This window comes from Streptomyces sp. NPDC029122 (genome assembly GCF_055569445.1).
Window position 1 is genome coordinate 15,215 of the sequence record NZ_JBVHWK010000002.1, and the last position, 50,915, is coordinate 66,129.

At 72.9% G+C, this 50,915-nt stretch carries 36 protein-coding genes and 1 tRNA gene; 19 read left to right on the plus strand and 18 right to left on the minus strand.

Annotation, left to right across the window (positions count from 1 at the left end):
* The 6 genes from ACZ4WZ_RS02545 to ACZ4WZ_RS02570 all read left to right on the plus strand — a co-directional run.
* The coding region (locus tag ACZ4WZ_RS02545; RefSeq protein ID WP_467884261.1) for a LysR substrate-binding domain-containing protein at positions 1–350 on the plus strand (350 nt) is incomplete at its 5' end.
* A 181-nt stretch (positions 351–531) separates the two neighbouring features.
* Positions 532–1,149, plus strand: a complete 618-nt coding sequence (locus ACZ4WZ_RS02550) for a dihydrofolate reductase family protein (protein ID WP_467884264.1) — start codon at positions 532–534, stop codon at positions 1,147–1,149.
* A 94-nt stretch (positions 1,150–1,243) separates the two neighbouring features.
* Positions 1,244–2,908: a serine/threonine-protein kinase gene (locus tag ACZ4WZ_RS02555; RefSeq protein WP_467884266.1), complete on the plus strand. Its 1,665-nt coding sequence runs from the start codon at positions 1,244–1,246 to the stop codon at positions 2,906–2,908.
* A gap of 186 nt (positions 2,909–3,094) precedes the next feature.
* Positions 3,095–4,177, plus strand: coding sequence for a magnesium/cobalt transporter CorA (corA, locus tag ACZ4WZ_RS02560; RefSeq protein WP_467884938.1), 1,083 nt, complete (start codon positions 3,095–3,097; stop codon positions 4,175–4,177).
* Between the two features lie 315 nt (positions 4,178–4,492).
* Positions 4,493–4,846: a DUF805 domain-containing protein gene (locus ACZ4WZ_RS02565; RefSeq protein ID WP_467884268.1), complete on the plus strand. Its 354-nt coding sequence runs from the start codon at positions 4,493–4,495 to the stop codon at positions 4,844–4,846.
* Positions 4,847–5,030: 184 nt separating this feature from the next.
* On the plus strand, positions 5,031–7,250 hold the full coding sequence (locus tag ACZ4WZ_RS02570; RefSeq protein ID WP_467884269.1) for an NADP-dependent isocitrate dehydrogenase: 2,220 nt from the start codon (positions 5,031–5,033) through the stop codon (positions 7,248–7,250).
* Between the two features lie 108 nt (positions 7,251–7,358).
* Here the strand turns inward: ACZ4WZ_RS02570 and ACZ4WZ_RS02575 are convergent, their stop codons facing one another.
* A complete protein-coding gene (locus tag ACZ4WZ_RS02575; RefSeq protein ID WP_467884272.1) occupies positions 7,359–7,829 on the minus strand; it encodes a hypothetical protein in 471 nt (156 codons plus the stop codon).
* A 245-nt stretch (positions 7,830–8,074) separates the two neighbouring features.
* Between ACZ4WZ_RS02575 and ACZ4WZ_RS02580 the strand changes: the two genes are divergently transcribed.
* Both ACZ4WZ_RS02580 and ACZ4WZ_RS02585 read left to right on the plus strand, forming a co-directional pair.
* Positions 8,075–9,742: a glycoside hydrolase family 71 protein gene (locus tag ACZ4WZ_RS02580; protein WP_467884274.1), complete on the plus strand. Its 1,668-nt coding sequence runs from the start codon at positions 8,075–8,077 to the stop codon at positions 9,740–9,742.
* A gap of 160 nt (positions 9,743–9,902) precedes the next feature.
* Positions 9,903–11,060 carry an aminotransferase class V-fold PLP-dependent enzyme gene (locus ACZ4WZ_RS02585; RefSeq protein ID WP_467884276.1) on the plus strand — a complete coding sequence of 386 codons (1,158 nt, stop codon included), beginning with the start codon at positions 9,903–9,905 and terminating at the stop codon, positions 11,058–11,060.
* Here ACZ4WZ_RS02585 and cobF read toward each other — a convergent pair.
* Positions 11,047–11,799 (minus strand): precorrin-6A synthase (deacetylating), encoded by a 753-nt coding sequence (cobF, locus tag ACZ4WZ_RS02590; RefSeq protein ID WP_467884278.1) that lies wholly within the window; start codon positions 11,797–11,799, stop codon positions 11,047–11,049. The genes ACZ4WZ_RS02585 and cobF overlap by 14 nt on opposite strands.
* 18 nt (positions 11,800–11,817) lie before the next feature.
* On the opposite strand from cobF, the gene ACZ4WZ_RS02595 reads away from it, so the two are divergent.
* From ACZ4WZ_RS02595 to ACZ4WZ_RS02610, 4 genes are read left to right on the plus strand one after another with little or no spacing between them, the layout of a single operon-like run.
* Positions 11,818–12,573 carry a (Fe-S)-binding protein gene (locus tag ACZ4WZ_RS02595; RefSeq protein WP_467884280.1) on the plus strand — a complete coding sequence of 252 codons (756 nt, stop codon included), beginning with the start codon at positions 11,818–11,820 and terminating at the stop codon, positions 12,571–12,573.
* Complete coding sequence (locus tag ACZ4WZ_RS02600; protein ID WP_467884282.1) at positions 12,570–14,063, plus strand: lactate utilization protein B; 1,494 nt, start codon at positions 12,570–12,572, stop codon at positions 14,061–14,063. The genes ACZ4WZ_RS02595 and ACZ4WZ_RS02600 overlap by 4 nt, the downstream gene beginning before the upstream one ends.
* Positions 14,060–14,686, plus strand: a complete 627-nt coding sequence (locus ACZ4WZ_RS02605) for a LutC/YkgG family protein (protein ID WP_467884285.1) — start codon at positions 14,060–14,062, stop codon at positions 14,684–14,686. Before ACZ4WZ_RS02600 ends, ACZ4WZ_RS02605 begins: the two co-directional genes overlap by 4 nt.
* A 4-nt stretch (positions 14,687–14,690) precedes the next feature.
* Entirely contained in the window at positions 14,691–15,080 is a 390-nt protein-coding gene (locus tag ACZ4WZ_RS02610) for a VOC family protein (RefSeq protein WP_467884287.1), read from the plus strand.
* On the opposite strand, the gene ACZ4WZ_RS02615 is transcribed toward ACZ4WZ_RS02610, so the two are convergent.
* The gene (locus tag ACZ4WZ_RS02615) at positions 15,077–15,565 is read right to left on the minus strand and encodes a DUF309 domain-containing protein (protein WP_467884289.1); all 489 of its coding nucleotides are present in this window, start codon (positions 15,563–15,565) and stop codon (positions 15,077–15,079) included. The two genes, ACZ4WZ_RS02610 and ACZ4WZ_RS02615, sit on opposite strands and share 4 nt — an antisense overlap.
* Before the next feature lie 115 nt (positions 15,566–15,680).
* On the opposite strand from ACZ4WZ_RS02615, the gene ACZ4WZ_RS02620 reads away from it, so the two are divergent.
* Positions 15,681–15,754: transfer RNA gene (locus ACZ4WZ_RS02620), tRNA-Pro, on the plus strand.
* Positions 15,755–15,906: 152 nt separating this feature from the next.
* Here ACZ4WZ_RS02620 and ACZ4WZ_RS02625 read toward each other — a convergent pair.
* The 3 genes from ACZ4WZ_RS02625 to ACZ4WZ_RS02635 form a co-directional block, all read right to left on the minus strand.
* Entirely contained in the window at positions 15,907–18,522 is a 2,616-nt protein-coding gene (locus ACZ4WZ_RS02625) for an RICIN domain-containing protein (protein WP_467884291.1), read from the minus strand.
* Positions 18,523–18,564: 42 nt separating this feature from the next.
* Positions 18,565–20,940, minus strand: a complete 2,376-nt coding sequence (locus tag ACZ4WZ_RS02630; RefSeq protein WP_467884293.1) for a non-reducing end alpha-L-arabinofuranosidase family hydrolase — start codon at positions 20,938–20,940, stop codon at positions 18,565–18,567.
* A gap of 630 nt (positions 20,941–21,570) precedes the next feature.
* Positions 21,571–23,160: a sigma-70 family RNA polymerase sigma factor gene (locus ACZ4WZ_RS02635; RefSeq protein ID WP_467884296.1), complete on the minus strand. Its 1,590-nt coding sequence runs from the start codon at positions 23,158–23,160 to the stop codon at positions 21,571–21,573.
* A gap of 428 nt (positions 23,161–23,588) precedes the next feature.
* On the opposite strand from ACZ4WZ_RS02635, the gene ACZ4WZ_RS02640 reads away from it, so the two are divergent.
* Positions 23,589–25,994: a phosphoketolase family protein gene (locus tag ACZ4WZ_RS02640; protein ID WP_467884298.1), complete on the plus strand. Its 2,406-nt coding sequence runs from the start codon at positions 23,589–23,591 to the stop codon at positions 25,992–25,994.
* 149 nt (positions 25,995–26,143) lie between these two features.
* On the opposite strand, the gene ACZ4WZ_RS02645 is transcribed toward ACZ4WZ_RS02640, so the two are convergent.
* From ACZ4WZ_RS02645 to ACZ4WZ_RS02670, 6 genes are all read right to left on the minus strand, one after another.
* Positions 26,144–26,788, minus strand: a complete 645-nt coding sequence (locus tag ACZ4WZ_RS02645; protein WP_467884300.1) for a carbonic anhydrase — start codon at positions 26,786–26,788, stop codon at positions 26,144–26,146.
* Positions 26,789–27,112: 324 nt separating this feature from the next.
* The gene (locus ACZ4WZ_RS02650) at positions 27,113–27,934 is read right to left on the minus strand and encodes an ABC transporter ATP-binding protein (protein ID WP_467884303.1); all 822 of its coding nucleotides are present in this window, start codon (positions 27,932–27,934) and stop codon (positions 27,113–27,115) included.
* Positions 27,931–28,950: an ABC transporter ATP-binding protein gene (locus tag ACZ4WZ_RS02655; protein ID WP_467884940.1), complete on the minus strand. Its 1,020-nt coding sequence runs from the start codon at positions 28,948–28,950 to the stop codon at positions 27,931–27,933. Before ACZ4WZ_RS02655 ends, ACZ4WZ_RS02650 begins: the two co-directional genes overlap by 4 nt.
* Positions 28,951–28,955: 5 nt before the next feature.
* Positions 28,956–29,834: an ABC transporter permease gene (locus ACZ4WZ_RS02660; protein ID WP_467884304.1), complete on the minus strand. Its 879-nt coding sequence runs from the start codon at positions 29,832–29,834 to the stop codon at positions 28,956–28,958.
* Positions 29,831–30,784, minus strand: coding sequence for an ABC transporter permease (locus tag ACZ4WZ_RS02665; protein ID WP_467884306.1), 954 nt, complete (start codon positions 30,782–30,784; stop codon positions 29,831–29,833). Before ACZ4WZ_RS02665 ends, ACZ4WZ_RS02660 begins: the two co-directional genes overlap by 4 nt.
* On the minus strand, positions 30,781–32,412 hold the full coding sequence (locus ACZ4WZ_RS02670; RefSeq protein WP_467884308.1) for an ABC transporter substrate-binding protein: 1,632 nt from the start codon (positions 32,410–32,412) through the stop codon (positions 30,781–30,783). Before ACZ4WZ_RS02670 ends, ACZ4WZ_RS02665 begins: the two co-directional genes overlap by 4 nt.
* 130 nt (positions 32,413–32,542) lie before the next feature.
* On the opposite strand from ACZ4WZ_RS02670, the gene ACZ4WZ_RS02675 reads away from it, so the two are divergent.
* A complete protein-coding gene (locus tag ACZ4WZ_RS02675; RefSeq protein ID WP_467884310.1) occupies positions 32,543–33,634 on the plus strand; it encodes a LacI family DNA-binding transcriptional regulator in 1,092 nt (363 codons plus the stop codon).
* On the opposite strand, the gene ACZ4WZ_RS02680 is transcribed toward ACZ4WZ_RS02675, so the two are convergent.
* Positions 33,601–35,235, minus strand: a complete 1,635-nt coding sequence (locus ACZ4WZ_RS02680; RefSeq protein ID WP_467884312.1) for an amidohydrolase — start codon at positions 35,233–35,235, stop codon at positions 33,601–33,603. The two genes, ACZ4WZ_RS02675 and ACZ4WZ_RS02680, sit on opposite strands and share 34 nt — an antisense overlap.
* A gap of 93 nt (positions 35,236–35,328) precedes the next feature.
* On the opposite strand from ACZ4WZ_RS02680, the gene ACZ4WZ_RS02685 reads away from it, so the two are divergent.
* On the plus strand, positions 35,329–36,039 hold the full coding sequence (locus tag ACZ4WZ_RS02685) for a TetR/AcrR family transcriptional regulator (protein WP_467884313.1): 711 nt from the start codon (positions 35,329–35,331) through the stop codon (positions 36,037–36,039).
* 113 nt (positions 36,040–36,152) lie between these two features.
* Here the strand turns inward: ACZ4WZ_RS02685 and ACZ4WZ_RS02690 are convergent, their stop codons facing one another.
* The 4 genes from ACZ4WZ_RS02690 to ACZ4WZ_RS02705 all read right to left on the minus strand — a co-directional run bounded on the left by ACZ4WZ_RS02690 (position 36,153) and on the right by ACZ4WZ_RS02705 (position 41,149).
* Positions 36,153–37,595: a GH1 family beta-glucosidase gene (locus ACZ4WZ_RS02690; RefSeq protein WP_467884315.1), complete on the minus strand. Its 1,443-nt coding sequence runs from the start codon at positions 37,593–37,595 to the stop codon at positions 36,153–36,155.
* 106 nt (positions 37,596–37,701) lie between these two features.
* The gene (locus tag ACZ4WZ_RS02695; protein WP_467884316.1) at positions 37,702–38,610 is read right to left on the minus strand and encodes a carbohydrate ABC transporter permease; all 909 of its coding nucleotides are present in this window, start codon (positions 38,608–38,610) and stop codon (positions 37,702–37,704) included.
* Positions 38,611–38,614: 4 nt separating this feature from the next.
* Positions 38,615–39,664, minus strand: a complete 1,050-nt coding sequence (locus ACZ4WZ_RS02700; protein ID WP_467884317.1) for a carbohydrate ABC transporter permease — start codon at positions 39,662–39,664, stop codon at positions 38,615–38,617.
* A 117-nt stretch (positions 39,665–39,781) separates the two neighbouring features.
* Positions 39,782–41,149 carry an ABC transporter substrate-binding protein gene (locus ACZ4WZ_RS02705; RefSeq protein ID WP_467884319.1) on the minus strand — a complete coding sequence of 456 codons (1,368 nt, stop codon included), beginning with the start codon at positions 41,147–41,149 and terminating at the stop codon, positions 39,782–39,784.
* Between the two features lie 431 nt (positions 41,150–41,580).
* On the opposite strand from ACZ4WZ_RS02705, the gene ACZ4WZ_RS02710 reads away from it, so the two are divergent.
* Complete coding sequence (locus ACZ4WZ_RS02710) at positions 41,581–42,636, plus strand: LacI family DNA-binding transcriptional regulator (protein WP_467884320.1); 1,056 nt, start codon at positions 41,581–41,583, stop codon at positions 42,634–42,636.
* Positions 42,637–42,748: 112 nt separating this feature from the next.
* On the opposite strand, the gene ACZ4WZ_RS02715 is transcribed toward ACZ4WZ_RS02710, so the two are convergent.
* Positions 42,749–44,497, minus strand: coding sequence for a glycoside hydrolase family 6 protein (locus ACZ4WZ_RS02715; RefSeq protein ID WP_467884322.1), 1,749 nt, complete (start codon positions 44,495–44,497; stop codon positions 42,749–42,751).
* Positions 44,498–45,191: 694 nt separating this feature from the next.
* On the opposite strand from ACZ4WZ_RS02715, the gene ACZ4WZ_RS02720 reads away from it, so the two are divergent.
* Together ACZ4WZ_RS02720 and ACZ4WZ_RS02725 are read left to right on the plus strand one after the other, a co-directional pair.
* Positions 45,192–48,116, plus strand: a complete 2,925-nt coding sequence (locus ACZ4WZ_RS02720; protein ID WP_467884324.1) for a glycoside hydrolase family 48 protein — start codon at positions 45,192–45,194, stop codon at positions 48,114–48,116.
* Between the two features lie 222 nt (positions 48,117–48,338).
* On the plus strand, positions 48,339–50,807 hold the full coding sequence (locus tag ACZ4WZ_RS02725; RefSeq protein ID WP_467884325.1) for a glycoside hydrolase family 9 protein: 2,469 nt from the start codon (positions 48,339–48,341) through the stop codon (positions 50,805–50,807).
* The last annotated feature ends 108 nt before the right edge of the window (positions 50,808–50,915 follow it).

A 50,915-nucleotide genomic window follows, 5' to 3' on the forward strand; every position in this document is an offset into this window, starting at 1 on the left:
CGACGACACAGAGGAATCCCCTCTCCCCCCCCCCCACCCCCCCCCCCCCCCCCCCCCCCCCCTCCCCCCGCCCCCCCCCCCCCCCCCCCCCCCCCCCCCCCCCCCCCCCCCACCTCGTACCGACCTCGGAGGGCTTCCGGGACGCGGTGGCCGCCGGCCTCGGGTGGGGGCTCGTCCCCGAACCGCAGGCGGAGCCGCTGCTGGAGGCCGGGGTGCTGGTACCGCTGGTGCCGGGGCGGTGGCTGGACGTACCGCTGTACTGGCAGCAGTGGAAGCTGGACTCGCCCGCGCTGGCGCTGGTCGCCCGGGTGGTCGCCGAAACGGCCATGGAGGAGCTGCGGCCGGCCTGACGGGGATGTGCCCGGCTTCGGCCGCGGGGCCGTGCGCCGGACGGCGAGCCGCGGCGGCCTGATGGGAACCCGCCCCGCTTCGGCCGCGGGGCCGTGCGCCGGACGGACGGGACGGCCCGGGTGTGGCGGTCCGTGCCGGGGCGTCTACTGGAGGGGGAGGACCGACCCCTGGAGCGCCCGGATGAGGAAGATCACGGCAGAGCTGTTCATCTCGCTCGACGGCGTCGTGGAGGCGCCCCACGAGTGGCACTTCCCCTACTTCGACGACCGGATGGGCGCGGCCGTCGACGCCGTGGTCGGATCGGCCGGCACCCTGCTCCTCGGCCGCAGGACGTACGACAGCTTCGCGGGGGCCTGGCCCGGCCGGGAAGCGGCCGGGGGAGAGGACGCCGACTTCGCCCGGCGCCTCGGCGACGCCCGGAAGATCGTCGTGTCCCGGCAGCCGCTCGACTTCGGCTGGCGCAACTCCGAGCGCCTCGACGGGGAACTCACCGAGGCCGTCACGGCGTTGAAGAACGAGCCGGGCGAGGACCCGATCGTGATGAGCGGATCCGTCTCCGTCGTCCGCCAACTGCTGGCCGCCGGGCTGCTGGACCGCCTCCAGCTGCTCGTCCACCCGGTCGTGCTGGGCAAGGGCATGCGCCTCTTCGAGGAGGGCGGTCCCGCGGTCCCGCTCGACCTGCTCTCCAGCGAAGCCTTCGGCACCGGCGTGCTCAACCTCTTCTACGCCCCCGTCGAGCGGCCCGGCAGCGCCGGCTACCGGGAAGCGAAGGCCCATCTGCCGCGCACCGGCGGATAGGGGGCGGCCGCCCGGCCCGCCCGCCGGTCGTGCATCTACGCTTGTGCCCCGTAGATCGTCGAGACGGACGACCGGTCGTGGAACGGAGCATGTGGTGCCAGCGGGCCAAACGGGGGAAGCGAACGACGGGGACCTCGTCGGCAAGGTGCTCGGAGGGCGCTACCGGGTGACCTCCGTGGTCGGCCGCGGCGGCATGGGCGTGGTCGCGCGGGCCGTCGACGAACTGCTCGCCCGCGAGGTCGCCGTCAAGGTCCTGCGGGCCTACACCGACTCCAGCGACGCCGAACTGGCCGACCTGCGCACCCGGATGGAACGCGAGGCGCAGGCCGCCGCCCGCATCCGGCACGAAGGCGTGGTCACCGTCCACGACGTGACCCACGAGCAGGGCCTGCCCGTCATCGTCATGGAACTCGTCGACGGCCCCTCCCTCGACGAGGTGGTGACGCGGCATGGTGCTCTCGACCCGTACGAGGCCGCCGCGATCGGCGCCAAGCTGATGGACGCGCTCGACGCCGCGCACCGGGCGGGCGTCCTCCACCGGGACGTGAAGCCGGGGAACGTCCTGCTGGAGCGGGGCGGCCGGGTCGTGCTCACGGACTTCGGCATCGCGACGATCGAGTCCTCCGGCGACGAGGCCCTGGCGAAGCTGACCCGCAGCGGCGAGCTGGTCGGCTCGCTCGACTACCTGCCGCCGGAGCGCGCGCAGGGCAGGGAGCCCGGCCCGGCCTCGGACATCTGGTCGCTCGGGATGACCCTCTACGCGGCGGTGGAGGGCCTGTCGCCGTTCCGCCGTACCTCGGTGTGGTCCACGCTGGCCGCGATCGTCGGCGACCCGCTGCCCGAGCCCCGGCGGGCGGGGCCGCTCGCTCCCGTGCTGCGGGAGCTGATGGCGAAGGAGCCGGAGCACCGGCCCACCGCCGAGCGGGCCCGCGCGATGCTGGAGCGGGTGGCGGCGGGCGGCGCCGCCCCCGTGCAGCCGGCCGCCCCCGCGCCGCCGGCCGCCGCCCCGCCGTCCCCGTACGCTCCCGCGCCGGTTCCGGGCTTCGGGCCCCCGCCCGCGGCCGGCCTCGGCGCCGTATCGTTTCCGCAGCCGTACGGCCCCGCCCCCCAGCCCGGCTTCCCGCCGCAGGGCCCCCCGACCGGCCAGCCCCTCACGGCCACCCGGCCCGGGTCGGCGGCCGTGGACCGGGCGCGGCGCCGCGGCCGCGCGGCGATGGCCGTCGCGGTGGTCGCCGTACTCGCCGCCGGGGGCGTCACCTACGCCGTGACCTCCGGCGGCGGCCAGGGCCGGGGGAGCGCGGCGGCGCCCACACCGGCGCCCGGCGGCTCCGCTGCGCCCGGCGGGCAGCCGGGCTCGGACTCCCCGGCCCCCTCGCCCTCCGGCTCGGCGGCCAAGGCCAAGCCGTCCGCGAGCGCCTCGAAGAAGCCGGGCACGCCGTCGCCCTCCGGGAAGTCCTCCTCGCCCGCCCCGGGCAAGCCCAGCCCCGTGCCCACGGGCTGCGCCGGCTGGACCCACCGGGACCCGACGCCGGGCACCTACGGCTACATCTCCGGCGACCACCACCTGCTGGCCGCGCCGTACCAGCAGTGCGCGAAGGGCACCCTGGTCAAGAGCGGCACGAAGCTCTGGTACCACTGCTACATCGTCAACTCGTACGGCAACCAGTGGACGTTCGTGCGCGTGGACGGCACCAACACCACCGGCTGGCTGTACAACCGCGACCTCACCCGCCAGAAGGGCTCCTCCCCGCCCTGTTAGCCGGCGCCGCACGGGCCACCGGGCGTGAGCCCGGACACCCCCGCCGGCGCCGGGCCGACGCCGCCCGCCTCCGCACCCGCCGGAAGGCGGCGGCGCGGGGACCCCGGGGGCGGGCGCGTGGCGAGCCGTCGGCGGGGCGGTGGCAGACTGGCCGCTGATCCGCCGAAGGAGAGTACGTCCGTGTCCATGTTCAGCAACCTGCGCCGTGCCGTGCGCCGCGGCTACCGGCGGGCCGTCGACCTCAGCCACCCCGCCCGCTCCCCGCTCGGCAGCGCCGTCGTCAACTGCGTGGTCTACCAGGACGGCGTGCGCCAGGACGGGTGTGCCGAGGCCGAGGAGGCGCTGCGCAGGGTCCGCAAGACCGGCCGGGGCTTCGTCTGGATCGGCCTGCACGAACCCTCGCAGCAGGAGCTCGCCGGACTCGCCGACCTCTTCGGCCTGCACCCCCTCGCCGTCGAGGACGCCGTCAACGCGCACCAGCGGCCCAAGGTGGAGCGCTACGACGAGACCCTCTTCGCCGTCTTCAAGACCGTCCGCTACGTCGAGCACGAGGAGCTGACCGCGACCAGCGAGGTGGTGGAGACCGGCGAGCTGATGGCCTTCATCGGCCAGGACTTCGTCATCACCATCCGGCACGGAGGGCGCGGCACCCTCGGCCCCGTCCGCGAGGCCCTCGAAGCCGAGCCGGAGCAGCTGGCCAAGGGGCCGGCGGCCGTGCTGCACGCCATGGCGGACCACGTGGTCGACGACTACGTGGCCGTCACGGAGGCGGTGCAGGGCGACATGGACGCCGTGGAGACGGCGGTGTTCAGCGACCACGGCGGACGCGGCGACGCGGGCCGGATCTACCAGCTCAAGCGGGAACTCCTCGAGCTGCGCCGGGCGGTGGCCCCGCTCGGCCGTCCGCTCCAGCACCTGGCGACGCAGCCGATACCGGTGATCCCGCCGGAGGTCCGCGCCTACTTCCGCGACGTCGCCGACCACCTGACCCGGGCCACCGAGCAGATCGGCGCCTACGACGGCCTCCTCGACTCCGTCCTCCAGGCCCACCTCGCGCAGGTGACGGTCGCCCAGAACGAGGACATGCGCAAGATCACGGCGTGGGCGGCCATAGTGGCCGTGCCCACCATGGTCTGCGGGGTCTACGGCATGAACTTCGACCACATGCCCGAGCTGCGCTGGACGTACGGGTACCCGCTGGTCCTCTGCGTGATGGCGGTCGCCTGCTTCCTCATCCACCGGGGATTCCGGCGCAACGGCTGGATCTGACCGGCGAGCGGGTGCGGCTCGAACCGCTGGGCCACCGGCACCACGACGGTCCCCTGCGAGGCCGTGCGCGACGGGAAACCCCGTGGGAACCCTGCGAGGGCGCTGGCGTCCCGGGTGTCCGACCGCATCGGCTGACGCAAGTCCCGCCCCTGCCGGCACACCCGTCCCGGGCGTGCTCAACTCCCCTTGAAACCAACGCGGTTGGCCTTATGTAAGGGTCCCGTGGTGGCTTGAACGCGGCGGTCGGAGGGCATAAAGCGGGCCCGGCCCCCTATCAGGCCGAGGGGCCGTCGATGCCGTCCTTAGGGGGGACTCGTGCACTACTACGTCGACGTCATCAAGCGCTACGCGGACTTCTCCGGCCGCGCGCGCCGCCAGGAATACTGGATGTTCGTCCTGTGCAGCATCCCGGTCGTGGCCGTGCTGATCGCGCTCGACTTCGCGCTCGGGAGCTACCCGGTCATCTTCTACCTCTACAACCTCGGCGTCCTCCTGCCCACCCTGGGGCTCAGCGTCCGCCGCCTCCACGACACCGGCAGGTCCGGCTGGTGGTACCTGGTCGGGCTCATCCCCTTCGTCGGCTGGATCGGGATGATCGTCCTGATGGCCATCGAGGGTGACGCCGGACCGAACCAGTACGGAGCGAACCCCAAGCAGCTCACCGCCTGACAGGCGCGACACGGCGGCGCCGCCGCCCGGCCCACGGGGCCGGCGGCGGCGCCTTTCGCGTTCCGTGACGCGTGTCTCGCCACGTCTTGCGGGAGGGGGCTGTCCGGACAGCCCCGATCACGAGATATCTTGATGTCGAGCAATGTTGCAGACGAGAGACGCAGACTGTGGAGCGGAGCATCCGGTGACTGACTCGACCATCATCTACACGCACACTGACGAGGCCCCGGCCCTCGCGACGTATTCCTTCCTGCCCGTGGTGCAGGCGTACGCGTCGACGGCCGGTGTGAATGTCGAGACCCGTGACATCTCCCTGGCCGGTCGGATCATCGCCGTCTTCCCCGAGTACCTCGAGGAGAGCCAGCGGATCGCCGACGCCCTCGCCGAGCTCGGCGAGCTGGCGAAGACCCCCGAAGCCAACATCATCAAGCTGCCGAACATCTCGGCTTCCATCCCGCAGCTCAAGGCCGCCGTCGCCGAGCTCCAGGGCCAGGGCTACGCCCTTCCGGACTACCCGGACGACCCGAAGACCGACGAGGAGCGCGAGATCCGCGCCCGCTACGACAAGGTCAAGGGCAGCGCCGTCAACCCGGTCCTGCGCGAGGGCAACTCCGACCGCCGCGCCCCCGCCTCGGTGAAGAACTACGCCAAGGCGCACCCGCACCGCATGGGCGCCTGGAGCCCCGAGTCGAAGACGAACGTCGCCACCATGGGCGAGAACGACTTCCGCTCCACCGAGAAGTCCGCCGTGATGTCCGAGGCCGGCACGCTGCGCATCGAGCACGTCGCCGCCGACGGCGCCACCACGGTCCTGCGCGAGTCGGTACCGGTCCTCGCCGGTGAGGTCGTGGACGCGTCCGTCATGCACGTCGACGCCCTGCGCACCTTCCTGAACGACCAGATCCAGCGCGCCAAGGCCGAGGACGTCCTGTTCTCCGTGCACCTCAAGGCCACGATGATGAAGGTCTCCGACCCGATCATCTTCGGCCACGTGGTCCGCGCGTTCTTCCCGAAGACCTTCGCCCGCTACGGCGAGACCCTCGCCGCCGCCGGCCTGTCCCCGAACGACGGCCTCGGCACCATCCTGAACGGCCTGGGCGCCCTCCCCGACGGCGACGCGATCAAGGCCTCCTTCGACGCCGAGATCGCCGAGGGCCCCGCCCTCGCGATGGTCGACTCCGACAAGGGCATCACCAACCTGCACGTGCCGTCCGACGTCATCGTCGACGCCTCCATGCCGGCCATGATCCGCACCTCCGGCCACATGTGGGGCCCGGACGGCGCCGAGGCCGACACCCTCGCCGTCCTCCCGGACAGCAGCTACGCGGGCGTCTACCAGGCCGTCGTCGAGGACTGCCGCGCCCACGGCGCCTTCGACCCGGCCACCATGGGCTCGGTGCCGAACGTCGGCCTGATGGCCCAGAAGGCCGAGGAGTACGGCAGCCACGACAAGACCTTCGAGATCGCCGCCGCGGGCACCGTCCGCGTCGTCGACGCCGCGGGCAACGTCGTCATCGAGCAGGAGGTCGCCGCCGGCGACATCTTCCGCGCCTGCCAGACCAAGGACCTGCCGATCCAGGACTGGGTCAAGCTCGCCGTCACCCGCGCCCGCGCCACCGGCTCCCCGGCCGTCTTCTGGCTCGACGAGACCCGCGCCCACGACGCGCAGCTGATCGCCAAGGTCAAGACGTACCTCGCGGAGCACGACACCGACGGCCTGACCATCGAGATCCTCTCCCCGGTCGAGGCCACGAAGTACTCCCTGGAGCGTATCCGCCGCGGCGAGGACACCATCTCGGTGACCGGCAACGTGCTGCGCGACTACCTGACCGACCTCTTCCCGATCCTGGAGCTGGGCACCAGCGCCAAGATGCTGTCGGTCGTCCCGCTGATGGCGGGCGGCGGCCTCTTCGAGACCGGCGCCGGCGGCTCCGCCCCGAAGCACGTCCAGCAGCTGGTCAAGGAGAACTACCTGCGCTGGGACAGCCTCGGCGAGTTCTTCGCCCTGGCCGCGAGCTTCGAGCACCTCGCCACCACCACCGGCAACGCCCGCGCCCAGGTCCTGGCCGACACCCTGGACCGCGCCACCGGCACCTTCCTCAACGAGGACAAGTCGCCGACCCGTCGCCTCGGCGGCATCGACAACCGCGGCAGCCACTTCTACCTCGCCCTGTACTGGGCGCAGGAGCTGTCGCGCCAGATCGACGACCCGAAGCTGGCCGCCGCCTTCGAGCCGCTCGCCAAGACGCTGGCCGAGCAGGAGCGGACCATCGTCTCCGAGCTCATCGCGGTGCAGGGCTCCCCGGCCGACATCGGCGGCTACTACCAGCCCGACCCGGTCAAGGCGGCCGAGGTGATGCGTCCCTCCGCGACGCTGAACCAGGCGCTCGCCCTCCTGGGCTGACGCCCGCAGCAGCAGGCGGTACGCGTTCCGCCCCGGCCGGCCCCGTGCCCGGCCGGGGCGGACCCGTGTCCGGGCCCGGGCGCGGGGCCCGCTGCCCGGCAGCGCGGGTCAGAGCCGGTGCACCCGGCCCTGGCCCACGGCGAGGGGATGCCGGCCGGCGGCCAGGATGCGCAGCCCGGGCGCGGCGGCGAGCAGCTCCCGCAGCCAGGTCAGCGCCTCCGGGCCGAGCCGGTCACTGCCGTCCAGGACCAGCAGCACGTCCCGCTCCGCCAGCCAGGAGGCCGCATTGGCCGTCCCGCACGGCAGGAAGGGCATCCCCGGTACGCAGCCCAGCGCGGCCACGAGGCCGCGTACGCCGCCGTCCGGGCTGACCGTGACCACCGCGGCGCCGTCGCAGAAGTTGGACGAGAGCCGCCGGGCGACGTCCCGCACCAGCAGGCTCCGCGCCTCGTGGAAACGGCCCGTCACCGTCATCACCCGGCCCCGCCGCACGGCGGTGAGCAGCCGGGAGAGCTCGGTGGAGGTGGCCGGGAGCGTTCCGGTCGCTCCGCCCGGTGGCGCAGGCCTGGAGTCGCCCATCATCACGATGCCCCCCGTCGCATGCGTGACCCGGTGCGGCGCGAGGGTGGTTTCGCGCCGCGTGAAGATGATTATCCGTCAATTCTGTGGCGCGGCCAGGGGAACGTCGTATTCCGTCGCCGGGGCCGGGGATCCCGGCCCCCGTCGCCGCGCCCGGCTCCCGGTGAACGGTTGTTCGTGCGGCGGTAATCCGCTCTACTGCTGAACAGCCCCGGCGGCGGGGCGTGTCCAGGGGAGGGATCCAGATGACAGGGCACCCGTACGGACCCCCGTCCCACCGGCCCCGCTCGGGTCCGCCCGGGCGCCGGCTCGCCCTGCTGGTCACCGCCTTCCTGCTCGCCGGCGTCTGCGCCGCGGCCGGCGTCGCCTGGAACCCCTTCACGGCCGCGGCCGGCCAGGACGCCGCCCGGCCCGCCCCCGACGGGCCCTCCTCCACCGGACCCGCCGCCATGCCCTCCGCCACCGGCCCGGACGCGGAGCACGAGGACCGGACACCGCCGCCCGCGGGGACCACGGCCCCGAGCGCGACCGCCGGCGCGGCCCGTCCGCCCGGGGCCCTGCCCTTCGACCTGCCCGCGCCCGCCGCGCTGCGCTCCGCCGCCGGCGGCCGCAAGCTGGTGTTCGCCCACTACTTCACCCCGTACCCGCTCTCCCTGGACAACGCGAGCGCCGAAACCGACTACTACACCCGTCACTACCTCGACCCCCGGGGCGAGAACGGCAAGCACCAGCGGTACGGCGGCCTGCTCCGCGACCGCCCGCTGCCCGTCCCGCCGAAGGACGGCGACTGGGAGTACGCCAACCTCCAGCAGGAGGTCCGCACCGCCCGGAACGCGGGCATCGACGGCTTCACCCTCGACCTGCTCTCCCTCTCCGGGAAGAACTGGGAGCGCGCGGGCCTGCTGATGCGGGCCGCCCACGCGGTCGACCCCGCCTTCAAGGTCATGCTGATGCCGGACATGACCTCCCTGGACACCGACGACCCCGCCGTGATCGCCGAGGCCCTGGCCGCCCTGGGCGGACACCCGGCCGCGCACCGGCTCGACGACGGCCGGCTCGTCGTCTCGCCGTTCAAGGCCGAGCAGAAGAGCGCCGACTGGTGGCGCCGCGTCCTGGACCGGCTGAGGTCGGGGCACGGGATCCGCACCGCCTTCGTCCCCCTCTTCCTCGACTTCGGCCCGCACCACGAAGCCTTCGCACCCCTCAGCCACGGGTTCTCCGAGTGGGGCAGCCGCAGCTACGCGGGCCAGGAGGGCACCGCCGCCGACGTCCGGCGGGCGCACGGCCAGGGCAAGATCTGGATGCAGCCCGTCTCCGTGCAGGACGCCCGCCCGAACCAGGGCGTCTACGACGAGGCGGGCAACACGGCCACCCTGCGCGCCACATGGACCCACGCCATCGAGGACGGCGCCGACTGGGTCCAGCTGACCACCTGGAACGACTACTCCGAGGGCAGCCAGTTCGCCCCGTCCCGGAACAACGGCCACGCGTACCTGGACCTCACCTCCTACTACCTGACCCGCTTCAAGACCGGCGGCTGGCCCCCGATCGTCCGGGACACCCTCTACCTCACCGGCCGCACCCAGTTCGCGGCCGCCGACCCGACCGGCGACCAGTCGCTGGTGATGTCCCTGCGCAAGGGCAGCGCCGCCTCCCGGGACACGGTGGAGGTGCTCAGCTTCCTGACGGAGCCCGCGACCGTCCGCAGCGTCGTCGGCTCCGCGGCGCGGGAGCACCGGGCCCCGGCCGGCGTCCACGCCGAGCTGCTGCCGCTGCGTCCCGGCACCAGCGCGGCGGAGGTGGCCCGTGCCGGCAAGGCCGCCGTACGGGTGGAACTGCCGTACCCCGTGGACCACGAGGTACCGGTGCAGGACCTCCAGTACTACGCGGCGACCAGCGGCCGCCCGGGGTGACCGGACGCCGGGCCGGGGACCGCGCACGGCCGGGGGACCGAACCGCGGCCGGGCAGGCCAATTCGGCCCAGGCGGCCCTTCCGCCCCCCGCGCGCGAGCCCGCATGCTCCGGGTGCGGGCCACGGAGCCCGCACCCGACACGTCCCGTCCGGAGGTACCCGTGCCCGCGCCGTCCGCCCCCTCCGCCCCGCCCGCCTTCCCCGGCGGCCCCGGCCTCTTCCGGCTGGACCCCGCCGTCGCCCACCTCAACCACGGCTCCTACGGAGCGGTCGCGCTGCCCGTCCTCGAGGCGCAGGAGGCCCTGCGGACCGAGGCCCACGCCGACCCCGACGCCTTCTTCCACGGCCTCCCCGACCGGCTGGCCGGCGCCCGCGCGCGGATCGCGGCCCGGCTGGGCACCGACCCCGACGGCCTCGCGTTCGTCTCCAACGCCACCGAGGGCGCCAACCTGGCGTTCGAAGCCATCCCCCTGGCCGACGGCGACGAGGTCCTCGCCACCGACCACGGCTACACCACCGTCACCGCGGCCGCCGCCCGCCGAGCCCGCGTGACCACCGTCGCCCTGGACCCGCACCTGCCCGACGAGGACGCCGTACGCGAGACCGTGCTGGCCGCGCTCACGCCCCGCACCAAGGTGGCCCTGCTCGACCACGTCAGCTCGCCCACCGCCCGCCTCATCGCCGGACCCCGGCTCCTCGCCGAGCTCTCCGCCCGCGGCATCACCACCGTCGTCGACGGCGCCCACACCCCGGGCATGCTGGCCGTGCCCGTCCCCGCCGGCGCCGACTTCTGGTTCGGGAACCTCCACAAGTGGGGGTACGCGCCCTCCGGCACCGCCCTCCTCGCCGTGGCCCCCGCCCACCGGGCCCGGGTCCGCTCCTTCTCCCCGTCTTGGCAGGACCACCACGGCTTCCCGCGCTCCGTCGAGTACCGGGCGACCGCCGACTACACCGGCTGGCTGGCCGCCCCCGAGGGCCTCGACCTCATCGAGCGGCTCGGCGCCGACCGGGTCCGCGCCCACAACAGCGCCCTCGCCGCCTACGGGGCGGAGCTGCTGGCCGGGGTCCCCGGCCTGACCCCGCTCCCGCACACCCCGGGCGTGGCCATGCGCTCGCTGCTGCTGCCGCCCGGCACCGCCGAGACCCAGGACGCCGCCGCGGCCATGCGCGAGGAACTCGCGGCGAAGCTCCGTATCCGCGTGCTGGTCTGGGCACGGCCGGGCGGCGGCGGCATCCGGGTCTGCGGGCAGCTCTACAACCGGGCCGAGGAGTACGAGCGCCTCGCCGCGGCCCTGCCCGGCTTCCTCAGGGGCGCCTGAGCAGGTAGGTGTCCATGATCCAGCCCTTGCGGGCCCGGGCCTCGGTCCGCAGCTCCTCGATGCGGCCCGCGACCTCGGCCAGCTTGCCCTGGACCAGGATCTCGTCCGGCGTGCCGACGTAGGCACCCCAGTAGATGTAGAGGTCCTGGTCCAGGTGGGCGGTGAAGGCGTGCCGGGCGTCCAGCATCACCACCACGTCGTCGACGTCCTGCGGCCAGCCCTCCGCGAGCCGGCGGCCGGTGGTGATCTGGACCGGCCGCCCGACCCGGTTCAGATTGGTCCGGTGCCTGGCCAGCAGCGCCGACACGCTGCTGATGCCGGGCACCACCTCGTGCTCGAAGGCCACCCGGCCGTGCTCCAGCACCTCGTCGAGGATCGCCAGCGTGGAGTCGTACAGCGAGGGGTCGCCCCACACCAGGAAGGCGCCCGTCTCGCCCTCCGCCAGATCCTCCGCGATGAACCGCTCGAAGATCTCGGCCCGCGCGCTGCGCCAGCCGTCCACCGTCGGGGTGTAGTCGGCCGGGGTGCGGTCCCGGTCCGGATCGCGGCCCTCCACGAGCCGGTGGCCGGGACGGGCGTGCGCGTCGAGCATCGCCCGCCGCAGACCGGTCAGGTCCGACTTCTCCTCCCCCTTCTCCAGGATGAGGAATGCGTCCGCCGCGCCGATCGCCCGGACCGCCTGGAGGGTCAGGTGGTCAGGGTCGCCCGCGCCTATGCCGATGACTGAGAACTTCTTCACCGGGCTATTGTGCCCATCATGCGCGCCGCCCTGTTCGTCACCTGCGTCAACGACGCGCTGTACCCGCGGACCGGCATCGCCGTCGTACGGCTGCTGGAGCGCCTCGGCGTCGAAGTGGACTTCCCCGCCGCCCAGAGCTGCTGCGGCCAGCCCCAGTACAACACCGGCTACCGCCACGAGGCGGAGCCGCTGCTGCGCCGCACCGCCGAGGCCTTCTCCGGCCACGACCACGTGGTCACCCCCTCCGGCTCCTGCGCCGCGATGATCCGCGAGCACTACCCCCGCATCGGCCGCAAGGCCGTCGAGGAGGGGCGGGGGAGCGCGCTGGCGGAGCTCGCGGAAGGTCTCGTACCGCGCGTCCACGAGCTGACCGAGTTCCTCGTGGACGTCCTCGGGGTCACCGACGTCGGCGCGTACTTCCCGCACACCGTCACCTACCACCCCTCCTGCCACGGCCTGCGCTCCCTCGGCCTCGGCGAACGCCCCCGGCGGCTGCTGGCCGCCGTCAAGGGCCTCGAACTGGTCGAGCTGCCCGGTGCCGAGGAGTGCTGCGGCTTCGGCGGCACCTTCGCCGTGAAGAACCCGGACGTGTCCGCCGCGATGGGCGCCGACAAGACCGCGGCCGCCCGGGCCACCGGCGCCGAGGTGCTGTGCGGGGCCGACAACTCCTGCCTCGCCCACCTCGGCGGCATCCTCCACCGCGCCGGGGACCCCATGCGCACCCTGCACCTCGCCGAGATCCTGGCCGCCACGGAGGAGGACCCCCTGCCATGACCGGTACGCACCTCGGCATGCCCGCCTTCCCGCCGTTCCCCGCCGCCGCCCGCGAGGCCGTACGGGACGGCGTACTGCGCGCCAACCTCCGGCACGCCACCCACACCATCCGGGACAAACGGGCCCGCGCGGTCGCCGAACTCGCCGACTGGGACCGTCTGCGGGCCGCGGGCAAGGCCCTCAAGGACCACACCCTGCGCCACCTCGACCGCTACCTGCTCCAGCTGGAGACCGCCGTCACCGCGGCCGGCGGCACCGTGCACTGGGCCGTCGACGCCGACGAGGCCAACCGGATCGTCATCGGCCTGGTCCGCGCCACCGGGGAGCGGGAGGTGGTCAAGGTCAAGTCCATGGCCACCCAGGAGACCGGCCTCAACGAAGCCCTGGAAGCCGCCGGGATCGCCGCCTACGAGACCGACCTGGCCGAGCTCATCGTCCAGCTGGCCCACGACCGGCCCTCGCACATCCTGGTCCCCGCCATCCACCGCAACCGCGGCGAGATCCGCGACGTCTTCCGCTCCGAGATGGCCGACTGGGGCCGGCCGGCACCCGAGGGACTCGGCGACGACCCGCGCGAACTCGCCGAAGCCGCCCGCCTCCACCTGCGCGAGAAGTTCCTGCGCGCCAAAGTGGCCGTCTCCGGCGCCAACTTCATGGTCGCCGAGACCGGCACCATGGTCGTCCTCGAATCCGAGGGCAACGGCCGCATGTGCCTGACCCTGCCCGACACCCTCATCTCGGTCGTCGGCATCGAGAAGGTCGTCCCCACCTTCCGCGACCTGGAGGTCTTCCTCCAGACCCTGCCGCGTTCGTCCACCGCCGAACGGATGAACCCGTACACCACCATGTGGACCGGACTGGGGCCGTCGAAGGGGGCCGACGGCGACGGCCCCTCCGCCTTCCACCTCGTCCTCCTCGACAACGGCCGCACCGACACCCTCGCCGACGAGACCGGCCGCCAGGTCCTGCGCTGCATCCGCTGCTCCGCCTGCCTGAACGTCTGCCCCGTCTACGAACGCGCCGGAGGACACGCCTACGGCTCCGTGTACCCCGGCCCCATCGGTGCCGTCCTCAGCCCCCAACTCCGCGGCACCGGCAGCGCGATCGACGCCAGCCTGCCCTACGCCTCCACCCTGTGCGGGGCCTGCTACGAGGTCTGCCCCGTCGCCATCGACATCCCCGAGGTCCTCGTCCACCTCCGCGAACGCGTGGTCCAGGGCGGACCCGTGACCCGCGAGGGCGTCCGCGTACGGATCCGGCCCGCGCACGGCCACACCGCCGAACGGGCCGCCATGCGCGCCGCCCGGCTCCTCCTCGACCGCCCCGGCGCGCTGCGGGCCGGGGAGCGGCTGCTGTCCCGCGCCCGCCGGCTGCGCCCGCGCCGGCTGCCGGGGCCGGGCCGCGCCTGGACCGACACCCGTGAACTGCCCGAGATCCCGGCGGAATCCTTCCGCGACTGGTGGACCCGCGAACGGGGGAGCCGACCGTGAGCAGCAAGGACCGCATCCTGGCCCGCATCCGCAGGGCCGCCTCCGGCCCGGACCCCGCCGTCCCCCGCGACTACCTCCGCGTCCACGGCATCCGCACCCCGGCCGAGAGCGCCGACCTGCTCGCCGCCCACCTCACCGAGTACCGGGCGAGGGTCCACCGCACCGACGAGGACGGCCTCCCGCCGCTGCTCGCGCGGCTGCTCGCCCTGCGCGGCTCCCGCACGGTCCTGGTCCCGCCCGCCCTGCCCCCGCACTGGCTGTCCGCCGCGGACCCGGCCCTCGTCCACGACCGCGCGGACTTCACCCCGTACGACCTGGACCGCGTCGACAGCGTGGTCACCGGCTGCGCCCTGGCCGTCGCCGAGACCGGCACCCTCGTCCTCGACGGCGGTCCCGACCAGGGCCGGCGGCGCATCACCCTCATCCCGGACCACCACATCTGCGTGGTCCGCGTCCCCGGCCAGGTCGTGGACTCCGTCCCGCAGGCCCTCGAACGCCTCGACCCCGCCCGCCCGCTGACCTGGATCTCCGGACCCTCGGCCACCAGCGACATCGAACTGGACCGGGTGGAAGGCGTGCACGGCCCCCGCACCCTGGAAGTCGTCCTCCTCGGCGCACAATAGGCCCATGCCATCCCACATCGCCCTGACCGCCCTCGTCGTCCACGACTACGACGAGGCCATCGACTTCTACACCCGCGCCCTCGGCTTCGAACTCGCCGAGGACACCCCCCGGCCGGACGGCTCCCGCTGGGTCGTGGTCCGCCCGCCGGGCGCCAAGGAGTCCGCCCTGCTGCTGGCCCGCGCCAAGGACGGGGCCCAGCGCTCCCGCGTCGGCGACCAGACCGGCGGCCGCGTCGGCTTCTTCCTCCACACCGCCGACTTCGCGGCCGACCACGCCCGGATGACGGCGGAGGGCGTCCGCTTCCTGGAGGAGCCGCGCCACGAGCCGTACGGCTCCGTCGCCGTGTTCGAGGACCTCTACGGCAACCGCTGGGACCTGCTCCAGCCCGCCTAAGCGGCACCAGGCGGCCCGGTCAGCCGGGGTGCCTCGGCCGCCGCGTCGATCCGCTCCCCGGCCTCCACCCGCCCCGCCAGCGCCCGGGCCCACCCGACCAGCCCCGCCACGTCGATCCCGTACGCCTCCCCGTACCCGGCCAGGGCGCCGGCCCCGCGCCGCAGCAGCCGCGCCCCGCCGACGGCGTTCCCCCGCGCGGCGTGCGTCAGCCCCACCGCCAGCTGCGCCAGCCCCCGCCACAGGGCCTCTTCCGCCCCGGGACGGGACTTCCACGCGTCCTCGAACACCTCGTGCGCGTGGAAGGGCATCCCGCCGTCCAGCAGCCGCTGCGCCTCCGCCACCGTCGCGGCCGGCGTGCGCACCACCCCTTCGGGCTGCCGCTCCACCCCCTCGGCCCCGTACGGCAGCGGCCGCCCCAACCCGTCCCGCGGCCGCGCGCTGCGCGCCCGCCCCTCACCGTCCCGGTCCCGTTCCCGTTCGCTCACCGAACCATCCTGCCCGCCGCCGATCACCCGTGCACACACACCCCTCGGCGTGGGGTAATGTTCTGCATGTGCCCGGCACGAGGGGAAACCCCAGGTGAAGGGCGCAAAGCGGTAACGGGACGTGGCGCAGCTTGGTAGCGCACTTGACTGGGGGTCAAGGGGTCGCAGGTTCAAATCCTGTCGTCCCGACTGTGCTTTACGCACGTCGGAGGTCGTTCTCTCATTTATGAGAGGGCGGCCTTTCGTGCGTCCGGGGCCGCTCGCGCGGACGGTTACGGCGCCGCCGCCCGGGCGGGGCCGCTCCGGCACGGTGGTGCCCGCGGTCCCGCCCGGGCGTCGGGTCAGGACGGGTCGCCGTACTGGAGGCCGCGTCCGTTGGTGCCGACGTACACGCGGCCGAAGACGTCGGGGTCGCCGGTGATGACGCCGGTGCCGCCGATGCCGCCCCACTGGTGGGCGTCGTCGTTGACACGGAGCCAGGTGGCGCCCTTATCGGTGGAGCGGAAGACTCCGGTGACGTCCTTGACGGTGCCGATCAGGTACAGGGCCTGGTAGGAGGTGCCCGGTGCCGCCTTGCCGAAGCCGAGGGCGGAGGCGGACTTCACCGGGGCGAGCCTGGTGAAGGTGCGGCCACCGTCGGTGGAGTGCAGGAGCCCCTGGCCGCCGCCGGAGATCCAGAGGTCCCCCTCGACCCCGGGAACGGCCTTGAGCCGGCCGTCGGCGGGCAGGTTGGCGGCGCGGGCGCGGAAGGTCGCCCCGCCGTCGGTGCTGGCGTACAGCGTGCCGCCGGCCAGTGCGTAGAACGTCCTGGCCGAGGAGCGGTCGGCGACGACGACGGCGCCGGTGCCCAGGCCGTGGACCTTCGACCAGCTCGCTCCCTTGTCGGTCGAGCGGTACGGGGCCTGGCCGGCCTGCGTCCAGACGATGGCCGAGCCGTCGGCGGAGAGCGCCACCCGGCCGCTGTCGGCGCCGGCCACCGGTTCGGACGCGAAGCCGTTCCAGCTGCGCCCGCCGTCGGTGGAGTAGGCGCCGTCCTGCGTACCGCCACGGCCGACGCGGACCATGATCGAAGGGTTGGACTGCGCGAAGTCGATGGAGGTGCTGTTGGTCATCATCGGGTTCTTCAGCCGCCCGGCGGGCACCTCGGTCAGGGAGTCGTGGCGGAATCCGCCCAGGTCGCCCATGGCCGTGATGACCTGGGCGCCGCCGGGCGGGGCGATCGCGTCCAGCAGTGCGGTCTCCTCCAGCCCGCGGGCCCCCACGCTCCAGTGGCTGGTGGCGCCGCTGTCGGAGGCGTTGGCGTCCTTGCTGCGCAGGATGCCGCTCCCGGTGCCGTACAGCACGTGCCCGGAGTCGAAGGGATCGATGGCCAGGGCGGTCATCCAGTGCCCGGTCCCGGTACCCACGTACGGAGCGGCGGAGGCGTCCCGCACCGACTTGTCGGCCAGGGCCTTCCATGTCGTGCCGCCGTCGGTGGTCCGGTAGACCTCGTCCTCCGGCCACCAGCGGTCGAGGGTCGTGACCATCACCGTGGAGGGCTTGCGCGGGTCGACGGCCAGACCGGAGAACCCGTAGTTGCCCTGGGAGGGGGAGACGTTCTTCCACGCCCCGCCGGCCGGCGTGTGCTTCCACACCGAGCCCCCCGTCACGCCGTTGGGGCCGAGGGCGTTGGTGTACGTCAGGTACAGCGAGCCGTCACCGGAGAGCACGCCGTGCTGCGGCATCTGGCCGGCCGGCTGCCCGGGGACCGCCTGCCAGGTGCTGCCGCCGTCGGTGGAGCGGTAGAGGGAGGTGGACGTGTCGGCGACGCCGGCGTAGACCGTCTTGCTGCCGGCCGGGCCGTACGTCACGAAGGAGACGCCCGTGCCGTTCTTGACGGGGAACGAGGAGACCTGGCTCCATGTCGCGCCGTGGTCGGTGCTGCGCCACAGGCCGTTCTTGCGTGTGCCCAGCAGCAGGGTGCCGTTGTCCGAGGGATCGACGGCCAGCCGCTCGCCCGCCCCGCGGCCGTCCTCGTTGCCGCCCAGCTTGAAGGGCAGGTCGGTGCGCCGGAAGGTGCGGCCGCGGTCCTCGGAGCGCAGGATCGCTCCGTTGCCCGCCCAGTCGTTGGTGTAGGTGCCGGCGGCGAGGTAGAGCCGGTTGGGGTCGACCGGATCGGTGGCCAGCGCGTCGATGCCCAGCAGGTTCCAGTCCTTCTCGCCGATCCAGTCGGTGAGCGGGATCCACTGCTCGGCCCCGGTGTCCCAGCGGTAGGCGCCGCCCATGTCGGTCCGCGCGTACAGCAGGCCCTTCTCCCGCGGGTTGAACACCAGGCCGGTGACGTAGCCGCCGCCCACCACCTGGGCGTTCCGCCACGTGTACGGGCCGGATCCGGGCGCCTTGGTCCCGGCCGTCTTCACCAGCTTCCACTGCTGGTTGGTGCCGCCGTGGGCGCGGTACTGGACGACTGCCGCGCCGTCGGCCGAGGAACCGCCGGCGACGTCCAGGACCTGGCCGCTCCTGCGGGAGGTGAGGACGACGGCGTCGGAACCGCTCACGTCGTCGATCCGCCATTCCTGGGAGGTGGAGGAACCGTCGGGCTGCTGCTCGGCGGCGGCCGCCTGGGAGGTCGAGTCGCCGGCTATGCCCAGCACTTTGCCGCTGTTGCGGTTCACCAGCTCGTAGTATCCGTCACCGGTGGGGCGCAGCTTCCACTGCTGGTTGGCGGTGTCCTGGTCGGTCCACTGCTGGATGCGGGTGCCGTCGGCGGTGGAGAAGGCGTTGACGTCCAGCGCCTTGCCGCTGCGTACGGAGACCAGCCGGTAGTAGGCATTGCCGTCGACCGTCGCGGCCTGCGAGTCGTCCTGCACGTACAGGAGGTACGGCACGAGGACGGCGGGCACACCGAGCAGCACTCCGGTCCCGATCCGGCGACGGCGGTGACGTCCGCGGCGCTCGCCGCTATTGGGGTTCTTCATGGGGAGTTGTTCTCCTTGCGTATCACTGTGGATCGGGGCAGGTCAGCGCTGCAGGGTGAGGAGACCCGGCCGGTAGGGCAGCCGGTCGTAGGGGCCGCCTGCCGTGGGCGTCTTGCCCTGGTAGAGGAACCGCAGGTTGCAGGGGTCGACGGTCATCGTCTGGTCGGGGTTGTCGCGGACCAGGTCACCGTGGCTGATGTCGTTGGTCCAGGTGGCGCCGCTGTTCGCCTTGCCCGCGAAGGGGCTGCTCTCGCTGCCCGCCTGCGGGGTCCACGAGCCGCTCAGGCTGGAGGCCGTGAACGAGCGGAAGTAGCGCGTCTGGTTCGCGCCCTTCGCCTCGACGATCATGAGGTACTGGTTCTGGCCCTGAACCCTGTAGACCTGCGGTGCCTCGAACAGCTTGTCGGGCGTGTCGCTCAGGACCGTCGTGTACGAGGAGCCGAAGTTGCCCGGGAAGTTCCCGATCGGCATGCTCGTCCGGTAGATCTTGCCGTTGTCACCGGCGAAGAAGAGGTACATGTTCCGGTCGTCGGCGATCAGTGTCTGGTCGATCGGGCCGGTGGGGGAATCGGTGCGGGGGATGCTGCCGGTGAACAGCGGCTGAGGCGCGGACCAGCCGTCCGGGTCGGCCGGGTCGCTCGACGTGCGGTAGATGAAGGGCCACGGCCCCCACTGGTACGCCAGCACCCAGACCTTCTTGGGCGCGAAGTAGAACAGTGTGGGAGCCACCGCGGCCTGGCTCATCCCGGTCTGGCGGGCCGATGCCATGTCCGGCCAGTTCGTGAAGGGCCCGGACATCATGGAGCCGTAAGAGGACCCCGAGAAGTTCGACCCGTAGACCAGGTGCTTGCCGTTGTGCGTCACGTGGGTGAAGTCCTTCAGCGAGGCCCACCCGTTCGCCGGCTGCGCCAGCGCACCCGTCGACGTCCACCGGTACGTCGACGGAAGAGCACACGTGCCCGTCGGCGCGGGCGTTGCCGGGGTCGGCGTCCCGGACGGGCCGGTCCACTTCTGGTTGCCGCCGGACCAGCAGGTGTGCAGCTGGATCTTGGTGCGGTTGGCGGTGGCCGCACCGACCGCGTCGAGGCACAGCCCGGACCGGACCCCGGAGATCGTGCCGTCGGTGTTGATGTCCCACTGCTGGCCGGCGCCGCCGTCGCAGTCCTCGATGACCACCGCGGTGCCGTTGCCGGTGCCGTTGTCCCTGGCGGCCAGGCACTTGTTGCCGTAGATCGTCAGCTGCTTGCCGGAGGTGTGGGTCCAGCGCTGGTTGGTCCGTCCGTGGCAGTCCCACAGCTGCGCCCGGGTTCCGTTGGCGGTGGTGGAGCCCTGGATGTCGATGCAGCGGCCGGAGGCGACACCCTTGATCGTGCCGGTGCCGGTGCCGGTTCCGGTTCCGGGGGAGGTCTTGAAGGCGTTCACGACGGCGGTGTAGGCGGCCTTGGGGTTGCCGTTGTTGTCGAACAGCAGGGGGCTCTCACCCTTGCGCCAGGAGTCGCTGTCGCGGATCCCCCAGACCGTGATGCCGGTACACCGGGCCACGGACAGGCAGGCCTTCACCGTGTCGGCGTAGTGGGCCGGCGACGCCTGGGCGATGTCCAGCTCGGTGATCTGGACGTCGACGCCCAAGGCGGCGAAGTTGGCCAGGGTGGTCCGGAAGCTCGCCGGCGGGCCGCCGGTGCCGAAGTGGCTCTGGAACCCGACGCAGTCGATCGGCACGCCACGGGACGTGAAGTCCTTGACCATGCTGTAGACGCCCTGGGTCTTGGCGTCCGACCAGTTCTCGATGTTGTAGTCGTTGTAGCAGAGCTTGGCGGAGGAGTCGGCCGCCCGGGCGGTGCGGAACGCTTCCTCGATGAAGCCGTTGCCCAGTACGTTCTGGAACACCGAGCCACGGTGCTGGCCGGAGCCGTCGGCGAACGCCTCGTTGACCACGTCCCAGGAGTGGATCTTGCCCTTGTAGCGGGTCATCAAGGTGGTGATGTGGTTGTTCATCACACCGCGCAGCGTGTTCGCGTCGCCGATGGAGTTGACCCAGGACGGGAGCTGCGAGTGCCAGACCGCGGTGTGGCCGCGCAGGCGCTGGCCGTGCGCCGCGGCACGGTTGACGATCTGATCGGCCGGGCCGAAGGCGAACGTGCCGCGGGACGGTTCGACGGCGTCCCACTTCATCTCGTTCTCCGGGGTGATCATGTTGAACTCCCGGTCCAGGACGGCGGCGTACCTCGCGTCGCCGAGCCTGCCGGCGGCCACGGCGGTGCCGAAGTACCTGCCCGAGGGCGCCGCCTGCGTGCCCAGGGGTGTCGCGGCTCCGGCGGAGCCGGGGAGGAGCGTCACGACACCCGCCACCAGAGCCGCGGCCGACAGCCCGATCGTCAGTGTCCGGCGGCGCTGGCCGCGCCGGTGCAGGCCCTTCATGCTGCTCCTCGGTGGACTCGGGTCGCCTCGGGGGGCGTGATCGCGGGTGCGTCGGCCGGTACGGCCTGGTCCGCCGCGAGGCGGGTGCGGAGCAGGACGAGACGCCGATCCTGCGTACGGGTCCTGCGGGGTTCACGGGGATGTCGCGTCATGGGGCGCTTTCCTCTGCGGATGTGCGATGGGGAGGTGGGGGTCCGCCCACGCCGGCTCGTGAGGCGAGCGGCGGGAAAGGACCCCACGAAGTGGAGGCTCCCGAACGCGAGGCCGCGTAACGGAAAAGCGGCGCCACCTCCGGCGAACGCCCCGTGATAGATCTCGCAGGCGAAAAGTGTTACGCCGAGTCCCGCGGTCCGGTCGTCCGTGGGGGAGGGAAGGCCGTCCTGCTCGGCGGTGGTGTGTCCAACGGCCCTGATGGGGTGGTCGCGGTGCTCGGGCCTCAGGCCGTTCGGTTCGGCGGGGTGCCGGTCGGCGCGTGGGGACCGACGGCCCCGGAGGCGCGGCGGCACGCGGACGGCTCACTGCCGGGTGGTGAACCGCGCATGCGGGGGCCGGGTGCCGGCTCACCGGCTGTCACGGCGCGGCGCGGCCCGGGACGGTCAGGGACGGTCAGGGACGGTCAGGGAGCGGTTCTCAGGACCGGGCCTTGCGGACGACGAAGGAGGCCTGGCCGGCGAAGGCCCGAGTGCCATCGGTGCCATCGAGCCAGATCCCGCCGTCGCGGTGGCGGATGACCGATCCGGGGTAGTTGTGGGAGTGCAGGGTCACCGACCCGGCGACCGCCCCGGGGCGCGGACAGAAGGTGGCGTCCTTGCGGAACAGTTCGCTGCCGTCGTCGGTGCTCAGCCGCAGCCGCAGATAGTGGTGCCGCAGATAACGGCCGTCGGCCGCACGGAAGGTGACACACCGTGTGTCGGCCAGCCCCCGGACCACGGTGAACGTGATGCGCTGCCGTGCCTGCGCACTGCTGGACGCGGACACTCCGCCCAGCGTCGCGAAGTCGCCGGAATACGTCAGGTAGAGGTCGGGTTCGTCCACGGACTCCAGTGATTGCGCGCCCAGCGGGACCGTGCCGGCGACCGCGGACGGACTCGCGGACGGTGGTCCGGCCGACGTGGGGGTGCTCGACGGGACCGGCGTGGGGCTGCCGGCCGGGGGAGCGGCGACCGTGGGATCGCCGGCCGGGGGAGCGGCGGTGACGCCGGGCGCCCGGTGCGCCGGTTCCGGCCAGGCCGCGTAGGTGGCGGCACCGGTGATGAGCACCGCGCCGGCGGCGAGGCTCGCCAGCGGATGGGCGGTCACCACGTGGAGTTTGCCGGTCAGAGCGCCGTGCAGACCGCCTCCCGCCGTCGCGGTCGCGCTCGCCGTCGCCGTGCCGACGGCGACGGGGGCCGTGGCCAGCCCGGCGGCGCTCGCGGCCGAACCAGACAACAGGCCCTTGGCGGTCAGCGCGGCGATGAGTCCGGCGGGGACGGCCAGGGGAGCGAAGCTGAGGAGCAGCAGCTCGGCAGGGACCCGGTTCGCCGCCGTCGCCGTGCAGACCGGGCAGTCGCGGGTGTGCCGCGCGATCCGCTTCCGCCACACCGATGTCCGCAGACCGTCCCAGCCGGCGACGGTCTCGTCCAGCCGCGGACAGCGCGGGCGGGCCTCCAGCGCGGCGACGATCGTCCGGCTCAGGTCCAGCTGCTCGCGCATGCGCTGCAGGCGCACTCCGGCGTGGGCGACGGTGAGGCCCGTCGCGGCGGCCGTGTCCTCACGGCTCAGCAGTCCGGCGCGTTCCTGCCACCACAGTGACAGCAGCACCCGGTGGTCGGGGTCGAGCCACCGGCCGGCCTCGGCGATCTGACGGCGCTCGTCCGACACGTGCAGACGCAGGATCGTCGCGTCCGCGGGCTCGGGGCCCGCATCCGGTAGGTGGACGGCCTCGTCGATGACCGCCGTCCTGCTCGCCAGGACGCGGTGCCGCTGCCCATGGGTCTGTATCTGGCGCAGGGTGATCGACACCAGCCAGGAGCGGAAGCTGTCGGGGGCGCGCAGCGCGGGCAGATCACGCACCACGCGCAACAGGGTTTCCTGGACGACGTCATCGACGTCGGCATGTCCGCTCACCGCTCGTCGGACGATGTTGTAGATCAAGGGCAGGTAGGCGGCGATCAGTTCTTCGCGCGCCCGGTCGTCCCCGGCCTGCGCCGCGACGACCAGCCCCGCGTGGTCCGCGTCCATGAGCCCCGTTTCCACCTTTCTCATTACGGCGTCAGACCCTAGCCTCCGCAAAGGTGTGCGACCAAAGTCCGTGCCCCGGACCGGGGATCGGGACCCTGCCGTGTGTGCGAGCCCGGTGCCCATGTCGATCCTCGCAACCGTCGTGGTGCGGGGTCGCACGCCTCTCACCCGCCCGGGTGCCTCGCCGGGGGCACGAGCTGGGTCGCCGCGCGTGTGCGCGTGGCCCATCCGGCCCCTACCGCGACGTTTCCGCTGTGTCAGCGTCGTTGGGGGCAGGTGCACTGAGGACCATGGGGCCACGTGTCCGTGGACCGCGGGGTGATCCGCCCCCGCCGCCGTGGCGACGGTTCGCATTCCCGTGGCGGGGCATCGGAGACTCCGGTTCCACCGGTCCGGCTCCCGCCGCGACCCCACACGACGGAGGAAGCATGCGCAAGGACGAGCGTCCGGCCGGCGTACCGCTGACCGACGAGGAACTCGGTGCGCTCGACGCGCACTGGAGGGCCGCCAACTACCTGTCGGCCGGACAGATCTACCTGATGGACAACCCGCTGCTGAGGAAGCCGCTGGAACCCGGGCACATCAAGCCGCGGCTGCTGGGCCACTGGGGCACCTCCCCGGGCCTCAACCTCGTGCACACCCACCTCAACCGGATCATCAAGCGGCACGGCATCGACGCGCTGTGCGTCTGGGGTCCCGGGCACGGCGGGCCGGCCGTTCTCGCCAACTCCTGGCTGGAGGGCAGCTACAGCGAGGTCTACCCGGACGTGAGCCGCGACGAGGACGGCATGACCCGGCTGTTCCGGCAGTTCTCCTTCCCGGGCGGGGTGCCGAGCCACGTGGCACCCGAAACCCCCGGCTCGATCCACGAGGGCGGTGAATTGGGCTACTCCCTGTCGCACGCCTACGGCGCGGCCCTGGACAACCCGGACCTGCTGGTGGCGTGCGTCATCGGCGACGGCGAGGCGGAGACGGGACCGCTCGCCGCATCCTGGCACTCCAACAAGTTCCTCGACCCCGTCCACGACGGTGCGGTCCTGCCGATCCTCCACCTCAACGGTTACAAGATCGCGAACCCGACCGTGCTCGCGCGGCTGCCCGAGGCCGAGCTCGACGAACTGCTGCGGGGCTACGGCCACGACCCGCTGCACGTCACCGGTGACGACCCGCACCGGGTCCACCGGGCCATGGCCGCGGCGATGGACACGGCCCTCGACCGCATCCGGCACGTCCAGCGGCGAGCCCGTACCGGCGCCCCCGCGGGACGGCCGCGCTGGCCGGTGATCGTCATGCGCACGCCGAAGGGCTGGACCGGGCCGGCCGAGGTCGACGGCCTGCCCGTCGAAGGAACCTGGCGCTCCCACCAGGTGCCCCTGGCGGAAGTCCGCGACGACGACGGCCACCGGGCCCAGCTGGAGGCGTGGCTGCGCTCGTACCGCCCCGAGGAGCTCTTCGACGAGACCGGCCGGCCGAGCCCCCAGGTGCTGGAATGCGTGCCGGAGGGCGAGCGGAGGCTGGGTGCGACCCGGCACGCCAACGGCGGCCTGCTCCTGCGGGACCTGCCCCTGCCTCCGCTCGAACGGTTCGCCGTGCCCGTGGACCGGCCCGGCGCCACCCGCCACGAGCCGACCGCGGTGCTGGGGCAGCTGCTCGAAAGCGTCATGGCCTCCACCGGCGAGCGCCGCGACTTCCGCCTCGTCGGCCCCGACGAGACCGCCTCCAACCGCCTCCAGGCCGTGTACGCCGCGAGCGGCAAGGCGTGGCAGGAGCCGGTCCTGGAGACCGATGAGCACCTCGACCGGCACGGCCGGGTCATGGAGATCCTCTCCGAGCACACCTGCCAGGGCTGGCTGGAGGGCTACCTGCTGACCGGGCGGCACGGACTGTTCTCCTGCTACGAAGCCTTCGTCCACATCGTCGACTCCATGGTCAACCAGCACATCAAGTGGCTCAGGACCTCCCGCGCCCTGCACTGGCGCGCACCGGTCGCCTCCCTCAACTACCTGCTCACCTCCCATGTCTGGCGCCAGGACCACAACGGCTTCTCCCACCAGGACCCCGGCTTCGTCGACCACGTCCTCAACAAGAGCCCGGAGGTCGTCCGCGTCTACCTGCCGCCGGACGCCAACACCCTGCTGTCCGTGGCGGACCACGTCCTGCGCAGCCGTGACTACGTGAACGTGATCGTGGCCGGCAAACAGCCCTGCTTCGACTGGCTCTCCCTCGATGAGGCCCGCGCGCACTGCGCCCGCGGGGCCGGCCTGTGGGCATGGGCGGGCACCGAGGACGGCACGCGCGACCCGGACGTCGTCCTCGCCTGCGCCGGTGACGTCCCCACCCAGGAGATCCTCGCGGCGGCCGGCCTCCTGCGGCACCATCTGCCCCGGCTCGCCGTACGCGTGGTCAACGTCGTGGACATGACCCGGCTCATGCCCCACGAGGAGCACCCCCACGGCATGACCGACCTGGAATACGACGCCCTGTTCACCCCCGACAAGCCGGTGATCTTCGCCTACCACGGCTACCCCTGGCTCGTGCACCGCCTGGCCTACCGCCGCACCGGCCACCCGAACCTGCACGTCCGCGGGTACAAGGAGATGGGCACCACCACGACCCCCTTCGACATGGTCGTACGCAACGACCTCGACCGCTACCGCCTCGTGATGGACGTGATCGACCGCGTGCCGGGACTCGCCGTACGGGCCGTGGGCGTACGGCAGGCCATGGCGGACGCCCGCGTCCGCCACCACGCCTGGATCCGCGAACACGGCACGGACATGCCCGAAGTCACCGACTGGACCTGGGGCGACGACCGGCCGGCCGGTGGCAGGTGAGAGAGGCACACCCGTTGAGGGATGTGCCGCGCGGCTCGTGCCGCCGTCAGCGACGGCCGCGGCCCGTTCCCCGGCCACACCCCGCAGCTCGCGCTCCGCGCCGGTACGGCACGGGCCGGGGGCGTGACCGGGCCGGTGGACGGGGGTGGTCAGGACGCGGTGGGAACCTCCACGTCGAGGCCGCGAGCGGCGACGAGCTGCGCGCTGCCGTCGGCGAGCCGGTACGACATGCCCACCACGCCGAGGCGGCCCGCTGCTACTGCCTCGGCCAGGACGCGGGAGCGGTCGAGCAGCAGGTCCACCGTGTGCTCGATGTGCTCGGCCAGGATCTCGTCGGCCGTCTCGCGTCCGGCGGCGCGGGCCGCCAGCACGCTGGGAGTCACCCGTTCGACCACGTCGCGGACGAAGCCGCCCGGCGTCTGCCCGTTCTCCAGGGCGGAGCAGGCCGCGGCCACGGCGCCGCACGAGTCGTGACCGAGGACGACGACCAGCGGCGCGTTGAGGACGGCCACGCCGAACTCGATGGAACCAAGGATTTCCGTGCCGGCGACGTGCCCGGCGGTGCGGACCACGAACAGGTCGCCCAGGCCCCGGTCGAAGATGATCTCGGCGGCCAGCCGGGAGTCGGAGCACCCGAACAGCACGGCGAAGGGCTGCTGGGACGGTGCGGTCTGGGTGCGGCGTGCGGCGTCCTGGTTCGGGTGCTCGGGGGCGCCGGTGACGAAGCGCTTGTTGCCGGCCATGAGCAGGTCGAAAGCCTCGCGGGGCGACGGCGTCTGGATCTTCTCAGTCATGGCGCCAGCCTACGAGGTGACTTCGGCCGTCGCACCGGCCGACCCGGGCACTTGTACGTTCGCCGGGAACGCTCCGGCGAAGAACGGTGCGGTGGCCCGGGCGCCGGCCCTTCGGGCCGCCGGTAGCGCGAGACCGGCGGCCAAGGCAAGTTCGACCGCGCCACTGGCCTTGGTCCAGGCCCGGGGCTTCCGCCCTGTCCGAGCAGCTCGCGGTCCTGCGCCGCTCGGGGATCCCGAGGTCCCGGCGCCGTGGGCGGCCACCTGGTGGTCACCCGCCGCGAGGGGCGGGCCGGTGAGTGCCGAGGCCGGACCGGACTGTGGCGTTCACCGGCCTGCGGGGAACCGGCCGCGCCGGGGCACCGAGTCCAGGAGGAGCCGGGTGTATGGGTGTTGCGGCGCCTCCAGGACCCGGGAGACCGGGCCCGTCTCCACGACGCGACCCGACCTGAGCACGAGGACCTCGTCGGCGATGTGCCGGACCACCGCCAGGTCGTGCGTGACGAACAGGTAGCCGATCCCCGATGTGCTGCGGATCCGGGCGAGGAGTTCGAGTATCTGGGCCTGGATCGACACGTCGAGCGCGGCGACGGCCTCGTCGAGGACGAGGACCCGGGGCTCCACGGCAAGGGCGCGCGCGATCGCCACGCGCTGCCGCTGGCCGCCGGAGAGGTCACGGGGGAGGGCGGCGGCCTCGCGCGTGCCGAGGCCCACCTGGTCCAGGAGCTGGGCGACCCGGGCGCTGCGGCCCGGCGCGTCGAGGGCCGTGTGGAGGCGCAGTACCTCGTCCAGGCATCCGGAGACGGTCACCCGCGGGTCGAGCGAGAGGTACGGATCCTGGAAGACCATCTGGATCTCCCGGGCCCTTGCCAGCCGTTCCGCCCTCCGCCGGGGCCGCGCGGAGCGGTCCCGGCCGTCCAGGCGGACGGTCCCGCCGTCCGGGCGCTCCAGGCCGACGAGCATCCGCACCGTGGTGGTCTTGCCGCTGCCCGACTCGCCGACGATCGCGAGGCAGGCCCCGGGCGCCAGGGAGAACGACACGCCGTCGACCGCCGTGTGGTCCCCGTACCGCTTCCGCAGGCCTTCGACGACCAGCCCCTCGACCGCCGGGCCCTCGACGACCGGTTCCTCCTTCGCTGAGGCGGTCACAGCGTGATCCCTTCGTCGGCGCGGTGGCAGGCGGCGAGTCCGTCGCCGTGCCGGGTGAGTGCGGGCTTCTCCTCGGAGCAGCGCGGGACCGCGTGGGCGCAGCGCGCGGCGAAGGCGCAGCCCGGCGGTGCCTCGGCCAGGGAGACGGGACGCCCGGGGATGGGGCGGGGGGCGGGCGCGCCCGCTTCGATGCTCGGCGTGCAGGCGAGCAGCCCCGCGGTGTACGGGTGCCGCGGGCGGTCGAACAGCTCGTCGGTACCGCGCGTCTCCACGATCCGGCCGGCGTACATCACGTACACCCGGTCACAGACGGTGGCGGCCAGTTCCAGGTCGTGGGTGACGAAGAGCAGGCCGGTGCCGCGTTCGGCGCGCAGCCGGGCGAGGAGTGCGACGATCTCCGCCTGGGTCGTGACGTCCAGGGCGGTGGTCGGCTCGTCGGCGACGATCAGCGCGGGTTCGGCCGCGAGCGCGGCGGCGAGGACCACCCGTTGGAGCATGCCGCCGGAGAACTCGTGCGGACGGCGGCGCAGGGCGCCGCGAGGGTCTCGGATACCGACCGCGTCGAGGAGTTCGAGGGCCCGCGCGGTCGCCGTGGCGGCCGGGGTGCCGGCCGCGCGCAGCCCTTCGGTGAGGAAGTCGCCGACGCGGCGCAGCGGGTTCACGGAGGCGCGCGGATCCTGGTGGACCATGGCGACCTGCCGGGCCCGGAGCCCGGTCAGCTCGGCGCGGTTCATGGTGAGTACGTCCCGTCCGGCGACCCGGACCTCGCCGTCGGCGCGTGCTCCGGCGGGCAGCAGCCCGAGGACGCTGCGGCACGCGACCGACTTGCCGGAGCCCGACTCGCCGACGAGGCCGACGCTCTCACCGGGGCGTACCCGCAGGCCGACTCCGTCCAGGATCGGCCGCGCGGCCCGGTCGGCGGTCAGCCGTACCCCGAGCCCGTCGATCTCCAGTACCGGATCCCCGCCTCCGGCCGGGACCTCGGTCACGTCCGTCCGTTCCCGCTGTTCCTCCACGCGCTTCACCGCTTCCGCCTCGCGATCCGGTCGGCGAGGCCCTCGCCGACGATGCCGAACGCCACCACGGCGAGCACGATGCACGCGGAGGGGGCGAGGGCGGGCAGCATCGCCCCCTGCTGGACGGCCGACTGGCCTTCGTTGATCATGGCGCCCCAGTCGGCGGTCGGCGGCTGCACGCCGAAGCCGAGGTAGGAGAGCGCCGCCAGGTCCATCAGCGCGTACCCGAAGTTCATCGCGGACTGGGCGAAGACGGTGGGGGCGATGTTGGGCAGCAGGTGGCGCAGGCAGACGTTCCAGCCGGACCAGCCCTGCACCCGGTAGGACTCGATGTACGGGCGGGCCTTCTCCTGGCGCGCGATGCCGCGGACCAGGCGGCCCACGTACGGGGTGTAGGCCACCGCCATCGCGATCACGGGCGCGGTCATCCCCGGGCCGACGACGGAGACGAGCAGGATCGCGAGCAGGAGTCCGGGTATCGCGAACACCATGTCCATCGAGCGGGACAGGACCGAGTCCGCCCAGCCGCCGCGCCAGGCCGCCGCCACGCCGAGCAGGGTGCCGGCCAGGGTGGAGACGCCGACGACGAGCAGCGGGCCGAGCAGCCCGGTGAGGGCCCCGTGCATCAGCCGCGACAGGATGTCCCGCCCGGACTGGTCGGTGCCGAGGAGGTGCTCGCCGGTGGTCCCGGCCAGGCTCGCCGAGAGGTCGAGGGCCTCGGGGTCGTACGGCGCGAGGACGGGGGCGAGTACGGCGATCAGGGCGAGAGCGGCGAGCACCGCGGCCGAAGCGGTGAACAACGGGCCCTGGGCGACGAGGCGCAGGGGGCGCAGCCCGGGCCTGCGGCGCAGGACGGCGGGCTCCGGAGGTGCGGTGGTGGTCATGAGGAGCCTTCCCCGTGGAGCGACAGCCGGGGGTCGATGAGGGGTGCGAGCAGGTCGACCGCGAGGTTGACGAGGACGAAGGCGCCCACACTGAGGAGGGTGATCGCCTGTACGACGGCGAAGTCCTTGGCGGTGACCGACTGGACGAGCAGGGAGCCGAGGCCGGGCACGTCGAAGGCGGTCTCGACGATCGAGGTGCTGATGAGGAGCCCGGCGAGCATCGTTCCGCCGACGGTGACGACCGGGCCGAGCGCGTTGCGCAGGACGTGGCGGCGGACCACGGTCCGCCCCGGGACGCCGCGGGCGCGTGCCACCTCGACGTGTTCCCGGCCGAGTTCGTCGAGCATCGCCGAGCGGGTCACCCGGGCGAGCAGCCCCGCGAAGGTCAGCGCCAGGGCGACGGCCGGCAGGGTCAGGTGGTACAGCCTTTCGGAGAATCCGACGGCCGTGGTGCCGGGGCCGGGGAACCAGCCCAGACGGACGGAGAACAGGGACACGAGCGCGATCGCGGTCACGAAGGGCGGGGTGGCCGTGGCGAGGCCGCTGCCGAGGAGCACCGCCCGGTCCAGCGGCCCGGGGCGCAGTGCGGCGAGGACGCCTGCCGCCATGCCGGTGAGGGCGACGAGCAGGGCCGCGTACCCCACGAGCAGGGCCGTGCCGGGCAGCCGGGATCCGATGAGCGCGGAGACGTCCTGGTGGAACTGGGCGGAGCTGCCGAAGTCGCCCCGCAGGACGCCGCCGAGCCACTTGGCGTACTGCACGGTCAGCGGGTCGTCCAGGTGGTACTGGGCGCGCAGGGCCGCCACGGCCTCTGGGGTCGCGGGGCGGCCGTGGAGCAGGAAGGACACCGGGTCGCCCGGGGCCAGGTGGACGCTGCCGAAGACCACGAGGGAGGTCGCGAACAGCACCGCCGCCAGGCCGAGGACTCGTCCGACGAGGTAGCGCGTCATTTGGCGGCGGCCCCGATCGTAGCGGCCCACGGGTAGTACAGCTGGGCGATCCCGGTCGGGGCGCCGGTCGCGCGCTTGCCGAGGAAGAGCACGTACGGCGCTTCGTAGAGGGGGATGACCGGCAGCTCGCGCATCGCGATCCGCTGGAGTTCGGCGGTCAGCTCCGCCCGCTCGCCCGCGTCGGGTTCGGCGTTGGCCCGGTCGAAGGCGGCGTCGAAGGCGGCGTTCGACCAGTTGCCGTAGTTCCCGAAGTCGCCGGTGCGCAGGTACTGGTAGAACTCCAGCGGGTCCGGAGTGTTGTCGTACCCGTTGGTGATGACCAGGTCCAGGCCGGCGCGTGCGGCGGGGTCGACGAAGATGCTGCTGTACGCCTCGGGGGGCACCGGCTTCAGCTCGACGTCGAGGCCGATCGCGCGGCCGGCGGCCTGCACGGCGTTGGCGACGACGCTGATCTCGGGGGCGAGCGTGCTGGTGACCAGGGTGATCTTGCGGCCGGCGGCGCCCGCCTCCTGGACGAGCTTCTTCGCGGCGTCGAGGTCGTAGCGGGGATCGGGCAGGGTGTCGTAGAGCGCGGCGGTCTTCTCCGGGGCCAGCGCCCACGCGCCACGCGCGGCGGGGGCCTTGGCGGGGACGCCGACGCCGCCGGCCGCGGCCTTGATGATGTTCTTCCGGTCGAGCGCCAGGGAGAGGGCCTCGCGTACCTTCACGTCGCCGAGCGGCCCGCCGAAGTCGAGCACGGCGAGGTTCGACGCGGCGGTGTTGGGACCGAAGAGGACGCTGCCCTTCCCGCTGGAGCGCAGCTGTCCGATCGTGGCGGGGGCCACCATGTATCCGCCGTCGGCGGTGCCGGATAGGAATGCGTTGGTGCGGGCGGCCGGGTCCTCGATGAAGGTGAACCTCACGGCGGCGGACTTGGGGGCGAGCCGGGGGTCCCAGTAGGCGTCGTGCCTCTTCAGGGTGATCCCGGCGCCCTGGGACCAGGTGTCGAGGGCGTACGGACCGGTGCAGTTGACCTTGCCCGCGGGGGTGCCGTAGTCCTTGCCCGCCTCGGCGAGGGTGGCGGCGCTCTCGATGGTGCCGGGGGAGGCGGCCATCAGCTCGTGGAGCAGGACGTCGGGCTTGGTGAGGCGGAGCGTGACCTCCAGCGGTCCGGTCTTCTCCACGGAGCGGACGTTCTTGAACGCCGACGCCCAGGGGGAGCCGGTCCCCGGGTCCATCTGGCGCTGGAGGGAGGCGACCGCGTCGTCGGCCGTCATGGCCGTGCCGTCGTGGAACTTCACGCCGGGGCGCAGGGTGTAGACGAGCGTGAGCGGGTCGGGGCGGTCGTACTTCACCGCGAGGCCGGGCTCGATCCTCATGTCGGGCGTGACCCGCATGAGCTGCTCGCACACGTTGGCGAGCACGGTGTTCGGCGGGTAGTCGTACGCGAGGGCGTAGTCGAGCGTGTAGGGCTCGGCGTACAGGGACCAGGTGAAGGAGTCCAGCGGGCCCTGGGCGGCCGGCGAGAGCGGAGCCACCTGGTGGTCGGTGCCGCCGCCGGTCCTGGGCGTGGTGGCGCCGGAACAGGCACCGGTGGTGGCCGCCAGGGCGGCGCAGAGGAGAAGCGCCATGCTTCGGGACATGCGCATGCAGACCCACCCCTTTACGGGTGTAGTGACGGGCGCTGGGGATGGAGCGAGTATTGATGCGGGAACGTTCCCGCACAAGGCTGTGCGGGATCGGTTTTGCAAAGGTCACGAGGGTGGCAGCATCAGTCGCATGACCGAAGCCTCCCCGCACGGCGGGCAGCCCTCGCAGCCCCTCCCACGCGTGCGCCTCGTCGACGTGGCCCGCGAGGCGGGCCTGTCCAAGACGACCGTCTCGGCGGCACTGAACGGCACCGGAAGGCTCTCTCCCGAAGTCCGGCAGAGGGCCCGCGAGACCGCGCGCAGAATGGGCTACCGGCCCAACGCCACCGCGCGCCGGCTGCGCGCGGGACGGGCCAGATTGATCGGATACGTGGTCGGGGAGTTCGCCGACGCCCCCTGGACCTTCCTGGAGTCGCCGTACTTCGCCCGGCTGACCGCGGCCACCGCGGCGACGTCGCTGCGACGCGGCTACGCCATGGTGCTGCTGCCCGCCGGGTCCCTGCAGAGCGAGTGGGCCGACCTGGCGCTCGACGCGGTGGTCGTCGCCGACCCGGTCGCCGGCGACCCGGTCGTCGAGGACCTCCTCGCCGCCCGCATCCCCCTGTTCAGCGACCGCTCCGTCGAGGGACGGCCCGGGGCGTACTGGGTGGACGTGGACGCGGGCGGCGCCGTGCGCGGGGCCCTCGACCACCTCCGGGAGCAGGGAGCCCGACGGCCCGTCCTCGTGGTGCCGGACAGCACCACCCGTTTCCACACCGACGTGTTCGCCGCGCACCGGGAGTGGTGCGCCGCCCACGGCCTGCCGGAACGGGTGGTACGCGTCGAGGCTCCGGGCAACGGTCCCGTCGTCCGCGCCGTCGAGACCGCCCTCGCGGGTGACCCGGCGGCCGGCTCGGCGAGGCCCGACGCCCTCCTCGTCGTGGCCGAGGCGAGTCCGCCCCTCGTCCTGGACGCGGCACGCCGGCTCGGCTACGAGGTCCCCGGCGACCTGCTCCTCGTCTGTGTGAGCGAGGACGTCACCGCCGAGCACACCGAGCCGCCCGTGACCACCCTGAGCCTGCGGCCCGAGGCGATCGCGGAGGCGGGCATCGGCATGCTCGTGGCGGTCCTGGAACACGGCGAGCGGGAGGCGGCGGGGGCGCTCGTCCCGACCCGCCTCGACGTCCGGGCGTCATCGGTCCGGCCGGCTCAGCCCGCGTACACGAGCCGGCCGCCGACATAGGTCCGCTCCACCCGGGCCTCCGCGATCTCCTCCACGGGCGCCGTGAGGATGTCGCGGTCCAGGACGACGAGGTCCGCGAGGTTGCCGGCCCGCAGGCTGCCCGCGTCGTCGTGACCGTTCACATGGGCGGCACCGGCGGTGTAGGCGGCCAGCGCGGTCGGCAGGTCGAGCCGCTGCTCGGGGTAGAAGACCCGGTCGTGGCCGGCCTCGGGATCCCGGCGGTTCACGGCCACGTGCAGGCCCGCCAGCGGATCGGGGCTGCTCACGGGCCAGTCGCTGCCCGCGACGAGGGTCGCGCCCGCGCGCACCAGGTCGGCGAAGGGGTACTGCCAGGCGGCACGCTCCGGACCCAGGAACGGGATGGTCAGGTCGTCCATCTGGGGCTCGTGGGCCGCCCACAGCGGCTGGATGTTGGCCAGGGCGCCGAGCCGGGCGAAGCGGGAGAGGTCCTCGGGGTGGACGACCTGGAGATGGGCGAGGTGGTGCCGGTTGCCACGGTGTCCGTTGGCCGCCACCGCCGACTCGATCGCGTCCAGGGCCTCGCGCACGGCCCGGTCGCCGAGGGCGTGGAAGTGCACCTGGAAGCCGAGGGCGTCGAGCTCCGTCACGTACCCGCGCAGCGCTCCGGGCTCGACGAAACTCAGGCCGCTGTTGGCGGTGGCGCAGCCGCAGCCGTCCAGATAGGGGGAGGTCATGGCGGCGGTGAAGTTCTCCGCGACACCGTCCTGCATGATCTTCACCGAGGTCGCGCGGAACCGTCCGGCCCGGAGCTTCTCGCGGCGGGCCACCAGCTCGGGGATCTGCTCTGCGCCCCGTGCCCGGTCCCACCAGAGCGCTCCGGTCACGCGGGCGGTGAGCGAGCCGTCCCCCGCGGCGGTCATGTACGCGTCCGAGGGGTCGGGCCGTCCGTTGAGGTCACCCAGCATGGCGTCCTGCCAGCCCGTGATCCCGAGGGAGTGCAGCAGCTCCTGGGCCCGGAGCAGCCCGGCGAGGAGTTCCGCCGGCGTGCTCGCCGGCAGCAGCCGGGCGACCAGCGAGGTGGCGCCCTCCTGGAGCATGCCGCTGGGAGTGCCGTCCGGCTCGCGCTCGATCCGGCCGTCGGCGGGATCGGGAGTGGCGGCCGTGATCCCGGCGAGTTCGAGCGCCCGGGTGTTGGCCCAGGCGCCGTGGTGGTCCCGGTTGGACAGGAGCACCGGGCGGTCCCGGACGACGGAGTCGAGCAGGTGACGGGTCGGCAGCCCGCCCTCGAAGCTCTCCATGGACCAGCCGCCACCGGTGATCCACTCGCGGTCGGGGTGCGCGTCCGCGTACGCGCGGACCAGGGCCAGGTAGTCCTCCACGCCGACGGTCTCGGTCAGATCGCACTCGGCCAGTTCCGCCCCGGCGAAGACCGGGTGCATGTGGGCGTCCTGGAAGCCGGGGAGCAGCAGCTTCCCCGTCAGGTCGACCACCTCGGTACCGGGCCCCACGAGTTCCCGTACCTCGTCGTGGCCGACCGCCGTGATCCTGTCGCCGGTGACGGCGAGCGAGGTCGCCCGGGTGCGGGCCGGATCCACCGTGTAGACGGGGCCGCGGGTGAAGACCAGATCGGCCTTGGCCATGCGAAAACTCCTGAGCGTGAGGCGACGGGCGTGGGCGCCATGGAAGCGGCAAGGCCGTTTACACGTCAATGGTGTTGACGTAAGGTCCCGGCCATGTCCGAACGTGTCATCCCCGAAGGCGGACGCCGGCGCCGCAGGCCCACCAAGCAGGGCGCCGTCCTCTCGGAGGGGCTCATCGTCGAGACGGCGCTGCGGCTGGTGGCCCAGCACGGCGCCGAAGCGCTCTCCGTACGGAGACTGGGCGCCGCGCTCGGCGCCGATCCGAGCGCGCTCTACCGCTACTTCCGCAACACCGACGCCCTCCTCCTCGCCCTCGCGGACGAACTGATCGGCAGGGCCCAGGAGGGCTGGCGGGCAAGCGGGGACTGGCGGGAGGACCTGCGGTCGATGGGCCTGCGGATCCACGCCTGCTACCTCTCGCACCCGCAGGCCGCCGTCCTCGGCGCGTACCGCACCACGGGACGCCCCCATGAGACCCGGGCCGTCGAGCGCATCCTCGGCATCCTCCGCTCGGCGGGCTTCCCGGACCCCCTCGCCGTCCGCGCCTACCACGCGTTCGTCGACCAGGCCCTGGCGTTCGCCGCCCAGGACGCCGCCGCGCTCGCACTGCCGAAGGCGGCCCGGGAGGCGGACGCGGCGGTCTGGAACTCGGTCTACGGCAGGCTGTCGGCCCACACCCACCCGCACATCGCCGAGGTCTTCCCGCTGCTCGCCGCCGACATGAGGGACAGCGGCTACCCCTTCGCCCTGGAACTGATGCTCGGCGCACTGGCGGCGCTCCGCCCCGCGGCGGCCGGGGCCTGAGACGGGTCCGTCCCGCCCGCGTGCCCGTCAGGACGGGGAGCCAGCAGCGCGGCGCATGACGCACCGCGTGCCGGTGGGCTCTCGTACCGCTGCCGAGTCCACCGGCACGCCCGCTACGCCCCGCCGGGAGGGCGCAGCTCGCCCGTCCGGGCCACGCGGGAGTACCAGTGCGCGCTCGATTTGGGTGTGCGCTCCAGGGTGTCGTAGTCGACGTGGATGGCGCCGAACCGCTTGGCGTAGCCGTAGGACCACTCGAAGTTGTCGAGCAGCGACCAGAGGAAGTAGCCGCGCACGTCCGCCCCGTCCTTGATCGCCCGGTGCACCGCGTCGAGGTGGGCGTGGACGTAGGCGGCGCGCTCCGGGTCGTGGACCGTGCCGTCGGGGCCGACCTCGTCCTCGTACGCCGCCCCGTTCTCGCTGATCACGAGCGGCAGCCCGGGGTACCGGGCGGCGGTCCGGGTCAGCAGGTCGTAGAGGGCGCCGGCGTCGACCGGCCAGTCCATCGCCGTGCGCTCGCCAGGCGCCCGGTGGAAGGCCACGCCCTCCGCTCCGGGCCACGGCGAGTGCGCGCTGTCGCCGTGCCCGTCGTCCTGCGGCACCGGTCCGCCCCGCGCCGCGTGGGAGACGACCGTCGGGGTGTAGTAGTTCACGGCGAGCAGGTCCAGGCGCTGGTGCACGGCGGCGGTGTCGCCGTCCCGGACGAAGGACCAGTCGGTCAGGTGCGCGGTGTCCGCGAGGAGGTCCTCGGGGTACGCGCCCTCCAGCATCGGTCCGAGCCAGATCCGGTTGCCGACGGCGTCGATGCGCCGGGCCGCCTCCCGGTCCTCGGACGAGGAGGTCAGGGGGCGCACCTCGTGGAGGTTGAGGGAGACCGCGACCTGAGCGTCCCCGGGCAGCGCCGCGCGCAGGGCCTGGACGGCGAGGCCGTGACCGAGGTTGAGGTGATGGGCGGCGCGCAGGGCGGCGACCGGGTCCGTACGGCCGGGTGCGTGGACGCCGGAGGCGTAGCCGAGGAACGCGCTGCACCAGGGCTCGTTGAGGGTGATCCAGTGTTTCACCCGGTCTCCGAGGGCGTCGGCCACCAGGCCCGTGTACGCGGCGAACCGCTCCGCGGTCGCGCGCTCGGGCCAGCCGCCCGCGTCCTCGAGGTGCTGGGGGAGGTCCCAGTGGTAGAGGGTCAGGGCGGGTGTGATGCCGGCGGCGAGCAGTTCGTCGACGAGCCGGCGGTAGAAGTCCAGGCCCTTCTGGACGGCGGGGCCCCGGCCCGTGGGCTGAACGCGTGACCAGGAGACGGAGAACCGGTAGGCACCCAGGCCGAGTTCCGACATGAGACGGACGTCCTCGGGGAACCGGTGGTAGTGGTCCACGGCCACGTCACCGGTGTGGCCTTCGAAGACCTTGCCGGGGGTGTGGGAGAAGGTGTCCCAGATGGACGGGGTCCGGCCGTCCTCTCGGGCGGCGCCCTCGATCTGGTACGCGGCGGTGGCCGTGCCCCAGAGGAAGTCGGGCGGGAAGGTGCGGGTGGCCGTGAGCGGCCGGGTCTCGGACGCGGTCATAGGAGAGCGCTCCCAACGCGGGCTTGGACGAAGTGGTGCCGGATGACGTGGGTGCCGGATGAACTGGGGCCGCAAGAAGCCGGGTCGGCGTCCTCGGTGGACGTCCTCAGTTCTTGACGGCGCCGGCGGTGATGCCGCCCACGATGTGCTTGCCGAGGACGGCGAAGACCAGCAGCAGCGGCAGGGTGGAGATGAGCGCCCCGGTCAGTACGACGGCCTGGTCGACGGTGTGGTTTCCCGCTCCGAGGCCGGCCAGGGCGACCTGGAGGGTGGGGTTCCCGTCGGGGGTCAGTGCGATGAACGGCCAGAAGAAGTCGTTCCACGCCTGCACGAAGACGAGCATGCCCAGGACCGCCATCGCGGGCCGGGCCACCGGGAACACCACGTGCCAGATGATGCGCAGGCTGTGCGCGCCGTCCATCCGTGCCGCCTCCACCAGTTCCACGGGCAAGGCCTCGACGAGGTACTGGCGCATGAAGAACACGCCGAAGGCGGCGACCAAGGAGGGCAGGACGACCGACTGGAGCTGGTCGACCCAGCCGAGGTCGGTGATGATCTGGTAGAGCGGGATCACACTGAGCTGCGGCGGGATCGTCATGGTGGCCACCACGAGCGCCAGCAGCGCGCCCTTGCCCCTGAAGGGCAGTTTGGCGAAGGCGAAGCCGGCCAGGGTGGAGAACAGGACGGTGGACAGGGCCACGAGCCCGGCCACGACCGTCGTGTTGACCAGTGCCTCGCCCATGTCGACCTGGTTCCAGGCGAAGGAGAGGTTGTCGAACAGCCGGGGGCCCGGCAGGAGCGGGGCCGGAGCCTCCACCACGCGTTCGCCGGTGTGGGAGGCGGCGACCAGGTTCCAGTACAGGGGGAAGAGGGAGACCAGGGCGGCGAGGCCGAGCAGGACGTAGGTCAGCGGTCCGGCGTGGTGCTGGCGGCCGGCCGACGGGCGGAGGCGCCTGGCGCGCGGCGTGCCGGCGGGGGTCGTGCCGGCGGGGGTCGTGTCGAGTGTGCGGCTCATGGGTTCAGCTCCCCGCCTTCGTGTGCGTGCGGCCGGGGCGGGGGCGGGTACGGCGGTTGCGGTTCGAGCGGGCGACCAGAGCCTGGAGGCCGCCGATGAGCAGGAGGAGCAGGAGCATGACCCAGGCGATGGCGGAGGCCTGGCCCAGCGCGCCGGTCGTCCAGCCCTTCTCGTACATGAGCAGGCTCAGCGTCTGGAACTGGTTGCCGCTGCCGCCGCTGATGCCGACACTGCCGCCGAAGAGCATCGGCTCGCCGAAGAGCTGGGTGGCCCCGATGGTCGAGACGACGACCGTGAACAGGATCGTCGGCCGGATCGAGGGGATGGTCACGCTGAGGAACTGGCGCCAGCGCGAAGCCCCGTCCAACGCGGCGGCCTCGTAGAGGTCCTGGGGTACGGCCTGCATCGCGGCCAGGTAGATGAGGGCGTTGTAGCCGGTCCAGCGCCACGTCACGATGACCGAGATCGCGATCTGGGCGGGCCACTTGGAGGATTCCCAGGCGACCGGATCGAAGCCGGCCCAGCCCAGCACCGTGTTGATCAGCCCGTAGTCGGTGTTGAACAGCTGCGCGAAGACGAGCGTCGCCGCCGCGATCGAGGTGGCGTACGGGGCGAGCACCGCCACGCGGAAGAAACCGCGGTCACGGAGCCGGTAGTTGAGCAGGTGGGCGAGGCCGAGGGCCATCAGCAGCTGGGGAACGGTGGAGATCACGCCGATGGTGAAGGTGTTGGCGAGGGCGTTCCAGAAGAACTCGCTGCCCGCCAGGGAGGTGTAGTTCTCCAGCCCCTTCCACCGCGCGCTGCCGCCGAGTTCCACCCGGTGGAGCGAGAGCCAGCCCGTGTAGATCAGGGGGAAGAGTCCGAAGGCCGCGAAGGTGAGGAAGAAGGGGGCGAGGAAGACGTAGGGGACCGCCTTCAGGTCCAGGCGGTAGAGCGTGCTGCGCAGTCCGCCCCGGCCGGAGGGCCGCTGCTTGCGGGAGCCGGTGCTGGGGGCCGGGGGCTGCGCGGCGGGCGGCGGGGAGCCGCCACTGGTCGCCCGTACGGAGGTGGCCACGGGGGCGTCCTTCCAGGTCGATGCGTGCGGTGGCGCGGTGGCGCGGACGGCGGCGGCCCACCGCCACCCGCGGGGAGGCGGTGGGAGGCGGGCGGGGGCGGGCCGCCGCGGGCCCCGCTACTTGTCGATCTTGTCCGCGACCAGCTTCCTGACGTTCTCCCAGGCCTTCGCCGGGTCGGTGCCGCGCTGCTCGATGTCGAGGATGCCGTTGTCGGTGAGGAAGGTCTTCACCTGTCCGTCCCAGCGGCTGATCGGGGCGGGCGTGATGCCGGCCGCGGCATCCGAGTAGATCTTGCCGACCGGGGTGTCGCCGAAGTACGCCAGCTTCGCGCCCTGCACCACCGGGGAGCCGAGGGTGTCCTTGGAGGAGGGGATGTTGCCGTTCACGCCGAAGACCTTGGCGTGCTGGGCCGGAGCGGTGAGCCAGGCGGCGAGTTCGGCCGCCTCCTTGGCGTGCTTGCCCGACTTCGGGACGGCGAGGAAGGAGCCGCCCCAGTTCCCGGCCACGGGCGGTGCGGCGATGTCCCACTTCCCCTGGTTCTCCGCGCCCGCCTGGTCCTTGATCATGCCGGTCATCCAGCTCGGGCAGGCCACGGTGGCGAACTTCGCGTTCTTGAAGGCCGCGTTCCACGTGCCCTTCTCGTCGAACTGGCGCAGCTTCGCGGTCATTTCGCCCTTGGCCGCCGCCACGGCGGTGTCCCAGGCCTTCCTCACGCCCGGACTGTTCTCGTAGTCAAGCTCGCCCTTGGCGTTGGCGTACTGCACCGGCTCGCTGGCGATCACGGCGTTGAACAGGCCGCTCGCGGAGTCGTGGAAGGAAGTCCCCTCGGGGGCGTTCTTCTTGTACGCCTCGCCGGTCTGGATGAACTTCGCCCAGTCGCCCGCCCAGAGCTTGGCCACTTCCGTGCGGTCGGTCGGCAGGCCGGCCTTGGCGAAGAGGTCCTTGTTGTAGCAGATGGCCATCGGGCCGATGTCCGTGCCGAGGCCGATCACCTTGCCGTCGCCCGTCGTGGCCTGCTTGACCTTCCAGTCGAGGAACGCGCTGAGGTCCGCGCCGCCCGTCTTGCCGAGGTCGGTCCACTTGTCGGCCATGGCGGGTCCGGTCGCCTCCGCGATGTAGCCGACCTCCAGGGCCTGGATGTCCGCGAGACCGCTGTTGCGGGAGAGGCGCAGCTTGAGGGTGTCCCAGTACTTCTGGCCGTCCGCGACGTTCGACTCTTCTATCTTGATGTTCGGGTGGGCCTTCATGTACTCGGCGTAGAGCTTGGCTCCGGTCGCGTCGTCGTAGCCGAAGGAACCGAAGGTCCCGATCCGCAGCGTGATCTGCTCGCCGCCGGCCGCGCCGTCGCCCTTGCCCTGGTCGCCGTCACCGCCGCAGCCGGTGAGCAGGGCCGTACCGGTCGCCACGACGGCGACCGCGGCGACCGCGTTGATCACGGTGCGGCGTCCGCGTACGCGTCCGTGCCTGCTGCTGGAAGTGCGCATTCCACTCTCCTCGTCCAAGGTGCTGCCGGTTGTGCGCCATGGGGTCCGGCGGGCTGTTCGCGGCTCGGCCAGGGCCCGCCCGGACCTGATGTGAAAGCCGTTGCCGCACCCGTGGATGGGAGCGCTCCCACGTCGTTGCCGGAAGGTTGCTGCCTGGCGGGTCCAAGTGTCAAGAGAGGAACGCGAATTCATTACACAGGGGGCCTCGGGCCCGGGCGGCTTCCTTCGCGAGCGCGCGGCCGGTGTCAGGTGCTGAACGCGAGCGTGGTGGCGGCAGAGGATTGCCGGTACGGTGGGAGCGCTCCCACCCGCTCGTCGGCGTAACGTGTCCCACGGCTACGGGGGCGGGTGCGCCGTCCTGCCGACCTGATCGGCGGGCCGGGCCCGCGCCCGGTGCGGAGTGCGATGGAACACGAGGGGAGTCCACGAGCGTGAGCGGACGGCAGAGCGGCGCCAGGCCCACTCTGGAAGAGGTCGCGGCCCTGGCCGGTGTCGGCCGGGGCACGGTCTCCCGGGTCATCAACGGATCGCCGCGGGTGAGCGAGCGGGCCAGGGACGCCGTGGCCCGGGCTGTCGCGGAGCTGGGGTACGTACCCAATCAGGCGGCCAGGGCGCTGGCCGGCAGCCGCACCGACGCGGTGGCCCTGGTCATTCCGGAGACCGAGGCCCGGCTGTTCTCGGAGCCGTACTTCCTCGACCTGATCCGCGGGGTCAGCGCCGAGCTGGCCGAGGCCGACAAGCAGCTGCTGCTCACCCTCGTCCGGACCGAGGCCGAGCGGCAGCGGTTCGAGCACTACCTGGCGGCCCAGCGGGTCGACGGCGTCCTGCTGGCGTCGGTCCACGGCAACGACCCGCTGCCCGACCGGATCGCCAGGCTGGGCCTGCCGGTCGTCATGAACGGGCGGCGTTCGGAGGCCGAGCCGGTGGCCTACGTGGACTCCGACAACATCGGTGCGGGACGCGCGGCCGTCGCCCACCTCGCGGGGCGCGGCCGGTCCAGGATCGCGACCATCAGCGGGCCGCTGGACATGTACGTGGCCCGCGCCCGCCTGGGCGGCTACCGTGCGGGCCTCGCCGAGGCCGCGATCCAGCCCGACGAGTCGCTCGAGGCGACCGCGGACTTCACCGAGGAGGGCGGCCGGCTGGCGATGCGCGAGCTCCTGGAGCGCGCCCCCGGTCTGGACGCCGTCTTCGCCGCCTCCGACGTGATGGCGGCCGGCGCGCGCGGCGCGCTGCGCGAGGCCGGCCGGCGGGTCCCGGAGGACGTCGCCCTCGTCGGGGTCGACGACTCCACGGTGGCCCGTCTGATGGACCCGCCCCTGACCAGCGTGCGCCAGCCCATCGAGGAGATGGGCCGCACGATGACCCGGCTCCTGCTCCAGAAGATCGCGGAGGACCCCGTAGCCGGCGCCGGCCCGTGGCGGGGCGGTGGCGAGGAGCCGCGCCGGGTGCTCCCGACGGAACTGGTCGTGCGGGACTCCTCCTGAGCCGTTCCGCCGGCGGTGGCCCGCCGTCCGCCCCGCACGGAGCGCGCCGAGGCCCGGAGCCCCGCGGAAGGGAGCGCTTCCGCAAGGCTCCGGGCTCGTCACCCGCCCTGGGTCACAGCGCCGGGTGGGCGTTCTTCATGAGCTCCTGGAACTGGGCGGAGAACCACTGGCCGGCGAGCGGGGCGTCCGGGAGGGCTCCCGACATGCTGTTGCCGTTGCGTACGTTGCCCGTGTAGGTGGGGTCGCACATCCGGTCGAACCCCTTGCCCTCGTTGTTCGGGATCTCCTTGCTCGCCCCGTCGGACTCGCCCGGGGGCTTGATCCACACGTAGGCGTCGATGCCGGCGGCCGGGGCCGCCTTCGGTCGTTCGCCCAGTCCCGCGCCGGACTGGTTGCACCAGTTGCCGAGGTGGATGCGCCGGTCGTAGCGGCCGCCGTTGACGTAGGTGTCCACGCTCGTCAGCGCGCCGGGTCCGGTCGGGCGGGCGGTGCCGCCCCAGCCGTTGCGGGAGGTGTCGATGAGCATGCCGATGTTGGCGTCGAAGCCCAGGGAGACCAGCTTGGTCCGCATGCCCTGGGCGTAGGACAGTTCGTCGGTGTAGCGGTTCCAGTCGACCCACTTCGACTGGCGCACGGAGGTGCCGTTGACGGAGTCGTCGATCTTGAAGTGGTCCTCCTTCAGGGCGCTGTAGTTGGCGGTGTTGACGACGAAGCCGTGCACCTTGGCGAGCGTGGAACCCTCGGCGGTCGCGGCCTGTTTGAACATCTCGGCGGAGGCGCCGAGGTTGTCGTCCCAGCCGAGCCAGCCGTGGTGGCCGGCGTCGACGTAGTTGTAGACGTTGGCGATCGAGCCGAGCTTGTTCAGGGCGTAGCCGACGCCCTTGATGTAATTGCCGTTGGCCTTCATCACGTCGCAGTTCGGGGTCGCGGTGGGGCGGCCGGAGACGTTGGTGACCAGGTTCGGCAGTGAGTCGATCTCGACGGTGGTGACGATCCGCAGCCCCGCGTACTTGGGTTCGGCGAGGATGGCGGCGATCGGGTCGATGTACTGCGTCTTGTACTTGTCGATCTCGGTGGGGCCCAGTTCGCCGTTGGAGGCGAGCGCGGAGCAGTCCCGTCCGGGCAGGTTGTAGATCACCAGCTGGACGACGAGTTCGCCGCTGCCCTTCTGTGCCAGGGCCGCGTCGAGGTGGTCGCGCAGTCCCATCTTGCCGCTCGTGCCCGTGACGAGGGCGATGCGGTCCAGCCATACGGCGGTGGGCTGGTTGGACACCCTGCTGCCGCCCGGTTCGGCGGCGGCGTTGGCGGACCACTCGGGGTTCACGTACATCTTGGCGCCGGCGTAGGGGTTGTCGGCCCTGCCGCCGGTGGGCGGAGGCGTGGTCGGCGGTGTGGTGGGCGGGGTCGTGGGGGGTGTGGTCGGGGGCTGGGTCGGGTCGGTGGCGCCGTTGCAGGTGACGCCGTTGAGCTTGAAGGTCGCGGGGACGGCGTTCGTGCCGGTGTGCGAACCGTTGAACCCGAAGGAGGTCGAACCGCCCGTGGCCAGCGCTCCGTTGTAGGACATGCTCTTCGCGGTCACCGCGGCCCCGGACTGGGTGAGGGTGGCGTTCCAGCCCTGGGTGACCTGCTGGCCGTTCGCGTAGGACCACTCCAGGGTCCAGGAGGCGACGGGGTCACCGGTGTTGGTGACGATCACGTTGGCGCCGAAGCCGGTGCCCCACTGGTTCGAGATCTGGTACTCGACCTTGCAGCCGGCGGTGACTGCGCCGGCGCTGGTACCGAACGCCGTGGCGGTGGCGCCGGCGGCCGTGACGAGACTGAGGGCCGCCAGTAAGGCGGTGCGGGGGATGGTGCGGCTCATGTCGTGGGGTGCCTTCCAGTTCAGGACGCGCCGGAGGTAGCGCGCCCGGTGCCGAATGGGGGAGTGCCGTCGTGCGGAGGGGTGCCGTCGTGCGGAAGGGGTGCCGTCGTGCGGAGCGGGTGCGGTCGTCGGAACCGGGCCGTGGCGCGGCCGATGAACGCGTGTCCGCAGGGGGGTGTGCTCGCCGCTCTCGCCCCCGACCGGGGGCCCGGTCCGCGACCGGGGCGAGGGCGGGGACAGGGTGAGCCACTGGCTCGGGTCGTTGTGGGCGATCCCGGGGACCGGCGGGAAACCGCGGGCCCCGGTCGCACGCACGGCCTCCACCAGGTCCCGCGTGCCTGCGGCCTCGTGGCCGATGGCGGCGGGTACCGCTGTCGCGCGAGGTCGGCGCCGCTCCGCCGAGCGGTGCCGACAGGCGCGGGAGGTGCCGATGAGCGGGTCCTCGCAGCGCGGTGCGCCTCGACGGCGCGCCGACCGATGGAACCGCTCCCACTGGTTGGGGCCAGACCGTAGCGTCAAGGGCTGCCAAGCAAAAGAGGGGGCGGGTAAATTCCTCGCGGATTCCTTTCGACTCTTCACGCGTCTTGACGCCGCCCGAACGCGTCTGCACAGTGGGAGCGCTCCCATTGGTTCAAAGCTTGTGCGTGGCCGTTCCTCCATCCCGTCTCCCCGAGCCGCGAGGAGAACCATCCGCATGTCGTCACACCCCCCACCCCGATTCCACGGACGGCGCAGACTGTTGACCGCGTCCGCCACGGCCGTGGCCCTCTCCCTCCCCCTCGGCTTCACGGCCGTCGGCGCCCCCACCGCCGCGGCCGCGGCGGTGCGGTGCAGCGTCGACTACAGGACCAACGACTGGGGCTCGGGCTTCACCGCCGAGCTCACCCTCACCAACCGCTCGACGACCGCTCTCGACGGCTGGAACCTCACCTACGACCACTCCGGCGACCAGCGGCTGACCAACGGCTGGAACGGCGTGTGGACGCAGTCCGGCAAGAGCGTCCGCGTCGTGGCCCCGGAGTGGAGCAGGACCGTCGCCGCCGGCGCGGCCGTCACCACCGGCGCCCAGTTCAGCTACACCGGGACCAACACCGCCCCCACGTCCTTCGCCGTCAACGGCACCCCGTGCACCGGAGCCCACCAGCCCCCGGTCGCCGTCCTGACCAGCCCCACCGCGGGCGCCGTCTACACGGCGGGCACTCCCGTCCCGCTGGCCGCCACCGCCGCCGCGGCCGACGGCGCCACCGTGAACAAGGTCGAGTTCTACAGCGACACCACGCTCCTGGGCACGGACACCACGGCACCCTTCACCCTGGATGCCACCGGCCTCGCGGCCGGTTCCCACTCCCTCTACGCGAAGGCGCACGACAGCCTCGGGGCCTCCGCCGAGTCGGCCCCCGTCGGCATCACCGTCGCCGCCGGTCCCGCGCTCGTCGCCAGCCCCGCGCAGCTGTCCGTGCGCCGCGGGGAGACGGGCACCTTCGACGTGAAGCTCTCCAAGCAGCCCGCCACGAACGTCACGGTGGGCGTGGCCCGCACCTCGGGCAACACCGACCTCGCCGCGGCACCCGCCACGCTCACGTACACCCCGGCGAACTGGAACACCGCCCAGAAGGTGACGGTCACCGCCGGGACCACCGGCAGCGGCTCCGCCGTTTTCACCGTGACCGCCCCCGGCCACGCGAAGGCCGAGGTGACGGTCACCGAGCTGGCCGCCGACTCCACGTACGACGCCCGCTTCCTCGACCTCTACGGGAAGATCACCAACGCGGCCAACGGCTACTTCTCGCCCGAGGGCATCCCGTACCACTCCGTGGAGACGCTGATCGTGGAAGCACCGGACCACGGCCACCAGACGACCTCGGAGGCCTACAGCTATCTGATCTGGCTGCAGGCGATGTACGGGAAGATCACCGGGGACTGGGCCAGGTTCAACGGCGCGTGGGAGACCATGGAGAAGTTCATGATCCCCACCCGTGCCGACCAGCCGACCACCGGCTCCTACAACGCCTCCAAACCCGCCACCTACGCACCCGAGCACGACCTCCCCTCCCAGTACCCGGCCAGGCTCGACGGAGGAGTCGCCGCCGGCGCGGACCCGATCGCCGGTGAGCTGAAGAGCGCGTACGGCACGGACGACATCTACGGCATGCACTGGCTCCAGGACGTCGACAACGTCTACGGCTACGGCAACGAGCCCGGGAAGTGCTCCGCCGGACCGACCGCGACCGGACCCTCGTACATCAACACCTTCCAGCGCGGACCCGAGGAATCGGTCTGGGAGACCGTGCCGCACCCGACCTGCGACAACTTCACCTACGGCGGCAGGAACGGCTACCTCGACCTCTTCACCGGGGACGCCTCCTACGCCAAGCAGTGGAAGTTCACCAACGCCCCCGACGCCGACGCGCGTGCCATCCAGGCCGCCTACTGGGCCGACCTCTGGGCCAAGGAGCAGGGCAAGGGGACCCAGATCGCCGCGACCGTCTCCAAGGCGGCGAAGATGGGTGACTACCTGCGGTACTCCATGTTCGACAAGTACTTCAAGAAGGCCGGGAACTGCGTCGGCCCCACCGCCTGCCCCGCCGGAACCGGCAAGGACAGCGCGCACTACCTGATGTCCTGGTACTACGCCTGGGGCGGCGCCACCGACACCGCGGCCGGCTGGTCCTGGCGGATCGGCTCCAGCCACGCCCACAGCGGGTACCAGAACCCCCTCGCCGCCTACGCGCTCAGCGAGTACGCCCCGCTGAAGCCCAAGTCGCCGTCCGGCGCCACGGACTGGGCGACCAGCCTCGACCGGCAGCTGGAGTTCTACCGCTGGCTCCAGTCCGACGAGGGCGCCATCGCGGGCGGCGCCACCAACAGCTGGCAGGGGCGCTACGCACAGCCCCCGGCCGGGACCCCCACCTTCCACGGCCTCTTCTACGACGAGAAGCCGGTCTACCAGGACCCGCCGTCCAACCAGTGGTTCGGCTTCCAGGCCTGGTCCATGGAGCGGGTCGCCGAGCTCTACGAGCGGACGGGCGACGCGGGCGCCAAGGCCCTGCTCGACAAGTGGGTGGGCTGGGCCCTGTCGAAGACCACGATCAACCCCGACGGCACCTACCGGATCCCCTCCACCCTCAAGTGGTCCGGCGCCCCCGACACCTGGAACCCGGCGGCTCCCGGCGCCAACGCGGGCCTGCACGTCACCGTCGCCGACTACACCGACGACGTGGGCGTGGCCGCCGCGTACGCCAAGACCTTGACCTACTACGCCGCGAAGTCCGGGAACGCCGAGGCCAAGCGGGTCGCCAAGGCCCTGCTCGACGGCATGTGGGCCCACCACCGGGACCCGCTGGGCCTCTCCGTCCAGGAGACCCGGACCGACTACAAGCGCTTCAACGACCCGGTGTACGTGCCCAGCACGTGGACCGGAAAGATGCCGAACGGCGACACGGTGAACTCCTCGTCCACCTTCGCCTCGATCCGCGGCTTCTACAAGAACGACCCGGCCTGGCCGAAGGTCGAGGCCTACCTCGCGGGCGGCGCCGCGCCCGTCTTCACCTACCACCGGTTCTGGGCCCAGGCCGACATCGCCCTGGCCATGGGCTCGTACGCGGAGCTGCTCGAATAACAGAGCGCCCCGCCCGGAGACCGCTCCGCGTACGACGAGGCCGGGCAGGCCCTCAGGGCCTGCCCGGCCCCTACGCGTCCGCCCGTCCCACGCCCTCCCGGGAACCCGGGCGGCGTCGCCGCCCGAGCGGCCCACCCGTCCCCGGCTCCGGTTCCCCCGACCACACGCGAAAACCCGTCGCTTGACGGCTCCCACAGCTCCCCCGACGAGGAAGGACCCACCGTGTCTCCTGTCACCTCCGCCCGCCGCGTGCCACGTCGCGCGGCCGCCGTGCTCGCCGGCTTCGCGCTGGCGGTCGGCGGCCTGTCCGCGACCGCCCTGACCGTTCCGGTCGCGGCCGCCGCCACCGCGGCCGCCGCCGACTCGCCCGTCAGGGTCAACCAGCTCGGCTACCTGCCCGACGGCCCCAAGCGGGCCACCGTGGTCGGCTCCGCGACGGCCCCGCTCGCCTGGCAACTGCGCGACGCCTCCGGTGCGGTGGCCGCCTCGGGCTCCACCACGGTGCACGGCGCCGACCGGGCTTCCGGCCAGTCCACGCACCTGGTGGACTTCGGCGCGTACACCGGCACCGGCACCGCCTTCACCCTGGTCGTCGACGGCCGGACCAGCCACCCCTTCGACATCGCCGCGTCCCTGTACGACGGGCTGCGCGCCGACAGCATGTCGTTCTTCTACCAGCAGCGCAGCGGCATCGCGATCGACGCCGCCCTGGCGGGCGGCAGCGCGTACGCCCGCCCCGCCGGGCACCTGGGCGTCGCCCCGAACAAGGGTGACACCCGCGTCCCCTGCCAACCCGGGGTGTGCGACTACCAGCTGGACGTGCGCGGCGGCTGGTACGACGCGGGCGACCAGGGCAAGTACGTGGTCAACGGCGGCATCTCGGTCTGGGAGATGGTCAACTCCTACGAGCGCGCCCGCCGTTCGGGCGGCGAAGCGGCACTCGGCGATGCGACGCTGCGGGTGCCGGAGCGCGGCAACGGGACGCCGGACGTGCTGGACGAGGCCCGTTGGGAGCTGGAGTTCCTGCTGCGGATGCAGGTCCCGGCCGGGAAGCCGATGGCCGGGATGGCCTTCCACAAGATGCACGACGCCCAGTGGACCGCCCTGCCGACCCGGCCGGAGCTGGACGCCGAGCAGCGTGAGCTGCACAGGCCGTCGACCGCCGCGACGCTGAACCTGGCCGCCTCGGCCGCGCAGTGCGCCCGCGTGTACGCGCCGTACGACGCCGCGTTCTCCTCGCGCTGCCTGGACGCGGCCCGCCGCGCCTGGACGGCCGCCAGGGCGGATCCGAACGTGCTGGCCCCGGCGAGCGACAACACCGGCGGCGGTGCGTACGAGGACGCCGACGTCTCCGACGAGTTCTACTGGGCGGCGGCGGAACTCCTGGCCACCACCGGCGAGTCCCCGTACCGGGACGCCGTCACCTCCTCCCCGCACCACACCAAGCCCGTCGACCCGTTCTGGTGGGGCGGCACCGCGACGCTCGGCCGCATCACCCTCGCCACCGTCCCCGGCGTGCCCCTGCCCGCCGCCGACGTGACCCGGCTGCGCGGCCTGCTGACCGCGGCCGCCGACGGCCACCTGTCCACCATGGCCGGACAGGGCTACGCGGTGCCGCTGCCCGCCACCGGGTACGGGTGGGGCTCCAACAGTTCCGTCACCAACAACGCGATGGTGCTGGCCGTCGCGTACGAGATCACCGGGCAGCAGCGCTACCGGGCCGGAGCGCTGGAATCCCTGGACTACCTGCTCGGCCGCAACGCGCTCGGCCTCTCCTACGTCACCGGCTACGGCGACCGCTACTCCGAGAACCAGCACCACCGGTTCTGGGCGCACCAGAACGACGCCTCGCTGCCGCACCCGCCGGCCGGCTCCTTCGCCGGAGGGCCCAACGCCGGGCTGGAGGACCCGGTGGCCAAGGAGAAGCTGGCGGGCTGCGCCCCGGCGGCGTGCTACGTGGACGACATCGGCTCGTACTCCACCAACGAGGTGGCCATCAACTGGAACGCCTCACTGGCCTGGCTGGCGGCCTTCGCGGCCGAGCGGCGCGGTGCCCCGGCGGCGCCCGTGGTCCAGGTGACCCCGGCAGCCGTGACGGTCCCGGAGGGCGGCTCGGCGCCGGTGCGCGTGCGGCTCTCGGCCGCGCCCGCGCAGAACGTGACGGTGACGGTGGCCCGGAACTCCGGCGACGAGGACCTGTCGGCAGCCGCGACCCTGGTGTTCACCCCCGCCGACTGGGCCACCGCGCAGCAGGTTCCGGTCCTCGCCGCGCAGGACGCCGACACCTCGCCGGGCAGCGCGACGTTCACGGCCGGTGGTCCTGGCGTGCGGTCGGCGGCGTTCACGGCGACGGAGGCGGACGACGACGCGTCGGCGGCCTCCTGCACGGTGGCGTACCGGACCGACAACGCCTGGGGCGACGGTTTCACCGCGACGGTGACCGTGAGGAACACCGGAACCACGGCGATCTCCGGCTGGACCCTCGGCTGGAGCTTCGCGGGTGACCAGCGGATCAGCAACGGCTGGAACGCCACGGTGACCCAGTCGGGCAGCACGGTCACCGCCCGGGACGCCGGGTGGAACGGCACGCTGGAGCCCGGCGGCAGCGCGGGCTTCGGCTTCCAGGCGACGTATTCGGGCACCAACGCCATCCCGGCGCGCTTCACGCTGAACGGTGCACTCTGCTCCTGACCGCTCACCACGCCCTGCCGGGCCGGGGGGGGGGGGGAGGGGGGGGGGGGGGGGGGGGGGGGTGGGGGGGGGTGGGGGGGGGGGGGGGGAGGGGGGGGGGGGGGGGGG

Coding starts and splice junctions, on each gene's coding strand:
- ACZ4WZ_RS02550 (WP_467884264.1), top strand. CDS start 532: ATGAGGAAGATCACGGCAGAGCTGTTCATCTCGCTCGACGGCGTCGTG.
- corA (WP_467884938.1), top strand. CDS start 3,095: ATGTTCAGCAACCTGCGCCGTGCCGTGCGCCGCGGCTACCGGCGGGCC.
- ACZ4WZ_RS02575 (WP_467884272.1), bottom strand. CDS start 7,829: ATGGGCGACTCCAGGCCTGCGCCACCGGGCGGAGCGACCGGAACGCTC.
- ACZ4WZ_RS02580 (WP_467884274.1), top strand. CDS start 8,075: ATGACAGGGCACCCGTACGGACCCCCGTCCCACCGGCCCCGCTCGGGT.
- ACZ4WZ_RS02595 (WP_467884280.1), top strand. CDS start 11,818: ATGCGCGCCGCCCTGTTCGTCACCTGCGTCAACGACGCGCTGTACCCG.
- ACZ4WZ_RS02600 (WP_467884282.1), top strand. CDS start 12,570: ATGACCGGTACGCACCTCGGCATGCCCGCCTTCCCGCCGTTCCCCGCC.
- ACZ4WZ_RS02610 (WP_467884287.1), top strand. CDS start 14,691: ATGCCATCCCACATCGCCCTGACCGCCCTCGTCGTCCACGACTACGAC.
- ACZ4WZ_RS02625 (WP_467884291.1), bottom strand. CDS start 18,522: ATGAAGAACCCCAATAGCGGCGAGCGCCGCGGACGTCACCGCCGTCGC.
- ACZ4WZ_RS02630 (WP_467884293.1), bottom strand. CDS start 20,940: ATGAAGGGCCTGCACCGGCGCGGCCAGCGCCGCCGGACACTGACGATC.
- ACZ4WZ_RS02635 (WP_467884296.1), bottom strand. CDS start 23,160: ATGGACGCGGACCACGCGGGGCTGGTCGTCGCGGCGCAGGCCGGGGAC.
- ACZ4WZ_RS02640 (WP_467884298.1), top strand. CDS start 23,589: ATGCGCAAGGACGAGCGTCCGGCCGGCGTACCGCTGACCGACGAGGAA.
- ACZ4WZ_RS02645 (WP_467884300.1), bottom strand. CDS start 26,788: ATGACTGAGAAGATCCAGACGCCGTCGCCCCGCGAGGCTTTCGACCTG.
- ACZ4WZ_RS02660 (WP_467884304.1), bottom strand. CDS start 29,834: ATGACCACCACCGCACCTCCGGAGCCCGCCGTCCTGCGCCGCAGGCCC.
- ACZ4WZ_RS02665 (WP_467884306.1), bottom strand. CDS start 30,784: ATGACGCGCTACCTCGTCGGACGAGTCCTCGGCCTGGCGGCGGTGCTG.
- ACZ4WZ_RS02670 (WP_467884308.1), bottom strand. CDS start 32,412: ATGCGCATGTCCCGAAGCATGGCGCTTCTCCTCTGCGCCGCCCTGGCG.
- ACZ4WZ_RS02675 (WP_467884310.1), top strand. CDS start 32,543: ATGACCGAAGCCTCCCCGCACGGCGGGCAGCCCTCGCAGCCCCTCCCA.
- ACZ4WZ_RS02680 (WP_467884312.1), bottom strand. CDS start 35,235: ATGGCCAAGGCCGATCTGGTCTTCACCCGCGGCCCCGTCTACACGGTG.
- ACZ4WZ_RS02685 (WP_467884313.1), top strand. CDS start 35,329: ATGTCCGAACGTGTCATCCCCGAAGGCGGACGCCGGCGCCGCAGGCCC.
- ACZ4WZ_RS02690 (WP_467884315.1), bottom strand. CDS start 37,595: ATGACCGCGTCCGAGACCCGGCCGCTCACGGCCACCCGCACCTTCCCG.
- ACZ4WZ_RS02695 (WP_467884316.1), bottom strand. CDS start 38,610: ATGAGCCGCACACTCGACACGACCCCCGCCGGCACGACCCCCGCCGGC.
- ACZ4WZ_RS02705 (WP_467884319.1), bottom strand. CDS start 41,149: ATGCGCACTTCCAGCAGCAGGCACGGACGCGTACGCGGACGCCGCACC.
- ACZ4WZ_RS02715 (WP_467884322.1), bottom strand. CDS start 44,497: ATGAGCCGCACCATCCCCCGCACCGCCTTACTGGCGGCCCTCAGTCTC.
- ACZ4WZ_RS02720 (WP_467884324.1), top strand. CDS start 45,192: ATGTCGTCACACCCCCCACCCCGATTCCACGGACGGCGCAGACTGTTG.